Source organism: Bradyrhizobium australiense, assembly GCF_013114825.1.
GTDB lineage: Bacteria > Pseudomonadota > Alphaproteobacteria > Rhizobiales > Xanthobacteraceae > Bradyrhizobium > Bradyrhizobium australiense.
In genome coordinates, this window is record NZ_JAAVLX010000001.1 from 1 (window position 1) to 57,671 (window position 57,671).

The 57,671-nt window shown below is 61.6% G+C and carries 50 protein-coding genes and 2 pseudogenes (1 of these 52 running past the window's edge); 22 read left to right on the forward strand and 30 right to left on the reverse strand.

Features of this window, described 5'->3' with window-relative positions; all coding sequences use genetic code 11:
• From HCN58_RS00005 to HCN58_RS00050, 10 genes are all read right to left on the reverse strand, one after another.
• Positions 1–1,531 (reverse strand): SPFH domain-containing protein (locus HCN58_RS00005; protein ID WP_249777995.1); only part of this gene is annotated, 1,531 nt, incomplete at its 3' end.
• A gap of 23 nt (positions 1,532–1,554) precedes the next feature.
• On the reverse strand, positions 1,555–2,388 hold the full coding sequence (locus HCN58_RS00010; protein WP_171577357.1) for a phosphoenolpyruvate hydrolase family protein: 834 nt from the start codon (positions 2,386–2,388) through the stop codon (positions 1,555–1,557).
• 2 nt (positions 2,389–2,390) lie between these two features.
• Positions 2,391–4,619: an ABC transporter permease gene (locus tag HCN58_RS00015; protein ID WP_171577358.1), complete on the reverse strand. Its 2,229-nt coding sequence runs from the start codon at positions 4,617–4,619 to the stop codon at positions 2,391–2,393.
• Entirely contained in the window at positions 4,612–5,394 is a 783-nt protein-coding gene (locus HCN58_RS00020) for an ABC transporter ATP-binding protein (protein WP_171577359.1), read from the reverse strand. Before HCN58_RS00020 ends, HCN58_RS00015 begins: the two co-directional genes overlap by 8 nt.
• Positions 5,387–6,469 (reverse strand): branched-chain amino acid ABC transporter permease, encoded by a 1,083-nt coding sequence (locus tag HCN58_RS00025; RefSeq protein ID WP_171577360.1) that lies wholly within the window; start codon positions 6,467–6,469, stop codon positions 5,387–5,389. The genes HCN58_RS00020 and HCN58_RS00025 overlap by 8 nt, the downstream gene beginning before the upstream one ends.
• Position 6,470: 1 nt before the next feature.
• On the reverse strand, positions 6,471–7,481 hold the full coding sequence (locus HCN58_RS00030) for a branched-chain amino acid ABC transporter permease (RefSeq protein ID WP_171577361.1): 1,011 nt from the start codon (positions 7,479–7,481) through the stop codon (positions 6,471–6,473).
• A gap of 129 nt (positions 7,482–7,610) precedes the next feature.
• Positions 7,611–8,432: an AraC family transcriptional regulator gene (locus HCN58_RS00035; protein ID WP_171577362.1), complete on the reverse strand. Its 822-nt coding sequence runs from the start codon at positions 8,430–8,432 to the stop codon at positions 7,611–7,613.
• Between the two features lie 129 nt (positions 8,433–8,561).
• Positions 8,562–9,812, reverse strand: a complete 1,251-nt coding sequence (locus HCN58_RS00040; RefSeq protein ID WP_171577363.1) for an ABC transporter substrate-binding protein — start codon at positions 9,810–9,812, stop codon at positions 8,562–8,564.
• A gap of 270 nt (positions 9,813–10,082) precedes the next feature.
• Positions 10,083–11,510 (reverse strand): MATE family efflux transporter, encoded by a 1,428-nt coding sequence (locus HCN58_RS00045; protein WP_235983276.1) that lies wholly within the window; start codon positions 11,508–11,510, stop codon positions 10,083–10,085.
• Positions 11,510–12,511 carry an alpha/beta fold hydrolase gene (locus HCN58_RS00050; protein WP_171577364.1) on the reverse strand — a complete coding sequence of 334 codons (1,002 nt, stop codon included), beginning with the start codon at positions 12,509–12,511 and terminating at the stop codon, positions 11,510–11,512. Before HCN58_RS00050 ends, HCN58_RS00045 begins: the two co-directional genes overlap by 1 nt.
• 248 nt (positions 12,512–12,759) lie before the next feature.
• Between HCN58_RS00050 and HCN58_RS00055 the strand changes: the two genes are divergently transcribed.
• Positions 12,760–13,395, forward strand: coding sequence for a TetR/AcrR family transcriptional regulator (locus HCN58_RS00055; protein WP_210265837.1), 636 nt, complete (start codon positions 12,760–12,762; stop codon positions 13,393–13,395).
• Between the two features lie 223 nt (positions 13,396–13,618).
• A complete protein-coding gene (locus tag HCN58_RS00060) occupies positions 13,619–14,386 on the forward strand; it encodes an SDR family oxidoreductase (RefSeq protein WP_171577365.1) in 768 nt (255 codons plus the stop codon).
• A gap of 533 nt (positions 14,387–14,919) precedes the next feature.
• Here the strand turns inward: HCN58_RS00060 and HCN58_RS00065 are convergent.
• The 5 genes from HCN58_RS00065 to HCN58_RS00085 form a co-directional block, all read right to left on the reverse strand.
• Entirely contained in the window at positions 14,920–15,924 is a 1,005-nt protein-coding gene (locus HCN58_RS00065; protein WP_171577366.1) for a calcium-binding protein, read from the reverse strand.
• 226 nt (positions 15,925–16,150) lie between these two features.
• Positions 16,151–17,125 carry a TRAP transporter substrate-binding protein gene (locus tag HCN58_RS00070; protein ID WP_235983278.1) on the reverse strand — a complete coding sequence of 325 codons (975 nt, stop codon included), beginning with the start codon at positions 17,123–17,125 and terminating at the stop codon, positions 16,151–16,153.
• Positions 17,126–17,139: 14 nt separating this feature from the next.
• Complete coding sequence (locus HCN58_RS00075) at positions 17,140–18,447, reverse strand: TRAP transporter large permease (RefSeq protein WP_171577367.1); 1,308 nt, start codon at positions 18,445–18,447, stop codon at positions 17,140–17,142.
• Between the two features lies 1 nt (position 18,448).
• Positions 18,449–18,994: a TRAP transporter small permease gene (locus HCN58_RS00080; protein WP_171577368.1), complete on the reverse strand. Its 546-nt coding sequence runs from the start codon at positions 18,992–18,994 to the stop codon at positions 18,449–18,451.
• 273 nt (positions 18,995–19,267) lie between these two features.
• Positions 19,268–20,239 carry a LysR family transcriptional regulator gene (locus HCN58_RS00085; protein WP_171577369.1) on the reverse strand — a complete coding sequence of 324 codons (972 nt, stop codon included), beginning with the start codon at positions 20,237–20,239 and terminating at the stop codon, positions 19,268–19,270.
• A gap of 148 nt (positions 20,240–20,387) precedes the next feature.
• Here HCN58_RS00085 and HCN58_RS00090 point away from each other — a divergent pair, with 148 nt between their 5' ends.
• The 9 genes from HCN58_RS00090 (at position 20,388) to HCN58_RS00130 (ending at position 31,787) form a co-directional block, all read left to right on the forward strand.
• Positions 20,388–21,425 (forward strand): class 1 fructose-bisphosphatase, encoded by a 1,038-nt coding sequence (locus HCN58_RS00090; RefSeq protein ID WP_171577370.1) that lies wholly within the window; start codon positions 20,388–20,390, stop codon positions 21,423–21,425.
• A 12-nt stretch (positions 21,426–21,437) separates the two neighbouring features.
• Complete coding sequence (locus HCN58_RS00095; protein ID WP_171577959.1) at positions 21,438–22,313, forward strand: phosphoribulokinase; 876 nt, start codon at positions 21,438–21,440, stop codon at positions 22,311–22,313.
• Positions 22,310–24,346 carry a transketolase gene (gene tkt / locus HCN58_RS00100; RefSeq protein ID WP_171577371.1) on the forward strand — a complete coding sequence of 679 codons (2,037 nt, stop codon included), beginning with the start codon at positions 22,310–22,312 and terminating at the stop codon, positions 24,344–24,346. Before HCN58_RS00095 ends, tkt begins: the two co-directional genes overlap by 4 nt.
• Positions 24,347–24,377: 31 nt before the next feature.
• Positions 24,378–25,463 (forward strand): class II fructose-bisphosphate aldolase, encoded by a 1,086-nt coding sequence (fba, locus tag HCN58_RS00105; RefSeq protein ID WP_171577372.1) that lies wholly within the window; start codon positions 24,378–24,380, stop codon positions 25,461–25,463.
• 55 nt (positions 25,464–25,518) lie between these two features.
• Positions 25,519–26,979 (forward strand): form I ribulose bisphosphate carboxylase large subunit, encoded by a 1,461-nt coding sequence (locus HCN58_RS00110; protein WP_171577960.1) that lies wholly within the window; start codon positions 25,519–25,521, stop codon positions 26,977–26,979.
• Positions 26,980–26,991: 12 nt separating this feature from the next.
• Entirely contained in the window at positions 26,992–27,411 is a 420-nt protein-coding gene (locus HCN58_RS00115) for a ribulose bisphosphate carboxylase small subunit (RefSeq protein ID WP_171577373.1), read from the forward strand.
• A 152-nt stretch (positions 27,412–27,563) separates the two neighbouring features.
• Positions 27,564–28,457 carry a CbbX protein gene (cbbX, locus tag HCN58_RS00120; RefSeq protein ID WP_171577374.1) on the forward strand — a complete coding sequence of 298 codons (894 nt, stop codon included), beginning with the start codon at positions 27,564–27,566 and terminating at the stop codon, positions 28,455–28,457.
• A gap of 728 nt (positions 28,458–29,185) precedes the next feature.
• Complete coding sequence (locus HCN58_RS00125; RefSeq protein WP_171577375.1) at positions 29,186–30,574, forward strand: DUF4403 family protein; 1,389 nt, start codon at positions 29,186–29,188, stop codon at positions 30,572–30,574.
• A gap of 16 nt (positions 30,575–30,590) precedes the next feature.
• Positions 30,591–31,787 (forward strand): alpha/beta fold hydrolase, encoded by a 1,197-nt coding sequence (locus tag HCN58_RS00130; protein WP_235983279.1) that lies wholly within the window; start codon positions 30,591–30,593, stop codon positions 31,785–31,787.
• Positions 31,788–31,901: 114 nt separating this feature from the next.
• Here the strand turns inward: HCN58_RS00130 and HCN58_RS00135 are convergent, their stop codons facing one another.
• The 3 genes from HCN58_RS00135 to HCN58_RS00145 are packed head-to-tail and all read right to left on the reverse strand — an operon-like array spanning position 31,902 to position 34,799.
• Positions 31,902–32,900 carry an SIS domain-containing protein gene (locus tag HCN58_RS00135; protein ID WP_171577376.1) on the reverse strand — a complete coding sequence of 333 codons (999 nt, stop codon included), beginning with the start codon at positions 32,898–32,900 and terminating at the stop codon, positions 31,902–31,904.
• An 11-nt stretch (positions 32,901–32,911) separates the two neighbouring features.
• On the reverse strand, positions 32,912–33,856 hold the full coding sequence (locus tag HCN58_RS00140; protein ID WP_171577377.1) for an N-acetylmuramic acid 6-phosphate etherase: 945 nt from the start codon (positions 33,854–33,856) through the stop codon (positions 32,912–32,914).
• A 19-nt stretch (positions 33,857–33,875) separates the two neighbouring features.
• Entirely contained in the window at positions 33,876–34,799 is a 924-nt protein-coding gene (locus HCN58_RS00145) for a glucosamine kinase nucleotide-binding domain-containing protein (protein ID WP_171577378.1), read from the reverse strand.
• Between the two features lie 118 nt (positions 34,800–34,917).
• On the opposite strand from HCN58_RS00145, the gene nagA reads away from it, so the two are divergent.
• Positions 34,918–36,096, forward strand: coding sequence for an N-acetylglucosamine-6-phosphate deacetylase (gene nagA, locus HCN58_RS00150; RefSeq protein ID WP_171577379.1), 1,179 nt, complete (start codon positions 34,918–34,920; stop codon positions 36,094–36,096).
• Positions 36,097–37,299, forward strand: a complete 1,203-nt coding sequence (locus HCN58_RS00155; RefSeq protein ID WP_171577380.1) for an aspartate kinase — start codon at positions 36,097–36,099, stop codon at positions 37,297–37,299.
• A gap of 47 nt (positions 37,300–37,346) precedes the next feature.
• On the opposite strand, the gene HCN58_RS36685 is transcribed toward HCN58_RS00155, so the two are convergent.
• The gene (locus HCN58_RS36685) at positions 37,347–37,475 is read right to left on the reverse strand and encodes a hypothetical protein (RefSeq protein WP_283814519.1); all 129 of its coding nucleotides are present in this window, start codon (positions 37,473–37,475) and stop codon (positions 37,347–37,349) included.
• A gap of 364 nt (positions 37,476–37,839) precedes the next feature.
• On the opposite strand from HCN58_RS36685, the gene HCN58_RS00160 reads away from it, so the two are divergent.
• Positions 37,840–38,511: a DUF1579 family protein gene (locus HCN58_RS00160; RefSeq protein ID WP_171577381.1), complete on the forward strand. Its 672-nt coding sequence runs from the start codon at positions 37,840–37,842 to the stop codon at positions 38,509–38,511.
• Between the two features lie 282 nt (positions 38,512–38,793).
• Here the strand turns inward: HCN58_RS00160 and HCN58_RS00165 are convergent, their stop codons facing one another.
• From HCN58_RS00165 to HCN58_RS00175, 3 genes are all read right to left on the reverse strand, one after another.
• Complete coding sequence (locus HCN58_RS00165; RefSeq protein ID WP_171577382.1) at positions 38,794–40,104, reverse strand: HlyD family type I secretion periplasmic adaptor subunit; 1,311 nt, start codon at positions 40,102–40,104, stop codon at positions 38,794–38,796.
• Positions 40,101–41,861, reverse strand: a complete 1,761-nt coding sequence (locus tag HCN58_RS00170) for a type I secretion system permease/ATPase (protein WP_171577383.1) — start codon at positions 41,859–41,861, stop codon at positions 40,101–40,103. Before HCN58_RS00170 ends, HCN58_RS00165 begins: the two co-directional genes overlap by 4 nt.
• Before the next feature lie 176 nt (positions 41,862–42,037).
• The gene (locus HCN58_RS00175) at positions 42,038–43,861 is read right to left on the reverse strand and encodes a PQQ-dependent sugar dehydrogenase (RefSeq protein ID WP_210265813.1); all 1,824 of its coding nucleotides are present in this window, start codon (positions 43,859–43,861) and stop codon (positions 42,038–42,040) included.
• A 1,111-nt stretch (positions 43,862–44,972) separates the two neighbouring features.
• Between HCN58_RS00175 and HCN58_RS00180 the strand changes: the two genes are divergently transcribed.
• The gene (locus HCN58_RS00180; RefSeq protein WP_171577384.1) at positions 44,973–45,209 is read left to right on the forward strand and encodes a PepSY domain-containing protein; all 237 of its coding nucleotides are present in this window, start codon (positions 44,973–44,975) and stop codon (positions 45,207–45,209) included.
• Between the two features lie 157 nt (positions 45,210–45,366).
• Here the strand turns inward: HCN58_RS00180 and HCN58_RS00185 are convergent, their stop codons facing one another.
• The 4 genes from HCN58_RS00185 to HCN58_RS00200 all read right to left on the reverse strand — a co-directional run bounded on the left by HCN58_RS00185 (position 45,367) and on the right by HCN58_RS00200 (position 47,925).
• Positions 45,367–45,831: a chromate resistance protein ChrB domain-containing protein gene (locus HCN58_RS00185; protein WP_171577385.1), complete on the reverse strand. Its 465-nt coding sequence runs from the start codon at positions 45,829–45,831 to the stop codon at positions 45,367–45,369.
• Between the two features lie 33 nt (positions 45,832–45,864).
• Positions 45,865–46,608, reverse strand: coding sequence for a YncE family protein (locus HCN58_RS00190; RefSeq protein WP_171577386.1), 744 nt, complete (start codon positions 46,606–46,608; stop codon positions 45,865–45,867).
• 353 nt (positions 46,609–46,961) lie between these two features.
• On the reverse strand, positions 46,962–47,654 hold the full coding sequence (locus HCN58_RS00195) for a glutathione S-transferase family protein (RefSeq protein WP_171577387.1): 693 nt from the start codon (positions 47,652–47,654) through the stop codon (positions 46,962–46,964).
• A gap of 22 nt (positions 47,655–47,676) precedes the next feature.
• Positions 47,677–47,925, reverse strand: a complete 249-nt coding sequence (locus HCN58_RS00200) for a DUF1127 domain-containing protein (protein WP_171577354.1) — start codon at positions 47,923–47,925, stop codon at positions 47,677–47,679.
• Between the two features lie 118 nt (positions 47,926–48,043).
• Between HCN58_RS00200 and HCN58_RS00205 the strand changes: the two genes are divergently transcribed.
• Complete coding sequence (locus HCN58_RS00205) at positions 48,044–48,988, forward strand: transcriptional regulator GcvA (RefSeq protein WP_171577388.1); 945 nt, start codon at positions 48,044–48,046, stop codon at positions 48,986–48,988.
• 206 nt (positions 48,989–49,194) lie between these two features.
• Here HCN58_RS00205 and HCN58_RS37310 read toward each other — a convergent pair.
• Both HCN58_RS37310 and HCN58_RS37315 read right to left on the reverse strand, forming a co-directional pair.
• Positions 49,195–49,660, reverse strand: a pseudogene (locus HCN58_RS37310) (chromate transporter).
• Between the two features lie 39 nt (positions 49,661–49,699).
• Positions 49,700–50,182: a hypothetical protein gene (locus HCN58_RS37315; RefSeq protein ID WP_376701128.1), complete on the reverse strand. Its 483-nt coding sequence runs from the start codon at positions 50,180–50,182 to the stop codon at positions 49,700–49,702.
• A gap of 670 nt (positions 50,183–50,852) precedes the next feature.
• Here HCN58_RS37315 and HCN58_RS00215 point away from each other — a divergent pair.
• From HCN58_RS00215 to HCN58_RS00235, 5 genes are all read left to right on the forward strand, one after another.
• Complete coding sequence (locus tag HCN58_RS00215; protein ID WP_171577389.1) at positions 50,853–51,620, forward strand: LamG domain-containing protein; 768 nt, start codon at positions 50,853–50,855, stop codon at positions 51,618–51,620.
• A gap of 71 nt (positions 51,621–51,691) precedes the next feature.
• Complete coding sequence (locus HCN58_RS00220; RefSeq protein WP_171577962.1) at positions 51,692–52,264, forward strand: c-type cytochrome; 573 nt, start codon at positions 51,692–51,694, stop codon at positions 52,262–52,264.
• Positions 52,265–52,276: 12 nt separating this feature from the next.
• Positions 52,277–53,014: an ABC transporter ATP-binding protein gene (locus HCN58_RS00225; RefSeq protein WP_171577390.1), complete on the forward strand. Its 738-nt coding sequence runs from the start codon at positions 52,277–52,279 to the stop codon at positions 53,012–53,014.
• A complete protein-coding gene (locus tag HCN58_RS00230; RefSeq protein ID WP_171577391.1) occupies positions 53,001–54,383 on the forward strand; it encodes an ABC transporter permease subunit in 1,383 nt (460 codons plus the stop codon). Before HCN58_RS00225 ends, HCN58_RS00230 begins: the two co-directional genes overlap by 14 nt.
• Positions 54,380–55,099, forward strand: coding sequence for a LamG domain-containing protein (locus tag HCN58_RS00235; protein WP_235983280.1), 720 nt, complete (start codon positions 54,380–54,382; stop codon positions 55,097–55,099). The genes HCN58_RS00230 and HCN58_RS00235 overlap by 4 nt, the downstream gene beginning before the upstream one ends.
• Positions 55,100–55,490: 391 nt before the next feature.
• On the opposite strand, the gene HCN58_RS00240 is transcribed toward HCN58_RS00235, so the two are convergent.
• The gene (locus tag HCN58_RS00240; RefSeq protein WP_171577392.1) at positions 55,491–55,967 is read right to left on the reverse strand and encodes a hypothetical protein; all 477 of its coding nucleotides are present in this window, start codon (positions 55,965–55,967) and stop codon (positions 55,491–55,493) included.
• Between the two features lie 643 nt (positions 55,968–56,610).
• On the opposite strand from HCN58_RS00240, the gene HCN58_RS00245 reads away from it, so the two are divergent.
• Positions 56,611–57,117, forward strand: coding sequence for a P-loop nucleotide/nucleoside kinase family protein (locus tag HCN58_RS00245; protein WP_171577393.1), 507 nt, complete (start codon positions 56,611–56,613; stop codon positions 57,115–57,117).
• A gap of 216 nt (positions 57,118–57,333) precedes the next feature.
• On the opposite strand, the pseudogene HCN58_RS00250 reads toward HCN58_RS00245, so the two are convergent.
• Positions 57,334–57,671: pseudogene (locus tag HCN58_RS00250) on the reverse strand (adenylate/guanylate cyclase domain-containing protein); its annotated part runs 523 nt beyond the window's last position; the annotation flags it as partial.

Consider the following 57,671-nt stretch of genomic DNA (forward strand, 5'->3'; position numbering starts at 1 on the left):
TCGCCTCGCGCGCCGAGATCCCTGCGACTTCCAGCGCCTGATTGCGCTCGATCTCCAGCTTGCGCGTGGTGTGCTCGGCGGCGATCCGCTCGGCTGCGAGCGTCCGCTCGCGTGCGATCCGGGCGGCTTCCACGGCCTTTTGCGCCTCGATCTCGGCTTCTTGAATCGTACGCACCTGCTGGATCTCCAAAGAGCGGGTGCGCTCGTCGGAGGCAATGCGTTCGACGTTGACGATCGTGGTCTGGGCGATGCGGGCCTTTTCGGTCGCCTCGCGTGCCGCGATCTCGGCTTCCTCGACCGCGCGGGTACGCTCTATCTCGCGCCTTCGGGTTTCTTCCTCATTGGCGATCCGCGCATCGGTAATGGCGCGATCCTGCTGGATACGTGCCTTCTCGATCGCTTCGCGCGCCGTTATCTCGGCTTCCTCTACCGTTCGGGTGCGCTCGATATCGCGCTGGCGCACCTCGCGCTCGGAGGCGATGCGGGCGGTATCGACCGCGCGCTGATTAGCGATCTTGGCTTTCTCGATTTCCTCGCGCGCCAGCAGTTCCTTCTCTTCGACCGCGCGTGTGCGCTCGATCTCACGGTGCCTTGTTTCACGCTCCGAGGCGATGCGGGCTTCGGCGATCGCGAGCTCATTGGCGATGCGGGCCTTCTCGATGGCCTCGCGGGCGGAAATCTGCGCCTGCTCGGCCTCGGTCTCGCGCAACGCGCGTTCGCGCGCAACTTCCGTGCGCTGCAGCGCCCGGCGCATCTCGATGTCGCGTTCCTGTTCGAGGCGCGCGGTCTCGCTCTCGCGCTCGATCTCCAGCGCCTGACGCTCGGCATCGAGGTTGCGGGTGCGGATCTTGATCATCGAATCCTGTTCGATGTCGTTGCGCAGCTTGCGCTTGGCCTCGATGTCCTCCATCAGGCGGGTCAGGCCTTCGGCGTCGAACCGGTTCGATGGGTTGAAATATTCGAGGTCGGTCTGGTCGAGATCGGTGATGGCGACCGACTCGAGCTCGAGCCCATTCTGGGCAAGTGCTTCGGCGGCGGCAGCCTTGAGCCGCGTGACGTACTCGCCACGCTGCTCGTGCATCTGCTCCATGGTCATTTCGGCGGCGACTGAACGTATGGCGGAGACGAATTTGCCGGAGAGCAGGGCATGGAGCTGTTCGGGTTCAAGCGTACGCCGTCCGAGAGTCGCGGCGGCGATCGCGACCGCCTCGCGCGTTGGCTGCACGCGCACATAAAAATCGGCCTCGATGTCGATGCGCATGCGGTCGCGGGTAATCACCGCGTCATGCTTCGCCCGCACGATCCCCATCGGCAGCACGTTCATGTTGACGGGCGTGTAGTCGTGAATGAACGGCAGCACGAAAGCGCCGCCGTTGATCACGACGCGTTCGCCTAACAGACCGGTGCGGACGAAGGACACCTCTTTCGACGAACGATGGTAGAGCCAGTTCACGATGTAAACGACAATGGCGATCACGACGACCGCGACGATCAACCAGAGGATCAATTCGCCAACCAGAGTCCCCGACATCTCTTCCTCCTTTGGTCTCGGCGTTACCGCGCGCCGATCGCCTTGAATTTACGGACCTGTTCGGTGAGCGCGCGCTCCACCGGCAGGCGCTCCATCGAGGAAGCGCCATAAAAGCCGTGGCACTTGCGCGTGTGCTTCATGATGAAATCGGCGTCATCAGGCTCGGCGATGGGACCGCCATGGGCCAGCACCAATATGTCCGGATTGACGCTGAGCGCGGCTGCGGCCCAGGTGTCGATCTGTTCTGGGCAGTCTTCCAGCTTCTGCGCAGTGTGCGCGCCGATCGCGCCGCCGGTGGTCAGGCCGAGATGGCAAACGATGATGTCGGCGCCCGCAATGGCCATTGCCGCGGCTTCGCTCTCGCTGAACACATAGGGCGTCGTCAGCATGTCCTTGTCGCGCGCTCTGGCGATCATGTCGATCTCCAACGCATAGGACATTCCGGTCTCCTCCAGATTGGCACGGAATACGCCGTCGATCAGCCCGACGGTCGGAAAATTCTGTACGCCGGCAAAGCCCAGCGCCTTTAGCTGATCGAGAAAACTGTCCATGTCGCGGAACGGGTCGGTGCCGTTGACGCCAGCGAGTACGGGCGTCCTTGTGACAACGGGAAGCACTTCGCCGGCCATTTCCAGCACGATCGCGTTGGCGTCGCCATAGGGCATCAGCCCGGCGAGGGAGCCGCGTCCTGCCATGCGGTAGCGGCCGGAATTGTAGATCACGATCAGGTCGACGCCGCCCGCTTCCTCGCATTTAGCCGACAGACCAGTGCCGGCGCCGCCGCCGACGATCGGCTCACCCTTGGCGGCCATGTTGCGAAACTTCTTCAGGATGGCTGAACGTTCGAACTTCGCCATGGTCACCTCGCGACTTTCCGACGTGTCCCCGGGCGTCCGACCAGCGGGCGGAGCGCGTTGACGATGGCGGATGCAAATTCGGGCTCGTTGATGTGGCGCTTGATGCGGATGAGCTGGCGGTTGCCGGTCTGGCGTACGCTGCGTTCCAGCGCGGTAAACAGCGCTGCGTCGGCCTCCGGATCCCAGAACGGCTCGCCCGGCGCGTCGAGCGCGGAGACGCCGCCTTCCGGCAGGAAGAAGCGCACCGGGCCGTCCATACGGTTGAGTTTTTCGCCGATCCAGCGCCCCATCCGGTCGTTTTCTTCCGGCGTGGTGCGCATCAAGATCACTTGCGGATTGTGAACGTGGAATTTGCGCTGGCGGTAGCGCTCCGGAATCGTATCGGGCGCACCGAAATTGACCATGTCGAGCGCGCCGGCAGAGCCGATGAAGGGTAGGCGGTTGCGGATGATCGCGCCAAATCGGTCGTCGGTCGCCGGGAACACGCCGCCCATCAGGAGATCGCAAACTTCCGTCGTCGTGAGATCGATGACGGCGGCGAGCATTCCGGAATCGACCAGCTTTTCCATCGAGCGGCCGCCGACGCCGGTGGCATGGAAGACGAGGCATTCGAAATCGTTGCGCAACTCGGCCGCGATCTTCTGGACGGCGGGTGTTGTTACGCCGAACATGGTGATTCCGATGGCGGGCAACGAAGCTCGTGCGTTACGCTCCGTCCCGCCTTGATTTTCGAGACGTGCCTTCACCATGCCGGCGATTGCGTTGGCGCCGTTGGCGAGCACGGCGCGAGAGATCGAATTGAGGCCCTGCACGTCCGTGACCGAATACATCATCGTGATATCGGCAGGTCCCACATAGGGGCCGACATCTCCCGACGCGACGGACGAGATGATGAGTTTCGGCACGCCTACGGGAAGGGCGCGCATCCCCGGTGCCACCAGCGAGGCGCCGCCGGAGCCGCCTGCCGAAATGATGCCGGCGACATTGCCCTGACGGTGCAGCCAGTTGGCGAAGGCGTCGGCCATCGCCGTCACCGACGCGCCGCGGTCGGAGCCGAACACGCTTGATCCGCCGCGGCCGTGGTTGAGCGCAATTTCCTGGGCGGAGACGTCGCAGGTGGAGAGCTTGCCGCTGGTGGAGACGTCGACGAGGCGTGTCCGTAAGCCATGTCCGGCGATCACGTCGCGGATGAAGCGCAGCTCCTCGCCCTTGGTGTCGAGCGTGCCGACGATCAGAACGACGGGCGGTCCAGACGCGCTTTGTACGCTCGTGCCGGCCTGGCGCTTTTGCCGGGCAGCGCCTTCGATACGCGTAACTCCGCTCGAAAGCGTGCGCGCCGCGGCCTCGATGCGCGCAATCGGCGCCGGCTGCGACCAGCGCGTCGGCAACGTGGGATTGGAGATATAGATCCGGATTGGCGCCGTACTCGGAGCGCGCGGCGGCACCAGACGCGCCTTCTCCGCGCCCGCATCGGTGGCTTCGATATCCGTTTCCGGCTCGGCGCCGTGGACGCCAACGCCAAGCAGACGCTGCTGCAGTTCGCGGTCGGCGGCAAGGCGCGCCGAGTCGATGATGCGATTGACGCGGCCATTGACCATGATCGCGACGTTCTTCGAGATCGCGGTGGCGACGCCGATATTCTGCTCGATCACCAGCACCGACATGTCGCCGTCTTCGCCAAGCCGCACCAACATTTCCTCGACCTGGGCGACGATGACAGGTGCAAGGCCTTCGGTCGGCTCGTCCATGATCAGAAGCTGCGGATTGGTCAGAAGTGCGCGCGAGATCGCCAGCATTTGCTGTTCGCCGCCGGAAAGCTGACCGCCGCCATGATCCTTGCGTTCGGCAAGACGGGGAAACGTCTCGTAAATGCGATCGATCGTCCAGGTGCCGCGCCGCATCCCGGCGGCCAGCCGCAAATGCTCGTCGACGCTGAGCGAGCGCCATAGCCGTCGCCCTTGCGGAACATAGCCAACGCCTGCTTGCGCGATCCGCGCCGGACTGAGGCGGGTGATGTCCTCGCCGCGGACGCGAACCGAGCCGCCGCTCGCCCGCAGCAAGCCCATGATGGTCTTGCACAGCGTGGTCTTGCCCATGCCGTTGCGGCCGACCACTGAGAACACGCCTGAATCCAGCGTCAGCTCGACGCCCTGCAGCGCATGAGAATGGCCGTAATAGACGTCGAGGCCTCGGACTTCGAGGGCAGGCGCGGAACGGCGGACCTCACGCATGGCCCGCCCCCAGGTAGAGTTCCTGCACCTCCGGGTCGGCTTCGATCTCGTGCGGCAGGCCTTCCTTGAAGACGCGGCCATTGTGCATCATCGTGACGCTTTCGACGACGCGCAGCGCGACATCCATGTCGTGCTCGATGATGATGTAGCCGATATGTGCGGGTAGCGACGTCAGGATTGCGATCAGTTCGCGCCGCTCGGTGGGGGAGAGGCCGGCGGCCGGTTCGTCGAACAGGATGAAGCGGGGCGCGCCGGCGAGCGCGAGCGCGATTTCGAGCTGGCGCTGCTGGCCGTGCGCCAGCTCCGCGACCCGCTGCTCCCTCAGGGGTGTCAGGTGCACCGCCTGGATCAGCGCTTCGGCTGCGTGCATCAGCGCGTCGTTCGCGCCCGGACGCAGCGGAGAAAACCGTCCACGGGAAACGCCACGGCAGGCGAGATAGACATTGTCCCGCACCGTAAGCCCGGGGAATAGCGCTGATATCTGATAGGTGCGGCGCAAGCCGCGCCGGATGCGTTCGTAAGGCGGGAAGTGGGTTATATCCTCGCCGAAGAAACGGATGGTGCCGGAGGAGGGCGGGAAGTCCCCCGTCACGCAATTGAACAGCGTGGTTTTGCCGGCGCCGTTGGAGCCGAGCACGGCGCGGCGTTCACCCGGGCGAACGGTGATGGTGACGTCTGTCAGCGCCGCGAGCGCGCCGAACAGCCGGGTCACGCCACGCAGCTCCAGCGCGGCGCCGGCGCCGACGGCCGAGAAGCGTGGCGCGGCGCTATCCATGGCCGTGGCCTCCGCTCGTGCGCTTGTCGACGGCCGCCGCGTATCGGCGCCACCGCTCCCAGAGTCCGATTACGCCATCCGACGACCAGAACACGATGGCGAGAAAGCCGAGGCCGATCAGCAGCCGGAAGCGGTTGCCGTCGAGCCCGAACTTGACCAGCAGATCGAGCGCGAAGGTCCGCAGGATGACGAAGATGAAGGCACCGATGAAGGGCCCCACAGGGCGGGTGATGCCGCCGACCACGGCGATGATCAGGATGTCGATGCAGGCGCCGACGCTGACCGAGCCGGGCGAGATCTGCCGGTAGTTCCAGACCTGCAATACACCGCCAAGCGCGGCGATGAAGGACGCGAAGGCGTAGGCTGCCACGCGATGCGCATTGACGTTAAAGCCGAGCGCCGCCATGCGGCGCGGATTGTCGCGCACGCCTTGCAGCGCGAGGCCGAATGGCGCGCGCGAGACATATTGAACGGCGAAATAGCAAAACGCGGCGACGCCCAGCGTGACGTAATAGAAGGGAATGTCGGAGCGCCAGTTGACACCCCAGAAACGCGGCGTGGCGATGGTGTTGATGCCGGTGTGGCCGTTGAAGATCGCCCAGTTCTGGTTGGTGAAATAGTAGAAGGCCGCGCCGATCGCGAGCGTGATCATGATGGTGTAGATGCCCTCGGTGCGCACGGCGAGCGCGCCGCCGAGTGTGCCGAAAATGGTCGCGAGCACCAGCGCCATCGGCGTTGCGAGCCACCACGGCCAGCCAAGGCTGATATTAGTGTTGGCGCTCATGCCGAACACCGCGACCATGTAGGCGGCAAAACCGGCGACAGTGAGCTGCATCAGGCTGACCATGCCGCCATAGCCCGCCAGGAACATAAGGCTGAGGGCGATGGTCCCGAGGATCAGCGTCGTGGCGAAGATCTCGATCAGGAAGAAGCCGTTGGCGATGAACGGCATGATCAAAAGGATCACCGCCACCAGCCAGACAGCGGGCTTGTTGAATTCCGGCCATGCCAACAACGCCGCGCGCGCTCCGGCCGGCTGACTGGTCTGAGAATGCGCGCCCTGGACCAACGACATGTCAGCGCCTCGCAAGCAGGCCCTGCGGCCGCAGCGCCAGCACCAGCACCATGATGAGGAAGGTCACCACGATCGCGTAGGTCGGGATGTAGACGGAGCCAAGCTGCTCGGCGAGGCCGATGATGACGGCGCCCAGCGCCGCACCCGGAATCGATCCCATGCCCCCGACGATGACGACGACGAGGGACGCCAGCAGAAAGCGGGTATCCTCGCCGGGTGAAATCGACTGAAAGGTTCCGCCAACAACGCCGGCGATGCCGGCAAGCCCCGCGCCGAGAGCGAACACCGCCACGAAGACGAGCTGGATGGGGACGCCGGTGGCCGCAAGCATGTCGCGGTCATCGACACCGGCGCGCACCATCATGCCGACGCGGGTTCGGTTGAGCGCCAGCCACATCGCGATACCGATCACGATTGCCGCGACGAAAATCACGAGCCGCACCATCGGATAGCGCAGATAGACCGCCTCGCCCGACGATTTGACCGCGGTGACCAGCGGCAATTCGATCGGGCCGATCAGCCAGCTCGGCGTCTGGATCTGATAGAAATCGCCGCCGAAGGCCCACAGCATCAGATCGGCAAACACGATCGAGAGCCCGATCGTGACCATGGTCTGGCGCAAATCCTGGCCCTCCATGCGGCGGAAGACGGCGATTTGCAGCACGATGCCGATCAGGGCGACACCGAGGAATGCAATGATAAAGCCGAGGATCCAGGAGCCGGTCCAGGCGCTGATGGCGTAACCGATATAGCCGCCGAACAGATAGAGCGAGCCGTGCGCTAAATTGACGTTGCGCATCAGGCCGAAGATCAGCGTGAATCCGCTGGCCACCAGGAAGTAAAGGCTGCCGAGCGTGATGCCGTTGAAGACGGCGTTGAGAAAGACCCGTTTCCTGCCGATCGCCTCTTCGAGGCCGGGCGGCCAGACGGCAAGGATCAGCCACAGCAGCAGCGCGACCGCGATCAACAGGATCAGCGCCCATGCCGGATGGCGTTCGATGAATCGTGTCACGGTAGCAGCCCGGCGGTCGCCATGCCGTCCTCCCAGACGCCGCGGCCGTTTCGGCTCGCGTTTTCAGGCATCCTAACGGCGCCTCGAGCCTTGCACTTGATTGTCAGTATCTTTTCGCGCCGGATGCGCTCAGGGGCGCAAGACTTTGGCGGCGCGACGGTATTCGGTCGGCGCCATCCCGACATTGGCGGCGAAGAAGCGGGTGAAACCGCTCTGGGAGGAGAAGCCGAGATCGAAGCCGATATCGGCGATCGGCACTTCGGTCGCGACCAGGGCGTCCAGTGCTTGTTCCATGATGAGTGTATTGAGATAGAGGTTCGGAGTGACGCCGGTCTGGGTGCGGAACAACCTGTAAAAATGCGGACGCGACAGCCCGGACGCCCGCGCGATCGAATCCAGTTCGATCTCGGCGCCAGGGCTTTCGGACATCAGCTTGATGGATTTGCGGACGCGGAAGTCGGTAATGGCGGTGCGCGCCTCCTGAACCGGCTCGGAACACTGCCAGCTCTCGTCATAGCAACTGTCGATCAACTGCCTGAGCTCGCAATCGAGGCTGCTTAGTGAAGGAGCGCCGCAGACCAGCGCGGCAGAGCGGCGAATATGCCTGTCGAGCGTGGCCGTACGCTTGAAGCAGGTGCGGCCGAACCGCAGGCTGTGGCCGCGGGCCGCATCGGGGGCGAACCATTCGGCGTTGACGTAAAGAACGAAGAAGATCGCCCCGTTCTCCATGTCCGTCGGGACAAAATTGTGCGGTTCCCAGGGGTTGACGGCAACAATGGAGTCTTCCGCAAGCAGCCATCGCTCGTCGCAGACGTCAATGCGCGCTGGCGTTCCACCGACATGAAAAATCAGATGCCCTTCGCGATGCGCGTGCATGTTGAAGGGGCGGTTCAACTGATAGACCGTCGCGCGACCGAACCGGCCGTGGAAGACGGCGAGAGCCTTGCTCATGCCTTCCCTCCCGCGGGATGTTCTTGTCTTTTTCAACCAGCGTTCAACATTAGCCGCGAGAATGCAAGGGAAGATCACATCCAGCCCGGGCCCCGGCGTGACCGGGGCCCGTTCGCAAATGCGAAGAACTCAGTACTTCTTGCACTCCGGAACCGTCCGGCTCGGCAGGCCGATCTTGGAGAACACCGCCGGGTCGTAGCCGAGCGTCTGGTTCACATTCGGAATGACCTTCACGACCTTGCTGAACAAGGCGCCCTTGGCGTCATCCACCACCTCGGTGACGAAGTTGGTGCCGATGGCCTGGCGGTTGGAATCGAGCTTGATCTTGCCGTTGGGCGCGTCGAGCTCGATCTTGGCGAGGGCTTCCTTGAGTTTTGCCTGGTTGTTGCTGAGATCGCCGTTAACCTGACGCAGCGCGAGAATAAGCGCCATCGTCGAGCCGTAATAATTGGTGGCGAGCAGCGAGGGGCTGGGGAACCGCTTGTTCGGGGGAAACGCATCCTGATAGGCTTTCACGAACTTCTGCCAGCTTGGATCTTCCCAGGTATCGGCTTGCCCGCTCGCGGCGATGGTGCCGAGCAGCGCATTCTTGGCGTTGCCCTTGGCGGAGAGGATGGTCTGGTCGACCATGATCGAGCCGCCCATCAGATGCGCCTTGCCGCCAGCCTGCTGATACTGGTTCAGGAAGTTCACCGCGTCGGCACCGCCAAGGCCGAGATAGATCGCATCGACATCATCGGGCAGGGCGGCAATGACCGAGGCAAAGTCCTTGGTGCCGAGCGGCACCCATTGCCGGTTCGTCACCTGTCCGCCGGCGCCACAGAACTCGAGCACGAGCCCGAACACCTGCGTATAGATGAACGAATAGTCTTCACCGACGGTTGCGATCTTCCGATATCCCTTGGTCTCATACGCGTACTTGCCGAGGCCGACCTGCCACTGGGCGCCGTCCATGTTGAAGCGGAAGAAGTTCGGCGCCGGATCGACATAGGTAGTTTCCTGCGCGCCGGAAGCGGCGTTGACGAAGGTCAACTCGGGCCGCGTCTTGGCAAAATTCTTGACCGCGATGCCTTCGTCGCCGGACAGCGGCGAGAGCAGGATCTGGACCTTGTCCTGTTCGATCAGTTTCCGCACCGCGCGAACCGCGGAGTCGGGCGTGGCATCCGTGGAAGCAATGATGAATTCGAGTTCCTTGTCGCCGACCTTCTTGCCCAACGTGTTGATCGCCGTTTGATGCCCCCGTATTCCGTCCTCGCCCAGCACCGTATAGGTGCCTTCAAGAGTCGCGGTGACGCCGACCTTGATCTTCTCTTGAGCGACGGCGGCGCCGGAAAGCAACAGGCTGCTCAGCGCGACCAGTCCCGCACAGCTTTTGAACATCGAACCCCTCCCTTGTATCGCCAGTTTTGTATAGGTCGTTCCGAAATCGCCATGCCGTTCATGCATGGCGACCGGGACCGCCGGGCGAAAACTAACTGATGACGGAGGCGGCGCGCGCAACTTCACCCGCCGCAACTTGACCGGTAGTCTCATTTTGCATGCTGCGCCGCGACGAGATTTGCGGTGATGCAGGGGCAACGCAGAGGGCGACCGGCGGGTTGAAGATGGCTGCGAGAAGGCACGAGGCAGCCGAGCTGACGTTGGCGAAGCCTAGCCGGCCAGCCCCCAGCCACGGAGCCACAGCGCAGATGCGACAATGCCGCCGGAAACGATCGAGCCCGCGGCAACGGTGATGAAGAGCTCCCGCAATCCTCCGCCAAGATCGGCCACGACGAGCCAGCCAATTCCCGCCGCGACGAACAACCGGACTGTTCCCCCAAGAACCGGCCACATCACGCGGCCGGCGCCTTGACCTGCGAAATAGAGCAGCATCCCGAGACCGGCCACGCCGTAGAAGGGCGCTACGTTGCGGAAATAGATCGCGCCGGCTGCAAGGACCTCGGGCTCCGTGCTGAACAGCGTCAGCCATGCGTGCGGAAATATTGTCACGACAAGTCCAAGGAGTTCGGCGACAGCGGCTGCAAAAAAAGCGGCCACCCAGGCGACGCGCTCCGCCCTCCTGATCTGGCCCGCTCCGATATTTACCCCAACCATGGTGAGCGCCGCGCTGCCAAGCGCGAACAGCAGCGGAATCTGGATGTAGTCGAGGCGCGACGCGATTCCGTACCCTGCGATTGCGTCAGTCCCGAACAGCCCGACGGCGCCGGTGACCAGGACAGCAGTCAGATTGGACTGAATGGTGCCGAGCGCCGACAATCCGCCGACGCCAAAAATATCGCCGAGCAGCCGCCACTTGATGAGACGCGCGTCGAACGGCAGACGCAACGAGGCTCGGGCGGAGCGCATGTAGACGATCAAGACGAGCGCGCCGACGAAATAATAGACGACGACGGCAACGCCGGCTCCCGTTACGCCGAGCCGCGGAAAGGGACCCCAGCCGAAGATCAAGGCCGGCGAAAGCGGAAGCAAGACGAACACGCCCAGCAGAATGACGGCCGCCGGCGCGACCGTGTTGCCTGCGCCACGAAGGGCCGCCGCCAGAAGGCTGACGATCCAGACAAAGATCGCTCCGAAGAAGATGACGTGGCCATATTCGAGGGCCGCACCGAGGGCTCCCGATTGGCCGCCGAGCAAACGGTAGACAGCCTCGCCCCACAGCCACTCGGCGCCGGCAAAGATCGCTCCGAAGGCAATGGCGAGAACGAGTGCGTTCAGTGCCAGCGCCTCGGCTTCGGCCACTTTGCCAGCGCCCATCGCGCGCGCGATTGCCGATGCGACGCCGCCGCCGATGCCGCCGTTCGACATCATCTGCATCAGCATGAAGATGGGAAACACCAGGCTGACGCCCGCCAGGGCTTCCGTTCCGAGGAAGCTGACGAAATAGGTCTCCGCCACCCCAACGAGGGTTTGCACGACCATAACCACGAGAGTCGGCAGAGCGAGCTTCAGGAGCGTCGGTAGCACGGGGCCATCGAGCATCGCCCTCTGCTTGACCTTCACCGCTTCGTTTTCTTTCCGGCTGCCGGCCAGGGCCACCAGTTGCGGCAAGGAGGGTTGTTGGGGTGTCGGTGTCATCATCAGCGGCTCGGGAGGGTTCGAATAAACTCGACCAGCGCGGTGCTGACTTCGTTCCGCCGCTCCTGCTGGGTCCAGTGGCCACAGCCGGGCAGCATCTGAACCTTGCGCAAACCAGGAACGAAGTTCTTCTGGTTGGCGAGCAACTGATCCGTTCCAGGGAAGGAGAGCAGGAAGTCACGATCGCCCGCGATATAGAGCGCCGGTACAGACACTTGCATGCCGGCCGTCGCACCCGTGATTTCCCAGTTGCGATCGATGTTGCGGTAATAGTTGAGCGCGCCCCGGAAACCGGTTCGCTTGAACTCCTCACCATAGAAGTCGATGTCGTTTTCGCTGATCCACGATGGCAGGGCTTTGGGTGCGCCGGGTCCTTGCAGAAATCCGCCGCCCTTCGGCACCATGGCAAGGTTCGGCGTGGGCCCGCCGGCGGCTGCGGCCGCGCGGGCTGCGGCTACGCCATCGCCGGACGCCCCGAACAGCATGTTGCGAATGGTCGCACGCGGATCACGCCCCAACTCCGCCTCGGCCGGCCCGGGCTCCATGAAATAGAGCTGATAGAATTGCGCCGTCTCCGTGCGCGGCATGAGACTGGTCGGCGGCGCTTTGCCGCGCGGGCGCAACGGGACGCTGAGGGCTGCGACCGCTCTGAAGCGGTCGGGCCGCATGAGGGCTGCCTGCCAGGCGATGCTGGCACCCCAATCATGACCGACGATGACGGCGGTCGCCGCGCCCAAGGCATCAAGAATGCCGACCATGTCGCCTATGAGATGTAGAATCGTGTATTGATCGATCTCCTGCGGCGCGTCGCTCTTGCCGTAACCGCGCAAGTCCGGAGCGACAACACGGAAGCCGGCGGCAGCAAGCGCATCAATCTGATGCCGCCAGGAGAACCAGGATTCAGGAAAGCCGTGCACCAGCAGCACCAGCGGTCCCTCGCCCTGTTCGGCAATGTTGATGTGGATGCCATTGCATTCGATGATCCGTTGGGTCGTCGTGCTCATTTTTCCGTTCCGTTCCGAAGTTGCTGCAAATGCGCTCGATGAGATCGCGTCAGGGGCAATTCGCAATGCGAGCGGTGCCAATGCCGCGGCCAGCAGCTGGCGTCTTTTCATAGTCTTTCCTCAGGTCAAGCCGGCGTACTCGCGGTGCCGATCATCCTTTACCGTCAGAACCAGTTTTGGTACTAGATGGTACCTTACGAGCCGATGTATGGTACTATCGGGTACCAAGTCAAGGGGCAATGACATCAATGAGTCCGAAAGCGAAGCCGCGCGAGGGTGAAACCGATGAGGCCGCAGTCCGGAAGCGGATTCTCGGCGCGGCTTTTTCCGCGTTCATAGAGGGCGGCTATGCGCAGACCAGCACCTTGGAGATTGCGACACGTGCACGTGTGTCAAAACGCGAGCTTTATTCATTGTTCGGCAACAAGGAAGCGATGCTGGTCGCCTGCATCACCGAGCGCGCACAGCGGTTGAAAACACCGGCCGATTTGCCCGAGCTGCGCGACAGGGAAATCCTGGCCAACGTGCTTACGGCTTTTGGAACGAGACTTTTGACTGAAACGACCGATCCGATGGTCGTTGCTGTGCTCCGGCTGGCGATATCCGAGACAGTGCATGCCCCAAAAGTTGCACAAGCGCTGGAATCGACCGCTCGCCGGCCCACGCGTGCTTCATTGCGAGACATCATGGCAAATGCCAAATCAGCCTGTCTTTGCGATGGCGATCCTGCCGCGATGACCGAACAATTTTTGGGGCTGCTCTGGGGCGACCTGATGACCGGCCTGCTGCTTCAAGTGGCCGATCGCCCGAGCGCCGGCGAAATCGCGCGACGGGCCCGCGAGGCAACGACAGGGTTTCTAAGTATCTATCCAAAGCCCAGGTGAAATCGCTTTCCTTCACCTTGGTGGATTCGCGATCAACGAGATTGGTGCAGCCGGCGAAGTCGCCGGTGCGCTTGTCACCTCGGATGATCTGCCGTTTTCGCTTGACCGCAGTATGCGGTATTTCTACGTCCATTCAGATCCGTTCTTCGCATCGGACTCGCGGCCATGAGAAAGATGCTCGAACGGTTTCCTGCCCGCCCACAAATATGGAGAAGATCCCGTCGTGGCATTTGAACTGTTCAACCTCGCCGGCAAAAGAGCGCTCGTCACAGGATCGTCCCAGGGAATCGGGCTCGCCATCGCGCGCGGGCTCGCCGAGCATGGTGCCACCGTCGTCCTGAACGGACGGGAGCGCAACAAGCTCGAGGCCGCCGCCGCGAGCCTGACCGCAGCCGGGCACAAGGTTGCGGTCGCCGGTTTCGATGTCACCGTCGCCGAGGATGTTCGCGAAGGCATTGCCGCGGTCGAACGGACGAATGGGGCGATCGATATTCTCGTCAATAATGCCGGCATGCAGTTTCGCGCGCCGCTCGAGGATTTTCCGGTGGAGAAGTGGGAGCAATTGCTCAGGACCAATGTCTCGAGCGCCTTCTTCGTCGGTCAGGCCGTCGCGCGCCACATGATCCCGCGCGGAAAGGGCAAGATTATCAACATCGCGTCGGTTCAGAGCGAGTTGGCCCGCCCGGGCATTGCCCCCTACACCGCAACCAAGGGAGCGATCAAGAACCTCACGCGCGGCATGTGTGCCGATTGGGCCAGGCACGGGCTGCAGATCAATGCCATCGCGCCGGGTTATTTCAAGACTCCGCTGAACCAGGCGCTGGTCGACGATCCCCAGTTTTCAGCGTGGCTTGAAAAGCGGACGCCGGCCTCCCGCTGGGGCAACGTGGACGAATTGATCGGCGCCGCCGTTTTCCTGTCGGGAGATGCCTCGTCCTTCGTCAACGGGCATACGCTCTATGTCGACGGCGGTATCACGACCTGTCTTTAATAGCGGCCGAAGCGCTATCTACCGCATTGCTAATCCTTGAGAGCCGGTCTCGCGCATGAGCAAATATCAGTACTACGAATTTCAGGCGATCGATCGAACTCTCGACCAGGCGGCCCAGGATGCGCTGCGATCGATTTCATCCCGGCACGGATCACCGCAACGAGCTTCACCAACCATTACGAATGGGGCGACCTCAAAGGCGAGCCGCACAAATTCATGGAGCGCTGGTTCGGCCTGCATCTTTATCTGGGCGAATTGGGCACGCGATGCCTGATGCTGCGCGTGCCCACGCGGTTTGTGAAACGAGAGGACATAGATCCCTATCTTGGTGAGCGCGCCATGAGAAAAAGGGAAGGTTCATTGAGCGGCCGAGCAACCTCGGACGCGACCGTGACGAGGGAACGGGTTGATTGCAGAGCGCGATCGCGGAGTTGCCGCGATCCGTGAGCTGTTGGTAAGACTCGAATCAGCGGCCGGCATTGAACGAAGTCTCAATAAACTACTCTCTGCCCGGCGCCCTCTGCTCGTGGACGTCAGGCGGATTTCGTTTCGCCAGACCGCGCACGCAAGGCACTGAACGTATCGACCTTGATCTCGGCGGTTGAGCCGTCGGCGAAGGAGAGGTTTACCGGATCGAAGCCGAGATCCAGGGTCAACTGATCCGGCCCGTCTCCGAAGGACACCGTCGCGACATTTCCTGATATCGTGACGTTCATATTCTCAGCCGAAAAGCCCTCGCCCAGTTTGATGGTAACGTCGCGGTTGGTGAAGATGGTATCCTTGCCGTCGCCGACGTTGAACAGGATTGTGGAGCCCCGGTCAGCGCGAATCGTATCGTCGCCGGTCCCGCCGTTGACGATCGTTCCGTTGTCAGCATCGATGGTGTCGTTGCCCGCACCGCCCTCGACATAACTGCCGACGAGGGCTGAGATTGAATCGTCACCGTCGCCACCATAGGCGCGGCTGTCGGACCAAACCGAGATCGTGTCATTCCCCGCGCCGCCATCGACCAGGCTCTCGGACCAGGCGCTGATCGTGTCGTTTCCGGCGCCACCCATCGTCACGGTATTTGACCAGGCGCGCACCACGTCGTCGCCGTCGCCGGCATCCACCGCGCCATCGGACCAGATATCGATCCGGTCGTTGCCGGCGCCGGCATAGACAGCCGATCCCGACCAGGCATGGACCGAGTCATTGCCCGCGCCACTATCGACGATGCTATCGGACCAGACATCGATCGTATCATTGCCGTCGCCGCCGTCGGCGAGGGTCTTGCTCCAACCAGACAGCGCATCGTCGCCGTCGGTCCCCGGCCGATATGACATTCCGAGTTCCTGCAACCGCAGTAAGAATGCCTGTACCACCGGCGATTGGCCGATGCCGCCGGTGGACGGCGTTGACGGTCCGCCCTGCGATTTGTCGTTGGATGAAGTCTGATGGTTGGACGCCAGCGTGGCCAAAAGCTTCGGTGGCTCCGGCGGCTGCGGCAACTGCCAGGCTCGGAAGGACGGGAAAAGAGGATTGTAGAGCACCCTCATGTCGGCATTTCCAGACTCGGTTGCCGCCGTTTGAACCGCGGCGACATGGTGTGAAGATGCCTGAACGGTATCGCGATGCTCCTAAGAAATAATTACTGATCTACCTAAGGATGTATCAAGAGATCTCTCGTCGCGAGTGTTATTGTTCGAGCCCGCGAGCGTCCCCACGAAATGGCAGCGCCCGGCAATCAACGCCGGATGCTGCAAGCGCACAATAGCGATAGCTCTACTTCTTGTATGCGGCGATCACGGCTTCGCCATCGGCGCCCGCCTTTTTGAGCCAATCTGCCGTCAACTGCTCGCCGATCTTCTCCAGGCCCGACTTCAGCGCCGGAGGTGGCGGCAGCACCTTCATCTTGTTGGCCTGAAGCTGTTCGAGATACCACTTCGCCTTTTCTTCGGCGAGCTTCCAGCCGCGTTCTTCGGCGACCGCCGATGCCTTGAGGATCGCGTCCTGCGTTGGCTTGTCGAGCGCATCGAAAGCCGCCTTGTTCACAAAAGTGACGTTCTTCGGAATCCAGGCCTGCGTATCGTAGAAATGCGTCATGGTTTCCCAGGACTTGCTGTCGTAGCCAGTCGAGCCCGAGGTCATGAACGCGTTCACGACGCCGGTGGCCAGCGCCTGCGGCAGCTCCGCCGCCTGGATGGTGACGGGCTGCGCGCCGACAAGTTCGGCGATGCGCGAGGTGCCGACGTTATAGGCGCGCCACTTCAAGCCTTTCATGTCCTCCACCGTGTTGAGGTCCTTCTTGGCATAAATGCCCTGCGGTCCCCATGGCACCGCGAACAGAAGCATGAGTCCCTGCGAGGCGAGCTTCTTTTCGATGGCGGGTTTCGATGCGAACCACAGCCTCTTGGCTGCCGGATAGCTCGTCGCGAGGAACGGGATGACGTCGATGCCGAACATCGGATCTTCGTTCTCGTGTAGCGAGATCAGAACCTCGCCCGCCTGCGCCTGCCCGGTCGCGACCGCGCGCTTGATTTCCGGCGCCTTGAACAGCGACGCGGCGGGATGCACGGTGATCTGCAGCTTGTTGCCGGTGGCATCGGCAACGTCCTTGGCGAACGCGATCAGATTCACCGAATGGGGATTATCCGCCGGATAGGCCGCTGGAAGATTCCATTTTGTCTGCGCCATTGCGGGAACGGCAATCGCCGCGACGCAGGCGGCCGTTGCACACGTTTTTATAAATCTGAACATGACAAAATACCTCTCTAGCCAGGGAACGCGATCTGCGGCAGCACCATCACGATATCAGGAAAGACCGTGATGATGGCAACCGCCAGAACGAGCAGGAAGAAGAACGGCAGCGCGGCCTTGGCGACCGTATTGGAATCCTTGCCGCTCATGGTCTGCAGGACGAACAGGTTGAAGCCGACGGGCGGAGAAACCTCCGCCATCTCCACCACCAGCACCAGGAAAATGCCGAACCAGACCAGATCGAAGCCGGCCTGTTTCACCATCGGAATGACGATGGCGGTGGTCAGCACGATCATGGAGATGCCGTCGAGTGCGGTGCCGAGCACGATGTACATGACGGTGAGCGCCGCGATCAGCGAATAGGGGCTGAGCTGCAGGCTGTTCACCCAGTTCGCGAGCGCCATCGGGATGCCGGTATAGGCCATCGACGTGCCCATGTAGGAGGCGCCCGCCAGGATCAAGAGGATCATGCAATTGACCCGCGTTGCGCCCATGACGCTCGCCCAGAACGATTGCCAGGTCAGCGCGCCCTGCCACCATGCGATCGCGAGCGATCCCAATACGCCCCAGGCCGCGCATTCCGTCGCCGTGGCCCAGCCCATCAGCAGCGACAGAAAGACGAAAACGATCAGCAATAGACAAGGAATGAGATTGAGCGACTCGGCAATGCGCCTGCGAAGGCTCATCGACGGTTCGGCCGGCGGCGTGCGCTTCGGATTGGCGAGCGACCAGATCGCGATGTAGCCGGAATAGAGCACCATGACCAGCAGGCCCGGCAAAAATCCGGCGAGAAAAACCTGAATGATGGAGACGTTCGCCTGTACGGCGTAGACTACCATCGTGATCGACGGCGGGATGAGAATGCCGAGCGTGCCCGCACCGGCCAAAGATCCAAGGCTCAAGTCTTCGTCATAGCCGCGCTTCTTCAGTTCGGGCAGGGCGATCTTGGCAACCGTGGCGCAGGTCGCGGCTGATGATCCCGACACCGAACCGAACACGCCGCAGGCGAGGACATTGACGTGCATGAGCCGGCCGGGCAGCCAGTTCAGCCAGGGCGCAAACCCGCGGAACATTTCCTCCGACAAGCGCGTGCGGAACAGAATTTCGCCCATCCAGATGAAGAGCGGCAGCGCGGCGAGCGACCACGACGCGCTGTTGCCCCAAACCGTCGTCGCCAGCACGCTGCCGGCCGGAATGCCACCGGCGGCGAATTGCATGCCGGCCCATCCCGTCGCCATCAGGGCGACGGCGATCCAGACGCCGGCGCCGAGCAACAGCGCAAGGAATCCGAGCAGGATGGCGGCGATGGAAAGAAGCTCCATGTCAGACCCCGCTCTGCATGGCACGCTCGACGATCTCCTCGGCGCTCTCCGGCTTCGGCATTTCGTAGCGCGGCGCGAAGCCGCGCAGCACGTGGATCAGCTCATCCACGAAGGCGATGAAAAGAACCGCGAGTCCGCCGCTGTAGCCGAGCTGCGGAATCCACAGCGGCACCGCGATGACGCCTTGCGAAATGTCGGAAAATTTCCAGGACTGCCAGGTCATGATCACGGCATGCCACGCGAAAAATCCGATGAAGCCGACGCCGACGAGGAGGGCAGCGATCTCGACATAATGACGCACATTGTCGTTGAGGCGGTCGATCAACAGGCCGACGCGGATCATCTCGCCGTGTTTGAAGGTGTGCGCGAGCCCGAGGAAGGCGGTTGCCGCCATGCACCAGGAGATAAAATCATCGCCTGCGGGAATATTGATGCCAAGCGGACGGCCCGCCGACAGCAGCATCATCAGGACAAAGATCACAATGAGGAAAAGTCCGGCAAGGTAGCCGGAGAAAAGGTAGAGTCGATCAAGAAACACGCGGATCATAGTGTGTTCTTCCCCTCGCACGCATATCGCCGGGAAGCAATAGGCGTACCACTTTCGGTAACCGTTCCTTCTGGACGGGCCTAACATCCGCGTCCCGCCAAAGCGGACGACCGAAATCAGCCTCCCAAGGAGATAGGTTTTCGGAGTTGTTCGGGACAGTCAAGGCAGGGCGAGGCAAATCCTGCGACTCTTTCTACGAATACCATCCCGATCGCGGCGGGACCTTGGCTCTAGTCGTTTTCTCGCGCCAAGCGACGTTGAAAGAACAGCGCGTCAGCCGCGTCTGCCATGGCCCGAAGGCCGGGTGAGACGCAGCCGGCGATGGGTGCGGGGCAGAAACTGCCTGCCCTTGGCGCTGAGGAAATCGAGCATCGCCTGTGCCGGCGGCAGCAAGACCTTGTCCTTGCGCGCAAGCGCGAACCACTGCCGCACGATCGGCAGGCCATCGACGTCGAGGGTGACCAGGCGCCGTTCGTCGAGTTCGGTCGCAACCGTGTGCGCAGAGAGGAAGGCGATGCCGAGGCCCGCGATCACCGCCTGCTTGATGGTCTCGTTGCTGCTCATGGCAAGGCCGATCTTGGGGCGGATGCCCGACGTCTCGAACAATTGCTCCATCAGCCCGCGCGTCCCCGATCCCGGCTCGCGAGTCAGGAAGGTCTCGCCGGCGAGCTCGCGCGGCGCGATGCGGGATTTTCGCGCCAGGCGATGCGCGGTTGGGGCGATGATGACGTGGGGATGATCGCCGATCAGGTGGACGTTCATGTCGATGTCGGCGGGCGGGCGGCCCATGATCGCGAAGTCCAGATCGTAGCCGCGTAGCGCCTCGCCAACCTCCTGGCGGTTACCGATCGAGAGCGTGATCTCGACGTTCGGATAGAGCTTCGAAAATCCGGAGATCATGAACGGCACGAAATATTTCGCGGTCGAGACCGCACCGATCGAGATGCGGCCCGCGGTCTTGCCCGCCATCATCTCCAACGTGGTCTCGCAGTCGGTGATCGCCGCCTCGATGCGGTCGGCGAGCGCCAATACTTCGCGCCCGGCATCCGTCAGCAGCATGCCGTCGCCGGTGCGCTGGATCAGCGGCAATCCTGCGACCGCCTGCAGGTTGCGCAGCTGCAGTGTTACCGCGGGCTGGGTCAGGTATAGCTGCTTCGACGCCGCGGTCACCGATCGGTGCTTCTGCACGGCGGCCAGCGCGCGCAATTGGCGGATGGTCAATTCGCGCACCAATCGCCCGGCCATGGGCATTCTCCCACTATAAAAAAAACTTTGCTTAGGCCAAAGATAACAAAATTTCCCTAATTCGGCAAATTGAGGTTGCTTAAGAGCGCGGATCGCCAAACTCGGCGGATGCTGCGACAGCGCCGAGAGAGCGCATCGGGAGGCGGCCATGGACGGACGCGTGACGCTGCGTTCACATCTCAAGCAATCGACTGCGCACATCCCGCATGGCGCGGCAGTCGGTGCGGTGATCGAGGCCATTGCCGCCGCTGCAATCGAACTCGCGGCGCTGATTGCGGATGGGCCGCTCGCGGGCGTCACCGGACAGGACGGTGGCATCAATTCCGACGGCGACCGGCAGAAGGACATCGATATCGTCGCCGACGAAATGATGCGGCATGCGCTGCGCGGTGCGCCGGTGGCGGCGGTCCTCTCCGAGGAAGCGGCGCTGCCGGAAACCTTCCGGCCCGAAGCGTACCTGTGTGTTGCGATCGATCCGCTCGACGGATCGGCCAATCTCGAAAACAACATCTCGATGGGCACTATCTTTTCGATCCGCCCGAGAGGCAACGACATCCTTTCGACCTTCTTTGAGCCCGGCACGGCGCAGTGCGCGGCGGGATTCATCGTCTACGGTCCGCAAACCACGCTCGTTCTCGCGCTCAACGCGCGCGTCGATATCTTCATTCTCGACAGGCGCGCGCTGGAGTTTCTGCTGATCCGGCAGGCCGTGCAGATCGCATGCGATACGCCGGAGTTCGCGATCAACGCGTCCAATCGCCGGCACTGGCATGGTCCCGTTCGCGCCTACATCGATGAATGTCTCGCAGGTACCAGCGGTGGCGGTGAGGCGGATTTCAACATGCGCTGGATCGGCTCGCTGGTTGCGGAATCGCTGCGCATTCTGGCGCGCGGCGGCGTGTTTCTTTATCCGGCCGATGCCCGCCCCAGCTATCGCGAAGGGAGACTTCGCCTGCTGTACGAAGCTCATCCGATGGCGCTGGTAATGGAATGGGCGGGCGGCGCGGCCTCGACCGGGCGGCGGCGAATTCTGGAATTGGGCGCGAAAACGCCGCACCAGCGGGTGCCGCTGATCATGGGTTCGGTGCGTGGCGTGCGCGACATCGCTGCCATTCATGAAAGGACCCAACCGATGTTCGACAACAACGATGCGCCGCTGTTTGCGCGGCGCGGCCTGTTCCGCTGACGGGGCATCATGATGTCGCGGGCTCATCCCATCATATCGATCACGGGTTCCTCTGGCGCCGGCACGACGTCGGTGAAGAAGACGTTCGAGCAGATCTTCCGCCGCGAAAAGGTGGTTGCGGCCTACATCGAAGGCGACGCCTTCCATCGTTACAATCGTTTGGAGATGCGAACCAAAATGCTGGAGGAGGCCGAGCGCGGCAACAAGCATTTCAGCCATTTCAGCCCGGAAACCAACTTGTTCGAGGAGCTCGAAAAAGTATTTCGCGACTATGGTGAATCCGGCACCGGAATGACGCGCCATTACGTCCACGACGAAGAAGAGGCGAAGCTGTACGGCGCCAAACCCGGTACATTCACCGAATGGACCCAGTTGCCGGAGGGCTCCGACCTGCTGTTTTATGAAGGGTTGCACGGCGCTGTCGTGACCGACAAGGTCAACGTCGCGCAGCATGCCGATCTCAAGATCGGCGTCGTGCCGGTGATCAACCTGGAATGGATCCAGAAGCTGCATCGCGATCGTCGCGACCGCGGCTATACCGCCGAGGCGGTGACCGACACCATCCTGCGGCGAATGCCTGATTACGTGAACTACATCTGTCCGCAGTTCGCCGAGACCGACATCAATTTCCAGCGCGTGCCGACCGTCGATACGTCGAACCCATTCATCGCGCGGTGGATCCCGACGCCGGATGAATCGATGGTGGTGATCCGTCTCAAGAATCCGCGCGGCATCGATTTTCCCTACCTGCTGTCAATGATTCCGCACAGCTTCATGTCGCGCGCCAATTCGATCGTGATCCACGGGGCCAAGCTCGACCTGGCAATGCAGCTCATCCTCACCCCACTGATCCTGCAACTGATGGAACGCAAGAGGCGCACGATATGAACGCTCCCGCTCTGTCCCGCATGGCCAGCCGTCCGGATCTGTCACACGCAGATATGGCCAACGCGATCCGTTTCCTGGCGATCGACGCCGTTGAGAAGGCCAAGTCCGGACATCCCGGCATGCCGATGGGCATGGCTGACGTCGCGACCGTGCTGTTTTCGCGCTTCCTCAAATTCGATCCCACGGACCCAGCGTGGCCGGATCGCGACCGTTTCGTGCTGTCGGCCGGCCATGGCTCGATGCTGCTGTATGCGCTTCTGCACCTGACGGGGTACGAAGGGATGACGCTGGACGAACTCATGGCCTTCCGGCAGTGGGCGTCGAAGACACCGGGACACCCCGAATATGGCCATACGGCCGGCGTCGAGACGACCACGGGACCTCTCGGGCAGGGCATTGCCACGGCCGTCGGAATGGCGCTGGCCGAGCGGCTGATGAACGCTCGCTTCGGTGACGACTGCGTCGATCATTTCACCTACGTCATCGCGGGTGACGGCTGCCTGATGGAGGGCATCAGCCACGAGGCGATCTCGCTGGCCGGGCATCTCAGGCTCAACCGCCTGATCGTGCTGTTCGATGACAACGAAATCTCGATCGATGGGGCCACGTCACTGTCATGCTCGGATGATCAGCTCGCACGGTTCAAGGCCGTGGGCTGGTCGGCCAGCCGAATTAACGGCCACGATCCCGAAGCAATCGCGGCCGCGATCGAGCGGGCGCGCAACAGCGACCGGCCGTCGCTGATTGCCTGCCGCACGATCATCGGCTTCGGCGCGCCGAACCGTCAGGGAACCGAGAAAGTCCATGGTGCGCCCTTGGGTGGGGAAGAAGCCGCCAAAACGCGCGATGCGCTGAACTGGCAGCACGCGCCGTTCGATATCCCGGAAGCCGTGCTCGCGCAGTGGCGCCAGGCCGGCCGCCGCGGACATGCCGCGCGCCGCTGCTGGATCGAGCGGACCAGGCGCCTGAGTTCTGATTGCCGATCGCCATTTCACGATGCGCTGAATCGCAACCTGCCGTGCAGCTATGCGGAAGCCATGACAAGGCTGCGCGATGACTTCGCGGCCGAGCGGCCGAATATTGCCACCCGGCAGGCGTCGCAGCGCGTGATTGATGCTGTCGCCGAGGCGCTGCCCAATCTGCTCGGCGGCTCGGCGGACCTGACGCATTCCAACCTGACGCTCGCCAAGGCCCAGCGGCCGGTACAGCCCGGCTCGTTTGCAGGCAGCTATATTCACTATGGCGTCCGAGAGCACGCCATGGCGGCGGCAATGAACGGCATCGCGCTGCATGGCGGCTTCATCCCGTATGGTGGTACGTTCCTTAGCTTCGCCGATTACAGCCGTCCGGCGATCCGGCTGGCGGCGCTGATGAACGTTCGCGTTATCCATGTGATGACGCACGACTCCATCGGGCTGGGAGAGGATGGTCCCACCCATCAGCCGGTCGAACATTTGGCATCGCTTCGGGCGATCCCGAATCTGCTGGTCTTTCGACCGGGCGACGCCATCGAGACCGCCGAGGCCTGGGATTGCGCGTTGCGGGCGCAGGCCAGTCCGTCGGTGCTGTGTCTGTCGCGGCAAGCGCTGCCTGCCTTCCGTAAGAGCGGTGGCGACAATTTGGTCGCGCGTGGCGCCTATGTCGCCGTTGAGCCGGGGGGCGGACGCGATGTCACGCTGATCGCGACCGGATCGGAGGTCTCGATCGCTATCGAGGCTGCGAAAACACTCGCAAAGGATAATGTCCGCGCGGCCGTCGTTTCGGCCCCGTGCTTCGAGCTGTTTCGTCAGCAGCCGCGCGAGTACCGGGCGGAGGTTCTTGGAGACGCCCCGCGGATTGGGGTCGAAGCTGCGGTCGAGGGCGACTGGGCGCGCTGGCTCGGCGACGGCGGCGAATTTGTCGGGATGACCGGCTTCGGCGCATCAGCGCCGGCGGAAACGCTCTATCGCGAATTCGGCATTACCGCTGATGCCGTCGCAACAGCAGCCATGCGCTGCATCGCGCGATCAAGAATGACGGCAACCTGGGCATGACGGTCACGAGAACAATGACACGGAGGCTACGATGGCGCGAATTACGCTGAGGCAATTGCTGGATCATGCTGCCGAGCGCGGTTATGGCGTTCCGGCATTCAACATCAACAATATGGAGCAGGGCCTTGCCATCATGGAGGCGGCGGCTGCCGTCGATGCGCCCGTCATCATCCAGGCCTCGCGGGGCGCGCGCTCCTATGCCAACGATATCATGCTGGCGAAGATGATCGATGCGCTGGAAGAGATGTATCCGCAGATCCCGCTTTGTCTGCACCAGGATCACGGCAACGAGGAATCGACCTGCGCTACTGCTCTGCAGCACGGTTTCACGTCGGTGATGATGGACGGTTCGCTGGCGGCCGATGCCAAGACGCCGGCGAGCTACGAATACAATGTCGATATTACCCGCCGTGTGGTCGACATGGCGCATTGGATCGGCGCCTCGGTCGAAGGCGAATTGGGCGTGCTCGGCTCGCTGGAGCATGGCGGCGGCGATCAGGAGGACGGCCACGGCGTCGAAGGTGTGGTTGGCCACGATCAATTGCTGACGGATCCGGATCAGGCGGTCGACTTCGTTCGCGCCACCAGGGTCGATGCGCTGGCTATCGCGATGGGGACCTCGCACGGCGCCTACAAATTCTCGCGCAAGCCGGACGGTGACATTCTCGCCATGAGGGTGGTAGAGGAAATCCATCACCGGCTGCCAAATACGCATCTGGTGATGCACGGCTCGTCCTCGGTGCCGCAGCCGCTGCAGGACGCATTCAATCAGTTCGGCGGCGAGATGCCGCAGACCTGGGGCGTGCCGGTCGAGGAAATCGTCCGCGGCATCAAGCACGGCGTTCGAAAGGTCAACATCGATACCGACTGCCGGTTGGCGATGACCGCGGCGTTCCGAAAAGTCGCAACGCAGAGCAGGAGCGAGTTCGACCCGCGCAAATTTCTGAAACCGGCGATGGATAGCTTGCGCGATCTTTGCCGCCAGCGTTTCGAGCAATTCGGCACGGCGGGGCATGCGTCCCACATCAAGGTCGTTCCATTGGCCGAGATGGCGCGACGCTACCGCTCGGGCGCACTCGATCCACGCATTGGAGGAATAGCCGATGCCGCAGAATGAGCTGACGACAAGTTCGATCCCGGCCAATCGCCGCACACCACCCAAGGAGAGCGATATGAACATGCACTCGATGACTGTCCGCGGCAAGGATCGCTACAAATCCGGCGTCCTCGAATACAAGAAGATGGGCTATTGGGAGCCCGATTACGAGCCCAAGGACACTGACATCATTGCGCTGTTCCGCGTCACGCCACAGGACGGGGTCGATCCGATCGAGGCGTCGGCGGCGGTCGCCGGCGAATCCTCAACCGCGACCTGGACGGTGGTGTGGACCGACCGGCTGACGGCGGCGGAGAAATATCGCGCCAAATGTTTTCGCGTCGATCCCGTGCCGAATTCGCCGGGACAGTATTTTGCCTACATCGCCTACGACCTCGACCTGTTCGAGCCCGGATCGATCGCCAATTTGTCGGCCTCGATCATCGGCAACGTGTTCGGCTTCAAGCCGTTGAAGGCGTTGCGGCTCGAGGACATGCGGCTGCCGGTGGCCTACGTGAAGACGTTCCAGGGGCCTGCGACCGGCATCGTGGTCGAGCGCGAGCGCATGGACAAGTTTGGCCGCCCGCTGCTCGGCGCCACGGTTAAGCCGAAGCTCGGCTTGTCGGGGCGCAACTACGGACGTGTGGTGTATGAGGCACTGAAGGGTGGGCTCGACTTCACCAAGGACGATGAGAACATCAACTCGCAGCCGTTCATGCACTGGCGCGAGCGGTTTCTCTATTGCATGGAGGCTGTCAACAAGGCACAGGCGGCAACCGGCGAGATCAAGGGAACCTATCTCAACGTTACCGCCGGAACCATGGAAGACATGTACGAGCGCGCCGAGTTCGCCAAGGAGCTCGGCTCGATCATTATCATGATCGATCTTGTGATCGGCTACACCGCGATCCAGTCGATGGCGAAATGGGCGCGCCGCAACGACATGATCCTGCATCTGCATCGTGCCGGACATTCCACCTATACGCGGCAGCGCAATCACGGCGTCTCGTTCCGGGTGATCGCAAAATGGATGCGGCTCGCCGGCGTCGATCACATCCATGCCGGCACCGTAGTCGGCAAGCTGGAAGGCGATCCGGCGACCACGCGCGGCTATTACGATATCTGCCGCGAGGACTACACACCGATGCGGCTGGAGCACGGCGTGTTCTTCGACCAGCACTGGGCCAGCCTCAATCGACTGATGCCGGTCGCGTCCGGCGGCATTCACGCCGGGCAGATGCATCAACTGCTCGATCACCTCGGCGAAGACGTGATCCTGCAGTTTGGCGGCGGCACGATCGGTCATCCCATGGGCATTCAGGCTGGCGCAACTGCCAATCGCGTGGCGCTGGAAGCGATGATTCTCGCGCGCAATGAAGGCCGCGATTATCTGCACGAGGGTCCTGAGATTCTCGCCAAGGCAGCAGAGACCTGCACGCCGCTGAAATCGGCGCTGGAGGTCTGGAAGGACGTCACTTTCAACTACGAATCGACCGACACGCCAGACTATGTCCCCACGCCCTCTGTCGCGATGTAAGGAGCGGAAATCATGCGCATTACCCAAGGCTGCTTCTCGTTTCTGCCCGATCTCACCGACGAGCAGATCTCCCGCCAAGTCCAGTATTGCCTGGAGAATGGCTGGGCGGTGAACATCGAATTCACCGACGATCCGCACCCCCGCAACAATCTCTGGGAAATGTGGGGGCTGCCGATGTTCGATCTCCGCGACGCTGCCGGCGTGATGATGGAGCTGAACCAGTGCCGCAAGGTGTATGGCGATCGCTATATCCGGCTGTCGGCGTTCGATTCCAGTCACGGCTGGGAATCGGTACGGCTGTCCTTCATCGTCAACCGACCGAAGGATGAACCCGGCTTCCGGCTCGAGCGGCATGAAGTTTCCGGCCGAAACATCCGCTATACGACCAAATCATACGCCGCCGACCGTCCGGAGGGCCGGCGCTACGGTTAGACAACTGGTTCGGTCCGACAGACGAGTTCTCCCTGATCGTGCCTTTCGTCTGCCGGATGCACTGCTCCGTCGCTGTGGAAGCGGCGGCGGAGTTTTTTAGACTGCGCACGCATCGAGCTGAGGTTTGCCAGATGGACATGGATACCGCCGACATGACAGACACGGTCAACCTCCGCGAGGAGCTCGAAGCCGTCGGCATCGAAGAAATTCTCACGCAGCTCGATCGCGAGCTGATCGGGCTGACTCCTGTCAAGACCCGTATTCGCGAAATCGCATCGCTGTTGCTGATCGAACGTATCCGCAAGCGCCTGAATCTGACGTCGGAGGTGCCGACATTGCACATGTCGTTCACCGGCAATCCCGGCACCGGCAAGACCACGGTGGCGCTGCGGATCGCCAGCATTCTTCACAGGCTCGGTTTCGTGCGTCGTGGCCAGGTGGTGTCGGTTACCCGCGATGAGCTGGTTGGGCAGTATATCGGCCACACCGCGCCCAAGACCAAGGAGGTGCTGAAGAAGGCGATGGGCGGCGTGCTTTTCATCGATGAGGCTTATTATCTCCACCGGCCGGACAACGAACGCGATTACGGCCAGGAAGCGATCGAGATCCTGTTGCAAGTGATGGAATCCCAGCGCGAGGATCTGGTGGTGATCCTCGCCGGTTACGGCGATCGAATGGATAAATTCTTCGCCAGCAATCCCGGCTTCCGCTCCCGCATTGCCCATCACATCGATTTTCCGGACTATTCCGAGCCTGAATTGCTTGCCATCGCCGAGCTGATGCTGCGCGACATGAACTACAAATTCAGCGCCGACGCGCGTCAGGCGTTCATCCGCTACATCGCGCTCCGCAGGACCCAGCCGCTGTTCTCCAACGCGCGCTCTATCCGAAACGCGCTCGACCGCATGCGCCTGCGCCAAGCCAATCGTCTTGTCGCCGATCTCGATCGTGTGCTGACGGCCGACGACATCATGTCGTTGGAGGCATCGGATGTACTTGCCAGCCGGGTCTTTCTGAAAGAAAGGCCGATCGCTAGCTCCGCGTGAAGCGAGATCGCACGGTCAAATCGCAGGAACAGGGGTGTGGCGGGATCAACAACGCGCCTCGCCGGAGCGGCACGGAACGCATCGTTCCGGTGCGGCGTTCCGGTGCGGTGATCCGGCGTGGCTTGCCGAGCCCTAGCTCGCGCGCCGCACAGCCCGCCTTCGCCAATGGGGCTCCGGCGCGGCAGCCTTCACTCGCTTCGCGAGCGAAGGCTGGTGGGCCCGGCAGGACTCGAACCTACAACCAGACCGTCATCAGCGGGAAGATAGAGGTCAGTTTCGCTGATTTTTCTGTGGTTTCGGTCGATTTCGGCCGCGTTCATTGCGCTTTGTCGAGGCCGTTCCTGGTGCGAAACTGGTGCGGCAATACGCAGGGTTGCAAGGCCATCGTTTTGCATCATTTGTCATGTCTCTTGCGAGACGTCAGGCGTTCACCGTGAAGTTGGCTTGAGGTTCTAGAGCTCGTGGGCCGGATCCGCCCAACACTTGCGAAAACGAATACAGAATGGAGGTAACTCGATCTCGGGATCTCGGGAGCTGCCAGCTTGCCGAGCCGGATCGCGAAGCAGCTTCCGCCTTTCGTGCGCCCTTTACGTAGAGTGCCGTTGTTGCTCGCGAGCGCACTGAGTACCGACTGTGGTTCTGGTTTTTCCTGAAGCTGGAGCACTAGAATGATCCATCCATCACGCACATATCAGCCGGAATATGATTCGATTGCGAATAGATCACGCATGGGCATAGCCGGCCTGGCCGCGCTCGCTCTTGGGGCGTTCCCGTCGATCGCGTTCGGGGCCGATAAGCCGGCGCTGAGCCCGGACGCAGCAACGCCACTCATTACGGCTTCGCGGATCTCTGCGACGGTCGAGTTCGGGCTGCCGGCTCTCGCTGCGGCGATCGAGCGGGATATTCCAAAGCGGCTTGCCACCATCGACGAGCGCGTCAACTGCGTTCATCGTCGTGTTTTCATCTTCCGCGTCAACGCCAATTGCGACGTCTGGGGTTTCGTCGACCGGACCAGCCCGGTCTCGCTGTATGGCCGGGGCGACCGCGTCTTCGGAGCGGTCTCCATACATGGCGCCGCCGAAGGCCAGGGAGCCAATCGTTTCACGGCGCGCATTCGCGGCGAGACCGAGGCGCGCGCCACCATCGAGGTTGAAGCGCGCCCTGAGCTGCGGCGGGATGGATCGCTACAGCTGAACATCAGCGACTCGTTCCACTGGAGCGAACATCCCTACCTTCACGTGCTCGGCCGCGAGTTTGACCTTGCGCCCTATGTCGAGCCCAACATCCGGACGCAGCTGGGCCGCATCCGGTCGCGGGCGCTGGCGGCGGCGCGCGCGCTCAACCTGCACGGCAAGGCTGAGACGGCGTGGCGTCACGCGTTTGAACCCATCAAACTCGCGGAGGATCCGCCGGTTTGGCTGCAGCTGACCCCGCAGAGCGCGGCTTTCGGGGGCGTCCGCGCCAATGCCAAGTTATTGTGGGGATCGCTTGAACTTAGCGGCTCCGCCGAAACCGTGATCGGGCAGCAGCCGCCAGCTGTCACGGCGACGGCCCTGCCGCCGCTCGGCACCGCGGTGGCCGAGCCGGGCACCTTCGATGTCATTCTTCCCGTCCGCATCAACTACGACGCGCTCAAGGACAAGATAAGTCAGGCGATCGCAGCCGTGCCGGCGCAGGACACATCCGTGCGCGAGGTTCAGGTTTATCCGTCGTCGGGTAAACTCGTGATCGGCCTGCGCATCGCAAAGAGCTCGGACGCCGATTCCAACGCGGGCCAATGGACCTATTTCTCCACCACGCCAAAAGTCGATACTAACAACAAGACCGTCGGCCTCTCCGAAATCGACCTGACAACTTCATCAGACGACAGCCAGATTGCATCTGCCGTGCAACAGCTCGCGGCGCAATTGAAGAATGTCGCTAATCTCGACTACGGCATCTCATACCAGAACCTGCTCATGGCGGCGAACGAACGCCTGACCCGCCCGCTGAAGGACGGCTTTCGCATGGAGGGCCGCCTCGACTCGGCAAGGCTCGAAAAGGTGCAGTTGCTGCGCGAAGGCATCCTGATTGCCGTTCATGCCAGCGGCGGTCTGAAGATACTTTACGGACTCTAAGCACGTGAGCTGGACCATGCGATACTTCAATTCCGTTGACCGCTGGCGGCGCAAATGGATGCCGAATGCGCTCGTCGCCGTGGCTGTCCTTGGCTTGGCGGGAATAGCGTCGGCCCAGACGGCATTTTATGATGCGCCGGAATCGTTGCTCGCCGGCGCTCCGGGCACCTTGGTGCGGCAGGAGCCGATGGACGGGGCTCCGCTCGGCGCCTCCACCTATCGCGTGCTATATCGGTCGACGGGGCTGAACGGCCGGCCGATCTTTGTATCCGGCGTCGTCATTGTTCCGCAAGGCGCGCCCCCGCCCGGCGGTCGTCCGATCGTTGCTTGGGCACATCCTACATCGGGCATCGTCCCGCGTTGCGCGCCGTCGCTCGCCATTTTTCTGTTTCAGCAGATCCAGGGCCTTCGCTCGATGATCTCCCGTGGCTTCGTCGTGGCGGCGACCGATTATCCGGGGCTCGGCACGCCGGGCCCGCATCCTTATCTGGTTGGTGAGAGCGAAGGTCGCGCCGTGATCGACATCGTGCGCGCGGCACGCTCCCTTCCCCGCGCAGGCGAGGGCAGGGGCTTCACGGTGTGGGGACATTCGCAAGGCGGGCAAGCCGCACTCTTCGCTGGGATGATAGCGAACGCCTACGCCCCTGAGCTGAGGCTTCTTGGCGTCGCTGCGGCGGCGCCGGCAACGGACCTCGCGACGCTGATGAGCGACGATATCAACTCGATCGGCGGCAAGAACATCACGGCGATGACGCTATGGTCGTGGCACCGCGTCTACGGAGCCGTCATCGACAACGTCGTCGATCCGCGCGCGATGCCCGCGATCGACAGGCTGGCGCGAGAATGCATCGAAGGGCCTTTCGATCTGATCGTCAGGCAGAGAACAGAGAGGCCGCTCGAGCAATATTTCCTGACCGTGCAAGACCCCGCCAAGACAGAACCTTGGCGCTCGCTTCTCGAACAGAACAGCACAGGCGTGCTCTCCCCTGAGATCCCCATCTTTCTTGCCCAGGGGACCAATGACCAGATCATCCGGCCCGCGGTTACCCAGGCCTACATGGACAAGCTTTGCAAGGCTGGCAGCAAGGTCAGGATGGTCACCCTGTCCGGTATTGGCCACGGACGCGCCGCGCAAGCGAGCACGATGGCGGCGGTGAACTGGCTGACTGATCGTTTTGCCGGGAAAGTACCTCCGGACGACTGCGTCAGATAGGAGCTACGAGGAAACGGCGATCTGCTCGATGCGCATAGACAGCTTCACGTTCTGGTGCGAAACTGGTGCGGCGGTGCTCCAGCTTTCGGTCGCCAGCCAGCGATCAGTCGGCTGTCAAAACGTCTCGGTAATCTTGCTCAGGCGAGGGGGACGATCCGGGTCAAATCCGCGGGCGCGCGCCGTCTGCTCGATCATCCGATAGGCCGGAACGAGCATGGTGATCGGGTCGGTGGCGGGGTCATCCTCGGCCAACCAGGGCAGCGAGCCATGCGGTCCGCCGCATAGATGCAGCGCGATCTTTTGCTCGCGCAATTCTTCTGCCAGCGCGTCCACCGTGGCCGCCGTTTCATCCATCAGGCGCATCATGAGAATCGGCGTGCGCGACGATAACGCGGCGCGCGGCCCATGCTGCAACTCGGCGGCGCTCAGACCAATGGAAGGCAGGCGCAGGATTTCCGAAAGTTTGAGCGCGATCTCCCGCGCCGAGCCTAGGCCCAAGCCCCGCGCAGCCACAAATACAGCTGATGCCTTGGCGAGATCATCGGCAATCTCGGACCAGTCGAGCGCCAGCGCGCGGTGCAGGCGCTCGGGCAGCCTGTCGAGGGCTGATCGCAGCGCACGATCTTGCGCCAGTTCGGCAACAAGTCCGGCGCCAGCGGCCATCGAGCCAATCACGGTCTTGGTCGCCGCTACGGAGTGCTCTCGGCCGGCTTCGATCGGAACGACGAACTCCGCTTCGTCGGCCACCGGCGACGACGTCGCATTGACGATGGCGATGGTGCGAGCGCCCGCGGCGCGCGCCGACCTGGTCGCCGCGATAAGATCCGGGCTGCGCCCGGATTGCGAGATCACGATGAACAGCGCACGGCGCAGCATCAAGGGCGTGCGAAATGCCGTGATCACCGAAGGAGCGCTGGCTGAAACGGGAAGGCGAAGCCGCGTCTCGACAAGGTATCTTAAGAAGACCCCGGCATGCCCAGAGCTTCCCCGGCCGCACACGACGCACAGGGGGGCGGAGCCAATCCCGATTTGCTGTGCGATGTCGCGCATGGCGGGGCGGCTACGAGTAATTTTGGCGACGACGTCCGCGCTTTCCCCGATTTCGCTCGCCATCGCGGATGTCGTCACGGCTCAACCGCTCCGCCTTGCTTGCGCGGCGCCGCTCCCTTGGGATGCCGGTCGCGATCCTTGGCGAGCTCGGCAAACACGCGCCGAAGGTTGCCGTCACAGTTTTTCAGAATGGTCTCGGCATCAGCCCTGTCGACACCCGACGCCAGAAGGCTTGCCGTCTTGATGTCTCCCTCGGCCTGCTCAAGCGAGCGTGCCGCGTGCGACGGATCACAGTGCGCGATTTGCGCCACCATGGCCTCGGCGCGCCGCTTCAGCTTGGCATTGGTTGGCTGCATATTCACCATCATGCCGCGATATACCCGGCCAAGGCGCAGCATGATCCCTGAGGAGATCAGGTTGAGCACAATCTTCTGCGCGGTGCCCGCCTTCATCCGCGTGGAGCCGGCGATCAGCTCGCGGCCGGTCTCGATCAAGATCGGAAACTTTGCTGACGCCAGCAGTGCGGTGCCGGGATTGTTGGCGACACCGATCGTCACTGCACCGAAAGAGCCTGCCTGCTGCAGCGCCGCGACAGTGAATGGCGTTGTCCCGCTGGCGGCAACGGCAATCACCACGTCGTGCGCTGTGAGCCGCGCGGCATTGATCTGCCTGACCGCATCATCGACATCATCCTCCGCGCCCTCGATGCTGGTGACGAACGCGCTGTCTCCGCCGGCGACGATGAAGCGGACGCGCTCATTGGGCCAGGCGAAGGTCGGCATCAGCTCGGCGCCGTCCTGGACCGCCACACGGCCCGATGTGCCGGCGCCGACATACACAACGCGTCCGCGATCGCCCAGCGCCGCCTTGGCCGCTTCGGTCGCCGCAGTGATCGCGGGAAGGGCATGGCCGATCGCCGCGACTGCCGCAAGCTGGCCCTCCCACATCGCTTCCATCGCTGACGTCAGCGACCATGCATCGAGATCGGCAAAGCGGGGATCGACTTCTTCAGTGGCCATATAGTTGATCCATGCGCCATCAAACGCGGAACTTTGAAGCCTGTTCATGGTCAGCTTCTCTCTTGGGCACGTCAAGCCGCCGTCGCGCCACCAGTAACGCGCCGGCCGCCGCGTCGGCGTCAGGACACCTCAAGCGGGCGCGCAGGTCAGGCGTCAGCCAAGGCGTAATGGCATCCGCGAGTCCGCCTACCAGCGAGAGCCGCTCAATTCCTCTCGCCAGAAATAGATCAAGCAGATCGCCAATGGCATCGGCCGCGCGTTCGACAATGCGACGGCCGACCGGATCGCCCTGATTGGCGTGCCGCATCACGATCGGCGCGAAGGCAGCGTAGTCTGTGGCCCTAGCTTCTTCAGACCAAGCCACCGCCTGATAAGGATCATGATCGAATGCGCCCAACACCTCTGAAAGCAACGGGGTCAGCTCGCCGCGGCGATCCGCGGCCCGCAACGCCAGTCGAACAACCTGCAGGCCGATGTCGGCACCGCTTCCTTCGTCCGACACGGGAAAGCCGTAACCGGCAAGACGGATTTCGCGGCCGTCGATCAGGCCGACCCCCACCGAGCCTGTGCCGGCTACCACAATGGCCCCGTCCGCGCCGCTATGGGCGCCGAGACAAGCCGCCAGGCCGTCGCTGATGAAGATGACGGACGCAAAAGGATGCGCGATCTTGTTGAACGCCGCTTGCGCGCCCCGGCGACCAAGACCGGCAAGGCCAATTCCGGCGTGCATCCGCGCGAAATCCTCGCGCGTCAGTCCGGCCTGTGCGGCTGCCGCTTCAGTGGCCTCCATGATGGACCGCCAAGCCTTCTCGAAGCCAATTCGCGTCGTGGCAGGCCCCGAGCTCGCTGCACCGAGTACCTTGCCGTTTTCGTCCTCGATCCGGGCGCGGCAGCGGGTTCCGCCGCCATCAATGCCGAGATACGTGGTACCTTTTGTTCCCATGGAAAGTTAACGCGAAGGTTTCGCTCCGGGTCCTCCCAAAGCCCCTTGGTGTACGTATGAAGTCTTGGTACGGGAATCGCCTCACGAGTCCGTGACTGTCATTGTCGGATCAATACTGATGGGCCACGCTGGTTCTTCCTCTCTCACGATTGCCGCGCAGCACATCTTTGATGGTGCCGAGATGCGCGGGCCGGGGTCGGTCAGGATCTCGCAGGGGCGGATTGAAAGCATCGCCTTCGGCGAGGCGGAGGCGCGCGGCTCAATCCGCGCTCCCGCAGACGCGATCCTTGCACCCGGATTCATCGACATCCAGGTGAACGGAGGCGGAGGCGTTCTTCTCAACGACCAGCCAACGGAGGCTGGCGTTCGACGCATCGTTGAGGCACACCGCAAGGAGGGAACCACGGGCTGCTTGCCGACCCTCACCACCGATCGCAGCGAGGTCATCGAGCGATTGGCTGCAGTCGCCCAGCCTTGTCTGAAGATTCCCGGCGTTCTCGGCTTTCATCTGGAAGGACCGGCCCTCAACAGGTCTCGCAAGGGCATTCATCCGGAAGCCGAGATACGCGTGCCCGATCGGCGCGATCTTGCCGCGATCAAAAGTTTTGGGGGCCGCGGCCGCTCCATGGTGACCTTGGCCCCCGAATGCGTGCCCGCGTCCATGATCGATGAATTGATCGGCGCCGGGTTGCGTATCGCGGCCGGCCACAGCGACGCCACCGCAGCCGAAATCGGGCAGGCGGTCGATCGCGGCGTCTCGGGGGTCACCCATCTGTTCAATGCCATGTCGCAGTTGAACGCCCGGGAGCCGGGGTTGGTGGGCGCCGCGCTTGAGGATGACCGGCTGTTTGCAGGGATCATCTGCGACGGCATTCACGTTGACCGCGCCGGTTTGCGTGTTGCTTTCCGCTGCAAGGGACGCGATCGATTGATGCTGGTCACCGATGCCATGCCGCTGGCGGGCACGAACGACCGGCAATTCATGCTGCAAGGAAGGCAGATCACGTTGCACGAAAATCGTCTGACTGGCCCCGATGGCACACTCGCGGGCGCTCACCTCACCATGATCGAGGCGGTGCGCAACGCTGTTGCGCTGCTCGGAATCTCCCTTGTCGATGCCCTCATCATGGCCTCTCGGACGCCTGCGGCATTTCTGGGCCTTGCGTCCGAGCTTGGACGGATCGCGCCCGGATACCGCGCGGACCTTGTCGCCTTCAATCCGAACTTTGAAGTTGTCGGCACATGGATAGGCGGTGTCGGTTCGATGGGCGAGGCGAGCGAAGCTTCTCGAGGCTAGATGCGCAACCATCCCATCATCGTGCAAAAATATGGCGGTGTCTGCCTTGAAACACCGGCGAAAATTCGCGCGGTTGCCCGCAGTCTCGCCGACCTGCATGGCCGTGGTCATCGTGTCGTGGCGATCGTCTCCGCCATGGGCAAGACCACCGATCAATTGATCCAGATGGCTTATCAGGTAAGCCCGACTCCCAATCGCCGTGAACTCGACATGCTGCTAACGACCGGTGAGCGCATCAGCATGTCCCTGATGAGCATGGCGCTTTCCGATCTCGGCGTGCCCGCGATCAGCTTCACCGGCAGCCAGGCCGGCGTGATGACCGACGACTCCCATTCCTCCGCACGCATTCTGGATGTACGGCCCATTCGCGTGCGTGAGGAACTTGATCGTGGGCGCGTCGTGGTGCTGGCAGGATTTCAGGGCGTGAACCCGGCGACCCGGGAAATCACCACGCTCGGCCGCGGCGGCAGCGACACCACGGCCGTTGCGATGGCCGCGGCGCTGAAGGCCCGACGCTGTGAAATCATCAAAGAGGTCGACGGAATTTGTTCGGCCGATCCGCGCATCGTGCCGGATGCAAGGCCCCTGCGGCGGGTGGACTTCGCGTCCCTGTCCGAAATGTGCTTCTGGGGTGCAAAGATCCTGCATTTTCGCAGCGTAGAGCTGGCGCAAAGCCAGGATGTGCCTCTGGTTCTCAAGCAGTGGGGTGGCGTTAAACACAGCACCCAAGTGATGAAAGAGATTACAGGCATGGAAAACGGAAAGGTTCTGGCCGTCAACTCGACGGCTCGCATTGAGCATGTGGAAATCGATTCCAAAGATCTCAATCAGGGTTTCGAGAAATTCGCGGAGTATCTCAAGCAAAACAGCCTGTCCTGGCCGCAGCTCCTCGCCTCGAGCTTCACCGGGGGGAAAACCAGCATGACCGTGGCCTGTGATTCAGAGTGGCTCGATGCCCTGTTGCGCACGCTGGAGCGAAGCAAGGATCTGCGCAAGCAACGCGAAGCTTCAAGCTCGGTGAGTCTCACCTGCTTCGGCGGCGTTTCGTCGGAATTGCCATTCAGGGCGTTGCAGGTTCTCGCGCAACACGGGATTGTCCCCGACAAGTACCTGTTGTCGCCGCATTCGGTCAGTCTGTTTGTCCCTGTGGAGGACCGGGAGGCCGCGGTTAAGGCGTTGCATTCGCTTGTCCACCAAACATAGGGCTGTCGCGCAGGTCAGCCGTTTCGATATGCAATCGCCAGAGATGGTTACGGCGCGAACTTGTCGTTGATGCGCAGCTGGCGGCCGGGCCATGAAAGCGCGGCGGCGGCCAGCCAGCAGCAGTTCTCCGGATATCCGGTGCGGCGCCGGCTCATGTTGAGGGAAAAGGGAGACAACCATTTAATTTCGCTGGTGGGCCCGGCAGGACTCGAACCTGCAATCAGACCGCTATGAAAGCAGTTCCCTATCGGAAAATCCGAGCAAAATCAGCATTTCTCGTCAAATTGTACACGTTCATGCACGTTTGTTTACGGGGTTTCGGTGGGGTTTCTAGTCTCAGAGACTGTAAGTGGCCCGCCTTCGCCCTTACAGGCATCGGCGCGGCCTTCGCTACGAACTGGATTGCCGAGCCATAGCTCGCGGAGCGAGCAAAGGCTGGAACAAACGGCGCGACGCAGTCGTTTCACGGTCGATACCGTGCGCCATCGATGCTGATCCTCTTGTTGGCGCGATCGCTCCCGAAATGATGGCGGAGGCGGCATGACGAATCATCGATATGCCCACACGTCCCTCAAGGCACATAGTTTTAAAGCGCTCGGCGTCGCCGTGGCGGTGTCCGCCGTCATCTCCGGCGTGGCGGCGCAGGACAAGTCTGCAGACGCGGAACGCGTTCCAAGCTTCATTCAACGCGGTCAGCCGGGGCATGAGCATCGTCAGCTGGATCCGCTCGTCGGCAGCTGGAAGGTCGAAGGCAAGTGGATGGTGGCGGGTGGCACTCCAGAAAAACCCATTCAGGGCGAAAATCTTCGCACGACGCGCCAATGGGTCGCAGGCGGCCGCTTTCTTCACGATGTCACTGAGGGGTCAGTCGGTGGTTCTCCATATTGGAGAACCGGCTATCTCGGGTACAGCAACGTCGACCGGCGCTACGAATGGATTACGTTGGATGCAACCAACAGCATGTTCATGGTCTATCAGGGCAAACCCGGCTCCAAAGTGTTGAATATGTCGGGCAAATTCACGGACCAGGGGCTTCTTGGAGAAAAAACCGTTGGCAAGCGCGTGGGTCAACGAACCGAAATCGTGATCGAAAGTCCCGCGCGCCATATAATCCGACTGTTCATGACCCCGCCTGGGGGTCGAGAATTTCTGGCGAGCGAGATGATCTACACGCGCGCTTCGAAGGGCGCGGATGCAGCCGCACAACGCTAACTCAGTTGACAACCACAACTGGATGTCGCTTCGTCAACTCAGACTCGCTCCGCGAGCGCATCGAAAAATGCCTCCACTGCTAACATGGGTCTGCCGCCATTTGTGGGGACCACGAAAGAACGACTCGGCTATCCCATTGATTTCACTGCGGCCCGTTTTTTTGAGAACGGCTCGATTTGAATTTAAGAACGACTCGCGGGCAGCCAAACTCGTCGGGCGGTGTTTTCATTTTCCGACTAGCTCGGGAAAATCAGATCAGGATTGCGTGCTGAGGCATGTTCACTATCGCTCGCGCCACGCCTTCATGATTTGATCCGAGACCGGCTTGACCAGGTACGACAGCGCCGTGCGCTCGCCAGTCTGGACGAACGCCTCGACCGGCATTCCCGGCACGAGCTTCAGGCCCTCGAGCCTCGCAATCTCGTGATCTGGCAGGCTGATTCGCACGGTGTAGAACCCCGCTCCGGTCTTTGGGTCCTGCGTGACATCGGCCCCAACGCCGAGCACCTCGCCGTTCAGTTCGGGTGTCGTGCGTAGATTGAATGCCGAGAAACGGAGCAACGCGCGCTGCCCGACCCGGACCTGGTCGATTTCCTGAGGGGCAATTCTGGCTTCGACGAGCAGCGGGTCGCTCTCGGGCACGATCAGCATGATGGGGTCGCCCGGGCTGATCACGCCGCCGACCGTGTGCACGGAAAGCTGATGCACCCGGCCGTCCTGCGGCGCACGAATGTCGATGCGCATCAGCTGGTCCTCGGCCGCGATCCGCTTTTCCACCAGCTCCGAGATCTTGGCCCGGATCTCGCCGAGCTCCTTGCCAACCTCGCTGCGGAGGTCCTGGTCGATCTGGAGTATCTGCAGCGCCGTCTCGCTGATCTTGCCTCTGGCCTCCGCGGTGGAGGAGATCAGCGCGCCTCGTTCGCCGTGCAGCCGCGCTGCGTCGCGTTCCAATGCCGTGACCCGATAGATTGGTACGAGCTTGCTGCGCCACAGCTGCCGAACGCCCTCGAGCTCCTGGTGGATAAGCTCGATCTCGCGCTGCTTGGCGGTGACCTGCTCGGTCATGCCGCGGATCTGCTCCTGCACTTGGCCAATACGCTCGTTAAGCTGCGCCTTCTGTCCGGCGCGGGCAGCGCGGCGAACCTCAAATTGTGTACGCTCCCCTTTCAGGACCGCCGCGACGATGGGGTCGGAAGAGCGCCTTTCGAGCTCATCCGGGAAACTCAAAATCTCGCTGCCATCCCGTTCCGCCTCGAAGCGGGCCTGCCGAGCCGTGAGTTCGGTCAAATTCTTGACCACGATGGCGAGGTTGGCGCGCGTGACCGTTTCATCGAGGCGTACGAGGATCTGGCCAGCCTTCACGGGATGCCCCTCGCGCACCCGCAGCTCGCCGACTACGCCCCCGGTTGGGTGCTGCACCTTCTTGACGTTCGAGTCGACCACAATGGTGCCGGGCGCGATCACGGCGCCCGCGAGTTCGGTTGTGGCCGCCCAGCCACCGAGGCCGCCAACCAAAACGATGGCCGCTGCCATCGCAATGCGAAGCTGGCGACGGATCGCGGGCAGCGCCTGGCCTGTGAGCGCGGCATTCATGGGGTGGCGCCTTCCGCGATCGCTTGGAGAGGGACGGGCTGAACCGGATTCGGCGCAAAGAGCTTTCTTGCGATCTGGTCCCTGGCCCCCAGCGCTTGCACACGACCTTCGGCCAAGACCAGCAGTTGATCGACGGTCGCGAGCGCGCTCGCCCGGTGTGCGACGACGATAACAATGCCACCACGCGCCCGTACCGCCATGATTGCTTGGGTGAGCGCCTGGTCTCCCTCGCCGTCGAGATTGGAGTTGGGCTCATCAAGCACGACCAGGAACGGATTGCGGTAGAGTGCTCGCGCCAAAGCAAGTCTTTGGCGCTGGCCAGCGGATAGATACGTCCCGCCGTCACCGATCGGCGTGTCATAGCCGTCGGGCAGCCTGAGAATGAGCTCATGAATGTTGGCTGCCTCGGCTGCCGCGATGATCGCTGCCGGGTCGGGCTCCCGTTCGAAGCGAGCGATGTTCTGCGCCACTGTCCCGGCGAACAATTCGACATCCTGCGGCAGATAGCCGATGTGCTGGCCAAGCGATTCGGGCGTCCAGCGCTCGATCGCAGCGCCGTCGAGCCGCACGGTACCTTGCGCGGGCGACCAGACGCCAACAATCGCACGCACGAGCGAGGATTTACCGGAGGCGCTGGGACCGATGATGCCGAGCGCCTGGCCCGGGTTCAGGGCAAACGACACCTCCTGAACAACGAACCGTCGTCCGCCCGGGGGCAGCACCGACATGGATTCAACCGCGAGCGATTTGCTGGGCGGCGGGAGCGCCATCGGCTGCTCTTCTTCCGTGAAGAAGGTCGACCATTGCCTGAATCGTTTCAAACTTTGCCGGGCCGTGACGAATCCTTTCCAGTGTGCGACAGCGAGTTCGACCGGCGCCAGTGCTCGAGCGGTTAGGATCGACCCTGCAATAATGACCCCGGCGGTCGCTTCCTGGTGAATCACCAGATAAGCGCCCACTCCGAGCACCGCCGACTGCAACATCAGGCGGAGCACCCGCGAGATTGCACTGAGGCTGCCTCCGATGTCGGCGGCGCGTTGCTGGCTCGCGAGGCACGCCCCGCTCGCCTCGTCCCATAATCGTGTGAGGGGTACGCCCATGCCCATGGCGCGCAGTACCTCCGCATTGCGCCGGCTCGCTTCGGCAAGTGCGTTGCGCTTGGCCGTATTGCTCTCGGCCTGTCTGGCGGGCGATCGCGTCAGCACGTCCGCCAGAATTGTCAGCGTGATCAGAACCAGCGCGCCCGCAAGCGCTGTCGCACCGATCAGCGGGTGGAACAGATAGCAGATCCCGAGGTAAATCGGCATCCAGGGCAGGTCGAAGAGCGCGGTCAGCCCGAGTCCGGATAGAAAGGCGCGCGCCTGATCAAGATCGCGCAGCGGCTGCAGACCATCGCCGCCGGATGACGCGGCCTTGAGAGGCCAGCGGATAATGAAATCGTAGACCCGCGAGCGCAGGGTCTCGTCCAGCCAGCCACCGAGCCGGACTAGAACCCGGGCGCGCACGACGTCCAGGATGCCCTGGAATATGTAAAGACCGAGTGCCAGCACGGCGAGGCCGAGCAGTGTTGGAATGCTGCGGCTCGGCAGCACTCGGTCATAAATTTCCAGCATGAAGAACGAGCCGGTCAGATAGAGCACGTTCACCAAGGCGCTAATTAGGGCGACCCCGACTAGTGCGCCGCGGCACGTGCGCCATGCCGACGCTAGGTCCGCCTGCCGGCCCGGCGAGATGGAGCTGGAGAGCGAGCGTGCCAATTCCCACCTCCTCTGAAACGGGCCTGGCTTGTCGATCGACTCACATACCGCCGCTGCCGTGTCAGGCGGTTCGCCGCTGTTTCCGACCGACTGGCTGCAGGCTCCGTTGCTGTGTCCAAGAACCACACCCCAGCGCTGTCTGGCTTGGCCTCACAGCACCGCAGGAAAAGCGCACTTTACGCCAACAGCGCACCATCGTGGTGATGAAGCGGATCGTTCGGATCATTGGTGTTTGGGGAGAGGATCCACACCTTTCCGGTCCCGGGTTCTTCCAGGTTGAGCCCCGGCTCGAACACTCCGAAGTCCACGATGAACATCGTGCCATCCTGGAATTTTATGTCTATTGGCTTGTTGAATCCATTCGGGTCGAAGATATCCTCGACCGTGTTGCTGGTATGGGTGATGAAATCGCTCACCGCCCCGGTGTCCCTATCAACCTGAACGACCTTGTAGCCAACCAGGTTCTGTGCCCCGGTGATCGGCACGAATGCACCGGTCTCCGCGACAAACAGATCTCCCACTGAACCGAACTGAGCGTTCGACGAGAAATCGAACTTGTTGGCCGATGAGTGATACTCGAATTGGGCAACAGCAGGTTCGACCTGCAAGCTGCTCCGGAAGTTCTCATCCAGGACAAAGCCCGGAGGAGGGATGGGCAGCTCGCCTTGCGCGAACAGAGGATCGGTGACGGGCAGCACAGCGCCCGTATTCGGATCATGGAAGAAGTCCGGCCATCCGAAAAACTCCGCCGTCCCGCCCGTGTTCACGACGAACAGATCGTCGAAGTCGTTCGCGATCGGCCGCGACTCGACCACTTGCAGCCCGTCCAACACAGCGGACCGGATGTCGGCGCCGTTGTTGGTCGCAAACAGCAAATCGGGGTTGAACGGGTCAAAGCCGATGCCGAAGGGATTGCGGAATCCCCAGCCCTCGAGCCGCAGGGTGGACGCGGGATCATCGGCCGTCGGATCAAAGGAATAGATTGCCGCATTGCCTGCGATGATCCCTTGTTGTGGGTCATCCGGCGTGGCAGCGGGAATGACGGTGCCCGGTGCGATCGGGCCTGAGCCGAACGGCATAAACGGCGCCGTTACTTGATTCTCCGGGTTGAGCCCGGGCACGGAAACGGGGGCATGGAATTCGGTGCCGTTCAACACGACGTGCTGTGCTGCGAAATCGTGAAAGTCGGGGAATTGCGAGAGCCAGCCGGTCACGAGCTCGTTGTCTGGCCCGACAACACTGGAGTTCGTGGCGCTTCCCTGTGAGAAATACAGGCGGCCCGAAGCGTCAAAGGTGATCTCTTCGGTGTAATGGTCCCCGGTGGACGGCAGGTTCGTCAACACAGTCGTGAAGGTGTCGACCGGATTGGCGGGATCGAATTTCGAGATAGCGCCGACCAGCCAATCGTTGGCGCCCACCTGCCGGTGCGCAACCCAGATCTCGCCGTCATGGAAGGTGATATCTGTGATTGGTCCGGCCAGAACGCCCGTGGGGAGTTGGCCGCTCGAGAGCACTGGGTTCGGGTGCCCATCGGGACCGATCTCCACGATTTGAGGCACCGTGTTGGGTGTGGCTCCTGACTCGCTCACCCAGACATGGTCGTTCGAGAATGTGACCGCGGTCGGAAACGTCAAACCGGTCGCGAAAGCCTGCAGTGAGAAGCCGTCGGGCACGACAACGTTCTCGGGCGTCGACTCGTTGTCGTTGTGAGCACCAGTTTGGGGGCTGCCGTTCGCTCCCTCGTCACCATTTCTCGGAGCGTCATTGTGGTTGGCGACTTCAGACTGCACGGAAGCGGCGGTTACGAGGCCATTCGGTTGGGTTTGGCCAAAGCGCCCGAGTATGCCGTCGAGTATAGAATTTACGTGAGGGGCATTGAGGTTGGCGGTTTCAGACCGCGCGGACGCGGCGGTTACCAAGTCATTCAATTGCGTTTGGCTGAAGTGCCCAAATATTCCGTCGATTGCAGAGTGTAACTGAGCATCGCTGATTGCTTGCATAGTAGCCTCCTCCGCTAAGAGAATTGGGCTAACTAAAACGAAGCAAGAAACGTGCTCAAGATATCAGCAATTGAGAGGAGAGTCTTCCAAAACATATGTTGATTTGCGGGCGTAGCCCCAGTGGACTGGATCGTGAGCGGATTAACTGCGCGTTCAGCCTGCTGTCGGCACTCTTCCGCCTGGGCGCCGAACCTTGCGATGTCTTGGTCCGACATACCCTCCGGATGCTCAGTGACGATGTCTATTTCAATGCTCACTCGGGCCGCTGCAGGCCGGGGACCGTAGCCGCTCGCTCTGTGTGAGGCCGTCGGAGATCTTGCGCCGAGTCCGGGTGCGAGGGATGGTTCGGCGGAGTGTCCTGCGTCTGGACAGTTCCGGAAACCTTTCCATCCACCCGCCACGCGGTACGGTCTGGTCGGAGTGAAGAGGTTGCGGTCGTCGGTACGGTGCGGCTTGAATTGGAGCACAGGTGCGGCACGCGCAACGATGCGCTCGACCAGCGTGGGTGCGAGCTTAAGCGCGACGCTCAGCATGTGACCTGACGCTACAACAATGACCTCGCGGCGTGGCCGCTCAGAGAGGCTCACGATAGTCGGCGCCACGCGCTCGGCCGCTACACGGAGAGATCGAGCGCGCCTGCCGCGCGAATCCGTTGCCGAGCTTGCTGTAAATGGCGTCCACCGCCCACGGCGGAACCAGACGGATGTGGATGCCGGGCACCTGCTCGAACTCCTGCCGCAGGCAGGCGGTGAAGCCCCGAATGGCGAACTTGGTCGCGACATAAGCACCGACCAGAGGCCCGCCATCATACCCAGTAGCGAATCCGTGTTCATGACGATACCGCGATCACCTTGTGTCCGAAACTGTGACAGGAGATGATGCCGCTCCCTTCCTGCGGAATAGGTCAGGCCCGAGACAGACTGCGCCTCAAGGTGCTATTTCATGCAAGCCGCTCCAAGCGAAACGGCGCTGGCACGAGAACCCTGAGATCATGCGCGGCATCGGCTATTCGGCTTGGGGGCTCGGGTAAGCCGGCAGTAGCAACGGAGGAGTGGGCCACGACGTCACTCACGTAAATTCCGGCGAGGTCCGCTGAAACAGGAGGACAATCATGTCGACGCGAGCAGTCTCTCAAGCAGTCCTTTGGTGTCTGACGATCGCTGGCATGGTCTCGCCTGCCCATGCTCTGACCCAGGAGGAGCTGATAGCCAAACTTGAAGCCGCGGGCTATTCGCAAGTCCGGGACATCAAGTCCACGGCCGAAGGTATCGCGGTCAAGGCGACGAAAGACGGTAAGGACGTTTCCCTCGTCGTCGACAGCAGCGGCCAAGTCAAGGAGCGGAAGTAGAATTGGGTTCGCCAAGGTGAGGTGACGTCTTTCGCTGAGCATCTGCCGCATGCGTCACCTCGTCCTGGCGATTCAACCCGATTACGCGCCAGCTTACGCATGATCGGGTGCGTTCGGCATTTCAGGCGGCTCGCGTGCGGTCCGCGACAGGCCAGAATCAATCCGCAAACTGCCCCGCCGGCTTGCCACGCTGTACCATTTTCTGGGCGTAGGCGTAGAGCGCGTCATAGACGATCCACTCAGCGGCGTTTAGCGCATGATCGTCTTTGTAGCCGAGATGCCGGAAACCTTCGGCCAAAGCCTGCAGCCCGGGTCCTTCGGCCTGATGGTAAAGCGTATTGTCGGTATCGGCGCCGTTCACGATCCTGCCGAGCAGCACAAGCGCGGGATCGCCCGTCAGCTTGTATTTCTTCAGGATCGCTTCGAACGAACACTCCTTGCCGTGGTGGCCGAGCTCGACGTCCTTGACGTCGTAAGGAATGGCATCCAGCCGCTTTGCCTCGGCCATCACCTTGTCGGCCGGCGCAAAGATGAATTCTGCATCCTTGTCGACAAATTTCTTGATCAGCCAAGGGCAGGCAACGCGGTCGACTTTGACGTGTTCTCGGGTAATCCACTTCATCTGGTCCTCCTGTTCTAGTTTGCATTCGACAGATCAGGCATCCGCCAGAACGAGAATTCCGCCGTGCTTGGGTGAGATGACGTAGAGCTGATCCGGTATAACCAGCGCCGTCGTGTGTGCTCCGCCACCTGTTATCGTCTGGATAGCAGTGCCGGTTCGTGGATCGATAGTTTCGACCAGTCCAGGCTCGCCGATCGCCACGTGAACGCGGCCGGTGGCGGGATTGAAGAAAGTCACATCCGGCGCGCCGGCGATCGACCAGACATTGGCGACCTCGCCGGAGGTGCTGTCGAGCTCGACCAGTGCACCGTCGTCGCAGGCGGCGTAGAGGCGACCACGCGAATGGTCGATGTCAAGACCGTGAGCTCCGCCGGATGGAAGCCTCCATTCCGCGATCTGGCTCAAGTCGGGCAGGCCGGCAACCAGCACCATCGACGGCTCACGGATGCAGAGGAATATCCGCTTCGCTTCCGCATCGGTCACGCACCATCGCGGCCGGCCCGGCAAATCGATCGACACCTGCTTGTGATCGCTCAGCCCGAATGCGTGCAAGCTGGGAGTTTCGCGCTCATCGCCGATGCACGCCACGATCCCAAGCGAACGGCGTTTGACGATCGCAGCACCGTTCGGCCGCGCACCGGTTTTGAGCACGGCCTTGGTCTCGAAAGTAGCAGCGTCCACCCAGGCCAAGTTTGCGGAGCCGCGGTTGGTGACGAGGATTTCACCTTCGTCGGCGACCGCGCCAGCTACGCCCGAAAATCCCGGGAGCGTTGCCACGTGCTTACCCGCGTCGTGATCGATAACTTCGACCGTGCTGCGCGCTGTATGCGCAACGAAAACGCGCCGGGTCCTGGGATCAAATGCGGCGTGATCGAAGGCGCTGTCCGCAGCGTTAGGAATTTTGATAATACCAAGGCTCTTCAGCGGCATGGCGACCTCACGTCGCTATGCAGCCAAGCGCGGGCAATCCGCCTGGTGGATCGAATGGAATTCCGTCCATGTGCAATCTCCTCGAAATTCGAGAGTTGCACAGTGCTTGGACGGGTTGGCCGTCTGGCGGGGAGTCTGTGTTTCCCCGTAGTGTCAGATTAGGCCTTGCAAGGAGTTCCGGCAAGGCCGGATCTGCATGGTCAGTATTTTGGGCGGTGTGAGTTCGCCCATTCGCGGGCATGCGGAATGGGCTCGCGTGGCGGCAGAATCTCGCGCAGCTTTCGCGTGGCCGGCAAGCTTTCCATGCGCTCCCGCCATTGGCAAAAAGCGGGATACTTCGGGTAGATGGCCCTGCCTTCTTCGGTCAAGCTGAAGGCAAACGTGCTCGGCAAAAGAAAAAAGTCGGCGATTGTGAGTTCTGGACCGAGCAGATAGTCGTGGCCATGCCCAAGGGTGCGCTCCACGACCGCAAGGGCCGTTTCGACATTTGGCAGCGCATGCGCCACAACCTTTTCGTCGGAGGCGATCCCGAGTTCGGGAAAAACCAGCCTTTCGTGGGTCACGTGGTAGATCATGTAGGGGTAATAGTAGGAATTGACCGCGCTGATCCACTGGTTCATGCGCGCCCGCTCGCGAGCATCCTGCGGTGTCAACCGCGGTCCGCCAAATGCTTCATCCACATAGGAGGCTATCGCGCTGGTCTCGTAGACCGTCAAGTCGTCGTGCTTGAGAATCGGAACGCGGTTGAATGGATGCAGCATCAAGTGTTCGCGCTGACCCATCACAGGTTCGAGGTCGTGAAAGCTGTAGGCCACGTCCTTGTGCGTCAAGATCAGGCGAACAATGTTGACATAAGTGCTTCGCGGGAAGCCGTAGACAATTGGATCTCCCATTGTTTCCTCCTCGGTGCCGCTGCTATCGCCAGAATGGTTTGGCGGCTTCCTCCAGGGCCTGCTCGCGGGTCAGGCCGATGTCGGCAAGCAGATGTTTGTCCTCGGCAAGCTCGCGGAGCGCCCCGCGCAGCCTGCGCCGGGCCGCAGAGCCAGACCATCGGCGCCATCCAACAGCCCGGCCCGCTCCGGAATTTGATTGATGAAGTCGGGTGGGAGGGTCGTCCGCCGGAATGAACTGAAACGAGAAGGGATCGGTGATCAAGGTTGACATCGACAAGCTCCAAATCTCATGAAATGCTGCATTGGAGCTTTCCAATAATGTCAGCGGGCGGTTGCCCGCAAAGCATCGTTTCTCTTGCTTGGCCTAGTTTTTCTCATGATCTCCTAAGATGCGCCCACGTCTGCCGCCATTGAATGCCCTGAAAGCCTTCGAGGCCGCAGCGCGCCATGAGAGTTTTACACGCGCTGCCGAAGAGCTGTGCGTTACCCAAGGCGCGGTGAGCCATCAGGTGAAGGCCCTCGAAGCCGAACTTGCCATCAAGCTCTTCAACCGCGAACGCCAGCGCCTCATCATCACGGAAGCGGGCAAGGACTACCTCAATATTGTGCGCGATGCGTTCGACCGCATCGCCCTCGGCACCGAGCGGCTTCTGCAGCGTCAGAATGCCGGCGTCCTGACCGTCAGCACTTCGCCGGATTTCGCCGCGAAGTGGCTGGTGCATCGGCTTGGCCACTTTGCCGAGGCGCATCCGGGCATCGATTTGCGGGTTTCTGCGACGCTGCATCACGTCGACTTCGCACGGGAGGAGGTCGACATGGCCGTACGTCACGGCGACGGCAACTGGCCTGGGCTCGACACCGTCCGTTTGTGTGCAGAGCAGCTCTTTGTCGTGTGCAGTCCGAAGCTATTGTCTGGCCGACGGCGCCTCAGCAAACCCGCTGACATCCTCAATTTTCCATTGCTCCACCTGGATAGCCGGGCCGATTGGACAAATTGGCTGCAGGCCCTAGGTCTTGACAGCGCCGACGTTACGCACGGCCCCGTGCTGAACCGCGCAAGTATGGTGATCGACGCAGCGATCAACGGCCAGGGTGTCGCGCTCGCCCGCACGACGCTGGCGGCCTGGGACATTATCAACGGACGGCTGGTGCAGCCGTTCGAAGAATCGCTGCGCCTTTCCAGGACCTACTGGATCGTTTGTCCGAAGGCGACTGCGACACTGCCGAAGATCGCGACGTTCCGCGATTGGCTGCTCGCGGAGGGGGCGAGCGATCTGCGCCAGCTGAAGAAGCGCGGCTGCACATTGCGGCCAATGAGAGAGAAGGGTGACTGATTTGGAAGCCTTCTCTCGCATTGTTGCGGTCCAGTTTTCGGCGAATGCAAGATCATCAGAGGACTCCCACGAAGTACAAAACGATACACGCCGCGCAGCAACCCGCGAGTGTCGGAAACATGGCCGACCCTGAAACGGAAGATTGCGACGGCCGCGGCAACGGACGGCACCATCGTCCACGGATCCACGCTCGAAAGCTTCGGGCATCAAAGCTGAAGAGAAGCCCGCGGACTGGGATCGTCTCGCGAAATAAGGTGTGAATCGCGAATGGCGAGATTGAGCACGACGCCGACTACCGCCGCACTAATCGCGGACAATGCACCGTTTAGCGCCTTGTTGCCATGCAACACCTCGACAGATGGTGCACCGAGGAAAATCCACAGGAAGCAGGGCGTGAAGGTGACCCAGGTCGCCAGCAATCCCCCAACGTCCCCGCCACGAGAGGAGACAATGTACCAGGATCTTGGTAGGCAGCATGAACCCAACGAACTGCAATACCATGATGAGCGGGCCCGCTGTCGTCTCCGCCCTGCCGAGGCCATCTAGCATTTCGCCTGGTTGCAGCCAATGGTAATGCTCGACCGCACCCTGCATAGGCGAGAATGGCATAAGCCCCTTCGAACGTGACCACTGCCATCTTGCTGAAGAAGACGGCGATGTCGCTGAAGACATTGCCCGTACTAAGCGTGGCAAGAATGGCAATGACCGGAATCAGCCAAAGGGCAAGCCAAACGGCCAAAACTGACAATGCTCGTGCAAGCGTGGGACGAGCGTGCTCGGGGAGTTCATCGCCGAGAAGACTCGGTTCGTCGCTGTGCTTGCCTCCGGATGAACCGTAGCCGCCGTTGCTCTTGAAGACCTCGGCGCCACTAGCAGCAGCGATGAAGCAAGCAGTGCCGCACCGAGAACAATCAGCGGAAACGGGAGGGCCAAGAAGATGCCGATGAATGCCGCGGCAACGAGCAGGCGCAGGGCGTTGTTGTTCAGCGCACGTTTGCCGATGCGAACCACGGCGGGATGTTTTCTGCTGTAGATATTGTGACCTGCGGTTCTCTTGGTCCTGGCGCTCCCGCGCAGTTCTGGCTTTTCCGCTTGGATGTGACTTCCAGGCCTAAAGGGCGTCGAGAGGCAGTTTGGGCCCGACGCATCCCGCGTCACGAACCAGGAAAGCCGTCCTTCTGATTTCGCGTACATGGCTGCAATACGTTAGGAGCGGACGGTCGGCTCGAATTTCGCGCGATGATTGGAATACGCCGCGACAGAGCACGTTTTGGCAGCGAAGCGCATTTTGCCAAATGACGCGCATCGCTACGCGAGGGACCGCGCCCCGGCGTGCAAAAGCTCGGTGAGGAGATGCAGAGAGAGCCCATTCTTCCACGCGCAACCTTCTCGAGAAATCGAGCGCCGCACAGTACTTGGGCGGAATGCCGTCTAACCGGGAGACTGCTTGCCCCCGTACGACGAATGTTAGTGGTCCTTCCTTTCCAACGCAAGCATTGCGGAATGCCACGACTGATCTGTGCAAGCGTAGTGTCCGCGAAGCCTAGGTGGAAAAATGCAATGGTGGGCAGCGAAGAAGGCCCCATCTGAATGGGAGCCAGGGGCAGCATCTGGGTGACACCAGCATAGAACGACAGCCCAGCCACATCGATTCCGACGTCGCCCGCTTAGCTCGGCAAGGGTGCTAGGCTCTCCGCTGAACGAAATCCGTTTCACAGAAGTATGATCACCTGCTCCACCTTGCTGCGCAGGTTCCAATTGACAGGCTGATGTCACCTAGCGATACGTGCAGGCATGGGGAAGCGATCTCCCCGTTAGGCGACATGCCCAAGAATCGCGTCCGGTTTTATGTGAAGGACGCAGCATGCCCGCCGTTAGCTTTCGCCTTGCAGGATGGATTCGACGTGATTGGCGCGCTCCACATGTAGGGCATCGTCACTGGACTGCGGCTGCGCTGACGGTGACTATTGGCCTGTTCGCTTCACCGATTTCAGTGTCCCAAACCCTCGATCTGTCGCGCAAGCCGGTCGGTAGCGCACCGCAAGGTTTTGAATTCTGGCGCGAAGGCGAGCCCGATCCCAATCATTGGGCCACCATACGTCAGGCCACCACGGACAGCAGCGTCTCGATCCAGCAGTCCGGCGCCGATCGCGCGGCGCGGACGCTTCTGGCGATCTATAGGCCGCTATGGGCGGTGAATGCCAAGATCAGCGTGCAGTTCAAGCTGATTGATGGGTCGAAGCCGAGCGCCGGCATTGCAGTTCGGCTGACCAGTCCGAATGACTACTACCTTGTGCGTGTCAGCGCATTTGAGCAGCGCCTATCGTTGCTCCATGTCGTCGACGGAACGTCTGAAGAGATTGCCGATGTCGACGCGGATGTTACGCCGAATCATTGGCAAAGCTTGGAAGTGATCGTCAATGGCAACAGTTTCAAGGTTTCGTTGGATGGCCAATGGGTGTTGACGGGCTTCGATTACAGCAAGCCTGCAATTGGACAGTTCGGAGTGTGGGCCGAACGATACGACGTCACTCGCTTCAATCAAATTGAGATTTCACCGCTCACTTACGCAAGCAACCAGGACCTGCGGGGCAGGAGGGGAGGGCAGGATAGCGATGGAGGAGACGAGTGATCTTCGCGACCAATCAACAACAGAGGCCTGTCAGGCTCCGGAACAATGTTCGTCGGTGCTTTCCGGCGGCGATTGCTCTCGCTGCGTGGGCATTTGCGAACGTCAGCGCGGCTGCCGCGGACGCAGGCGCGGGAAAGGTGAAGGCCGAAGGCTGCGTCGGCTGCCACGGCGAGAACGGTGTCTCGGAAATCGAGAGCACGCCTTCGCTGGCCGGGCAATCGGATGCGTTCATCCAGTGGCAATTGGTGTTCTTTCGCAGCGGTGCTCGCAAGAACGAGGTCATGAGCCCGATCGCAGAACAGCTCAGTAATGAGGACATTCGCGATCTCGGCGCCTATTTCGCCTCGCTTAAGCCTTCCGATCATTCGCAGGATAGAGCGCCTGATAACCAGCCTCAACTGACGGAAGCAGGAAAGAACGCCGTAGCGGCCAGCCGGTGCGCTTCCTGCCACGGCGACGATTTCGCCGGCAACAAGGCTACGGCTCGAATTGCCGGACAACGCGAGGAGTACATCGCCAAGGCGCTGCACGATTACAAATCCGGCGCGCGATCGGGAGGTGGTGTGGCTGCAATGGCCGAGATTGCTTACCCCTTAACTGAGCAGGAAATTTCGGCGCTGGCTCACTATCTCGCGCGGCTTTGAGGTTGGCGGCCCATGTCCCCCATAGAGTTCGCTGAAAAGAGTTCTGTTCCGCTGTTGTGCATCAATGCTCTGACGAAGCGCTACGGGCAGGAGCGTGCCATTGATCGGGTGACATTCTCTGTTCTTCCGAACGAAGTTCTCGGCGTTATTGGGCCGAATGGCGCCGGCAAGACCACGCTGATGGAAACGGCCGTAGGTCTGCTTGCTGCTGATTCTGGAGAGCTTCTCTGGCGTGGCGAGCGGTTGCTGGCCTCGCGGCGCCGCGGCCTGCTGTTTTATTTGCCGGATGGGGTGCGTCCATATCAGGACCAGTTGACCGCTGAAGTGATCTCCTTTTTTGCGAGCGTTTATCGACGCTCCGCAGCTGAAATCGATGAAACCTTGACCTCTGTCGGGTTGAAACCGGTTCTTCATAAGCGTGTTCATACTTTATCGAAAGGGTACAATCGCCGCCTCTTGCTCGCGCTCGGACTGTTGACGCCGCACGAACTGGTCCTGATGGACGAGCCGTTCGACGGTTTCGATCTCAGGCAGACCCGCGACATCATCGGCGTGCTACGCCATCACGCTCAACGCGGGCGGACGTTTGTTCTGGCCATTCACCAATTGGCGGACGCTGAGCGGGTTTGTGACCGCTTCGTTCTGCTCGCAGACGGCCAAATTCGCGGCCTGGGTACCCTGGACGAACTGCGGGCAGAAACCTCACTGCCGAACGGATCTCTGGAGGATATCTTCCTTGCGCTCACCTAAGCCATATGATGCACAGGCTGCGCCCCTGCGACCGCTACTCGCAAAGGAAATCCGCGAGATCGTCAGCGGCCGCTCGCTCTGGACGATGTTGCTGCTGTTATGTCCGCTGATCGGCTACAGCTTCTTCCAGGCGGTGTCGCTCTATAGCGAGTCAAGTTCGGCGGCACTGCAATCGCCTGTCCTTGCGAACAGCCTGTCGCCGCTTGACGGCATTTTGGTGCCCACACTTGGTTCATTCTACGTTGCTGTCACGCTACTGTTTCCCTTTGTGGCCATCCGCGTGTTGGGCCACGAGAAGGAATCGGGAGCACTGCGCCTGCTGGTGCAACTGCCGTATCGCACTCCCACGCTCGTCGTGATGAAGCTCATTGCGGTGGTTCTCGCCTGGCTTCTCGCGAGCATCCCGGCGCTCTCCGCACTGGCCGTGTGGCGTACCCTGGGCGGACACCTCGCGCTCGCCGAAACGTCAAACCTCCTTTTCGGCCATCTGCTTTACGGGACCCTGATCGGTGCGCTTGCGCTATTCGCGGCCTCGATAGCCGAAAGCGCAGCAACTGCCGCTATCATTGCGCTTGCGGTCACGATCGGATCGTGGGTTTTGGATTTCACGGTCGCCGGCCATCCGGGCCTGTTGGCATGGATAGCCCAGTTGTCGTTTACCCAAACCCTGCGCCCCTTCGAGCAAGGGCTCTTGTCCGTTGGACTGGTGCTGGGCATCGCTGGCGTGATCGGTGGGTGCGTTGCACTTGCCAGCGTTTGGTTGCCGCCGGGCATTCCACCGCATCAGAAACTGCGTCGCTCTGCACCGTGCATTCTGGCCATCGCCGCAATTCTCGGCGCGGCCACTCAGGCGGGGTGGTCCGTCGATGTTACGGAAGACCGGCGGAATTCTTTTGCCGCCGCCGACCAGCAACTGCTCGCAACGCTGGGGCTTCCCCTGGTTATCAGAGTGCACCTAGCCGCGGAGGACCCACGCTATGCGGATCTGCAGCGCAATGTGCTATCGAAGCTCGAACGGGCGGCGCCGAAGGTTTCCGTAAGTCTCGTGGGCAGCCGACAGTATCCTGCGACCGGCTCGGGCGAGGAGTCCTACGGTGAAGTCCAGTATGTCTATGGTGGCCGATCCGAAGTCAGCCGCTCGACCAGCCCGCGCGAGATACTGCCGCTGATTTATAGCCTCGCAGGCGTTTCGCAGCCTTCGCCAATGTCTGGGGGCGAATACCCCGGCTATCCGCTGGTAGTCAGCGCTGACGTCACGCTTCTCTGGTTCTTTGGCGCGCTGCCGGTCTTCATCGCGATTTTCTGGTGGTGGAGCCGCCACCCACGTCGATTCGATCGCTCTCTCATGCCCGAAGGAGGTCCATCATGAACAGCAGCAATATGAGGGCAGTCATCTCGGTTATTGCTCTTGCGGCATTGGCTTTACCAGTTCTTGCCGCTCAACCCACAAAGATCGATTTTTCGGACGAGACGGTGGGTGCGGAGCCGAAATCCTTCGTACCGGTTGTGGGCGTCTGGCGGATCGAGAGCGATGCCGGAAAGAAGGTGCTCGTCGTTGACGGGCGGCAGTGGAAGGAAGGGCAATCATCGGCGGGTATCGCCGATAAGGCGCGCGCACTCTACGGCGAACGCTACGCTGAGTTTCTCGATCGTGTTCAGGCTTACGCCTACTTCCCTTACGCAGTCGTGCCCACCGTCGAGAATTTCACGGGCGGCGAGATCACCGTGCGGTTTGAGGGGCTGTCGGGCCGCATCGATCAGGGCGCCGGAATCCTGTTCAATCTCAAACCGAATGGCGACTACCTGACCATCCGAGCCAACTGTCTCGAAAACAACCTCGTTCTGTGGAAGGTCGAAAAGGGCAAGCGCTCCTCCGTCAAATGGGTGCGCAATACGCCGACCGCAACGCGGCAGTGGCACGAACTCAAGGTGCGCATTAACGGCACCAAGGTCGAGGGCTATCTCGACGGCAAGCGCTATCTTGAAGACACGCTGGCACAGCCGGTGTCGGGCCGCATCGGCCTGTGGTCAAAGGCCGACAGCCACATGTACTTCAGTGACTACACCGTCACCGCAGCTGATTGATAACGGCTAGGGACCGAGCCACTTCCGGTTACGAGAGGATCGCTCCGGAGTGGGTCCATCAGGGTGACCAATCAAGTTTCTAGCACAGGACCGAAACCTCCTGCGATTGCACCCACCAGTGCCACCTGCCGGAAAGTGCGTCCAAATGCACGACAGCACGTACCTATAACCACCTTGGCAGGCTAATCGACGATCCGACGCGAAAACATCGGCAGCCCGCAACGATTGTCGACCACGGCCGCTTCCGAGCTGTCCGGTTCCACGCAGCCCAACGCGGACATCGGCCGCGCCGGGCGGAATTAGGCCTGAGGCAGAGGTTGCTCACCAGTTCTGGAGATAACACTGGGTTAGAGCGATCGAAGCCGTTCCAAGTCAATTATAGCTCGCCGAATCAGATTTCGCAGTCGACTGAATTCAAAGCCTTACGCAAGCCACCAAACGCGCTTAGCCGACAGAACTCGGTGTCGGTGCCGGCCTTTGAACGCTCGGAAATGGTAGTTCGCTTGAAATCGGTTGTCTTTGGCTTCGACTTAGGAAGGGCAGCGGTAGTGACTTTCTTTGATTTGGGATTGTGCCGATGGCGGTTGATCACCCTCGGGGACTCTAAAGAGCCGATACTGATGGCTTTCGGCGGCGAAATGCGTTCATCGACCAGAGCAGGCTGCGCTGGCGTCTCGCTGCTCGCAGCGGCAATTTCAAGTCGATCCGCCTTCGCCAACGCACCAGGTGAATCGGAAATGCCTACAGGTGTCTCGGCAAAGGGCTGGACGACCGCTACTGCACTACGTGGTGGAGTTCTGAGTTCCATTGCCGCCAGCACTCCTACACCCAGTGGGATGAGGAGGCCCAACAACACCATTCTCAGCATGATGCTCCTCCGACTAATTAGTGCCGGTGCAAATTCTCCGATTTAATGAGGCAACTCGGCGGCGGCTTCCGTAACAACCGGACCCACGTATAGGGCGTTTGCTAACAAGGTTAACCGCCGGCCGATCCCGCCTTCGACCCACCTCAAATATTAGGCCCTCGCCCGACGGCTGCCTGACATGCCTTTTGATCAATAAGCTGAATTCGGACTTCGGAGGGCTCATTTGACAGGCTAGGGCGTGGAACGGCGACTGGCGGCGGTGCTGGCGGAGGATGTCGCCGGGTGTACGCGCGCCGACGAAGTTATCGATTGAGACGATGCAATGTCCGCTTCCAACCGTACGCCGAACAGGAGGTCCAGCTGTTGCTAATCGGGCCACGCGGCGTTCTTAACACGGGCCATGAAGGCGGCCGTCGTACCGCCGAGAATGATATTTGGATTACGACCGTCAAAGTCGTTATTGGCCCTAAGCCGAACAAGGCTCGGCCGTCGGCATGTCGCCTAGCCGCTGCAGACCGGACACCGTTCCTCGCCTCGTCCCACTGCCGCTTTTGACCCGTCGCGGACTTGGCGGTTCACATGGGAATAAGGATGAAAGGGAGCTAATTTGGGCCCTGCCTAATTGAGAGAAGTAGGGGGTGCAATGGCAGAACTCATCGCACTGGCTGGCTTGCCCGGGGTCGGCAAGTCAAGCATCGCGCGGCATCTGGCGCGGCGTTCCGGCGCCGTCTGGCTACGGATCGACTCGATGGATCAGGCAATCTGGGCATCGGGTACGGCGCCGAGCGATCTCTTCGACTGGAGTTATCGAGCAGCCCAAGCGATCGCTGCCGACAACTTAGCCCTCGGTTTCGACGTAATAGCGGACTGTGTAAACGATTGCCAGGAGGCACGCGAAGGTTGGGAAACGGCTGCGCAACGTACCGGAGCCGAAATTAAATGGCTCGAAGTGATCTGTAGCGATCTTGTCGAGCACCGTCGGAGAATTGAGACAAGATCAACCGATATCATGGGACTGGCTTTGCCTGACTGGGATGCAGTTGCCGTCCGCGCCTACGACAAGTGGAATCGGGATCGCCTCATTGTCGATACAGCACATCGCAGTTTGGAGGTATGCGTAGACGAGGCGTTCGATCTCTTACGTAGGTGACAGCCGCTTTTGGCCCCCAAGCAGAACAGCGCTTAAGCGGTTGTCTTGTCGGCTGGTAGAGGCAAACCGGAAGCCGGTCCATGCTCGCCTCCACCGCCGCTTGTGACCCCTAAGCGACATCACCCTTCCGGCACGCCGGCCGTGCACATAGCATCCCGAATACGTTTGCCTCCAGCTCGGAAGGTTGGATGGTCGCTTAGCCGCCGCATGCGGCGGATCGTAAACGTGGGGTCGAGCGTCAAGCCGGTTGCCGCTACGTTGCACCGACCCTTCGAGCACGTAACGAATATTCAACTCCCGCCCGACCTGCCGAACGTCTACTGACCTCCCCTTATATGAGAAGGCGGTGTTGCGGGCGATGACGAACGTGCCACCGATGCGCGAAAGGTCCGTGGTTAGACTCTCAGTCACGCCATCGACAAAGTAGTCCTGCTTGGGGTCACCACTGAGATTGGCGAAAGGCAGCACAACGATGGAAAGACGAGGCGGCGAAAGCGGGCCCTGCCTTGCGCACTCAACCTCTGTCGCCGAGCTTGGCCCATCCCGGACCAGTG

Coding starts and splice junctions, on each gene's coding strand:
- HCN58_RS00015 (WP_171577358.1), bottom strand. CDS start 4,619: ATGCGTGAGGTCCGCCGTTCCGCGCCTGCCCTCGAAGTCCGAGGCCTC.
- fba (WP_171577372.1), top strand. CDS start 24,378: ATGGCGCGAATTACGCTGAGGCAATTGCTGGATCATGCTGCCGAGCGC.
- nagA (WP_171577379.1), top strand. CDS start 34,918: ATGGGCCACGCTGGTTCTTCCTCTCTCACGATTGCCGCGCAGCACATC.
- HCN58_RS00045 (WP_235983276.1), bottom strand. CDS start 11,510: ATGATGACACCGACACCCCAACAACCCTCCTTGCCGCAACTGGTGGCC.
- HCN58_RS00020 (WP_171577359.1), bottom strand. CDS start 5,394: ATGGATAGCGCCGCGCCACGCTTCTCGGCCGTCGGCGCCGGCGCCGCG.
- HCN58_RS00040 (WP_171577363.1), bottom strand. CDS start 9,812: ATGTTCAAAAGCTGTGCGGGACTGGTCGCGCTGAGCAGCCTGTTGCTT.
- HCN58_RS00175 (WP_210265813.1), bottom strand. CDS start 43,861: ATGCAAGCAATCAGCGATGCTCAGTTACACTCTGCAATCGACGGAATA.
- HCN58_RS00025 (WP_171577360.1), bottom strand. CDS start 6,469: ATGTCGTTGGTCCAGGGCGCGCATTCTCAGACCAGTCAGCCGGCCGGA.
- HCN58_RS00090 (WP_171577370.1), top strand. CDS start 20,388: ATGGACGGACGCGTGACGCTGCGTTCACATCTCAAGCAATCGACTGCG.
- HCN58_RS00125 (WP_171577375.1), top strand. CDS start 29,186: ATGGGCATAGCCGGCCTGGCCGCGCTCGCTCTTGGGGCGTTCCCGTCG.
- HCN58_RS00225 (WP_171577390.1), top strand. CDS start 52,277: ATGTCCCCCATAGAGTTCGCTGAAAAGAGTTCTGTTCCGCTGTTGTGC.
- HCN58_RS00085 (WP_171577369.1), bottom strand. CDS start 20,239: ATGGCCGGGCGATTGGTGCGCGAATTGACCATCCGCCAATTGCGCGCG.
- HCN58_RS00140 (WP_171577377.1), bottom strand. CDS start 33,856: ATGGCCACTGAAGAAGTCGATCCCCGCTTTGCCGATCTCGATGCATGG.
- HCN58_RS00155 (WP_171577380.1), top strand. CDS start 36,097: ATGCGCAACCATCCCATCATCGTGCAAAAATATGGCGGTGTCTGCCTT.
- HCN58_RS00095 (WP_171577959.1), top strand. CDS start 21,438: ATGTCGCGGGCTCATCCCATCATATCGATCACGGGTTCCTCTGGCGCC.
- HCN58_RS00065 (WP_171577366.1), bottom strand. CDS start 15,924: ATGAGGGTGCTCTACAATCCTCTTTTCCCGTCCTTCCGAGCCTGGCAG.
- HCN58_RS00035 (WP_171577362.1), bottom strand. CDS start 8,432: ATGAGCAAGGCTCTCGCCGTCTTCCACGGCCGGTTCGGTCGCGCGACG.
- HCN58_RS00075 (WP_171577367.1), bottom strand. CDS start 18,447: ATGGAGCTTCTTTCCATCGCCGCCATCCTGCTCGGATTCCTTGCGCTG.
- HCN58_RS00070 (WP_235983278.1), bottom strand. CDS start 17,125: ATGTTCAGATTTATAAAAACGTGTGCAACGGCCGCCTGCGTCGCGGCG.
- HCN58_RS00115 (WP_171577373.1), top strand. CDS start 26,992: ATGCGCATTACCCAAGGCTGCTTCTCGTTTCTGCCCGATCTCACCGAC.
- HCN58_RS00080 (WP_171577368.1), bottom strand. CDS start 18,994: ATGATCCGCGTGTTTCTTGATCGACTCTACCTTTTCTCCGGCTACCTT.
- HCN58_RS00110 (WP_171577960.1), top strand. CDS start 25,519: ATGAACATGCACTCGATGACTGTCCGCGGCAAGGATCGCTACAAATCC.
- tkt (WP_171577371.1), top strand. CDS start 22,310: ATGAACGCTCCCGCTCTGTCCCGCATGGCCAGCCGTCCGGATCTGTCA.
- HCN58_RS00160 (WP_171577381.1), top strand. CDS start 37,840: ATGACGAATCATCGATATGCCCACACGTCCCTCAAGGCACATAGTTTT.
- HCN58_RS00130 (WP_235983279.1), top strand. CDS start 30,591: ATGCGATACTTCAATTCCGTTGACCGCTGGCGGCGCAAATGGATGCCG.
- HCN58_RS00010 (WP_171577357.1), bottom strand. CDS start 2,388: ATGGCGAAGTTCGAACGTTCAGCCATCCTGAAGAAGTTTCGCAACATG.
- HCN58_RS00055 (WP_210265837.1), top strand. CDS start 12,760: ATGAGTCCGAAAGCGAAGCCGCGCGAGGGTGAAACCGATGAGGCCGCA.
- HCN58_RS00215 (WP_171577389.1), top strand. CDS start 50,853: ATGCCCGCCGTTAGCTTTCGCCTTGCAGGATGGATTCGACGTGATTGG.
- HCN58_RS00235 (WP_235983280.1), top strand. CDS start 54,380: ATGAACAGCAGCAATATGAGGGCAGTCATCTCGGTTATTGCTCTTGCG.
- HCN58_RS00205 (WP_171577388.1), top strand. CDS start 48,044: ATGCGCCCACGTCTGCCGCCATTGAATGCCCTGAAAGCCTTCGAGGCC.
- HCN58_RS00245 (WP_171577393.1), top strand. CDS start 56,611: ATGGCAGAACTCATCGCACTGGCTGGCTTGCCCGGGGTCGGCAAGTCA.
- HCN58_RS00195 (WP_171577387.1), bottom strand. CDS start 47,654: ATGGGAGATCCAATTGTCTACGGCTTCCCGCGAAGCACTTATGTCAAC.
- HCN58_RS00200 (WP_171577354.1), bottom strand. CDS start 47,925: ATGTCAACCTTGATCACCGATCCCTTCTCGTTTCAGTTCATTCCGGCG.
- HCN58_RS00165 (WP_171577382.1), bottom strand. CDS start 40,104: ATGAATGCCGCGCTCACAGGCCAGGCGCTGCCCGCGATCCGTCGCCAG.
- HCN58_RS00145 (WP_171577378.1), bottom strand. CDS start 34,799: ATGGGAACAAAAGGTACCACGTATCTCGGCATTGATGGCGGCGGAACC.
- cbbX (WP_171577374.1), top strand. CDS start 27,564: ATGACAGACACGGTCAACCTCCGCGAGGAGCTCGAAGCCGTCGGCATC.
- HCN58_RS37315 (WP_376701128.1), bottom strand. CDS start 50,182: ATGTACGCGAAATCAGAAGGACGGCTTTCCTGGTTCGTGACGCGGGAT.
- HCN58_RS00050 (WP_171577364.1), bottom strand. CDS start 12,511: ATGAGCACGACGACCCAACGGATCATCGAATGCAATGGCATCCACATC.
- HCN58_RS00135 (WP_171577376.1), bottom strand. CDS start 32,900: ATGGCGAGCGAAATCGGGGAAAGCGCGGACGTCGTCGCCAAAATTACT.
- HCN58_RS00185 (WP_171577385.1), bottom strand. CDS start 45,831: ATGAAGTGGATTACCCGAGAACACGTCAAAGTCGACCGCGTTGCCTGC.
- HCN58_RS00180 (WP_171577384.1), top strand. CDS start 44,973: ATGTCGACGCGAGCAGTCTCTCAAGCAGTCCTTTGGTGTCTGACGATC.
- HCN58_RS00240 (WP_171577392.1), bottom strand. CDS start 55,967: ATGCTGAGAATGGTGTTGTTGGGCCTCCTCATCCCACTGGGTGTAGGA.